Consider the following 57,100-nt stretch of genomic DNA (forward strand, 5'->3'; position numbering starts at 1 on the left):
CTGGTTGAACTCGAGGGCTTAACGCTCAGCTATTACCGAGGTTGGGACAAAGATCGCGAGCTGAGTGCTGTGCTCGCCGGGTCCCTTCAGCGGGATCAGCAAATGGGTCATACCCAGGCCGGACCACAACGCGCTGATTTGCGTCTTAGATTGGGCGCCCATAACGCCGCGGACATTTTGTCCCGGGGTCAGCAGAAGTTGGTGGTCTGTGCATTGCGGATTGCCCAGGGGCACTTGGTTAGCCAGGCCCGACGCGGCCAGTGTATTTATCTGGTGGATGACCTGCCGTCCGAATTGGACGAGCAACACCGCCGTGCGCTTTGCCGCTTGCTGGAAGACTTACGCTGCCAGGTGTTTATCACCTGTGTAGATCACGAATTATTGAGGGAAGGCTGGCAGACGGAAACGCCAGTCGCTCTGTTCCACGTGGAACAGGGCCGTATCACCCAGACCCACGACCATCGGGAGTGAAGGCATTGAGCGAAGAAAATACGAATACCTACGACTCAACGAGCATTAAAGTGCTGAAAGGCCTGGATGCCGTACGCAAACGTCCCGGTATGTACATTGGTGACACCGACGATGGTAGCGGTCTGCACCACATGGTCTTCGAGGTAGTCGACAACTCCATCGATGAAGCGCTCGCTGGCCACTGCGACGATATCAGCATCATCATCCACCCGGACGAATCCATCACCGTGCGCGACAACGGTCGTGGCATCCCGGTCGATGTGCATAAAGAAGAAGGCGTTTCCGCAGCCGAGGTCATCATGACCGTGCTGCACGCCGGCGGTAAGTTCGACGACAACTCCTACAAAGTATCCGGCGGCCTGCACGGTGTAGGTGTCTCGGTAGTGAACGCCCTGTCCGAAGAGCTGGTGCTGACTGTTCGCCGCAGCGGCAAAATCTGGGAACAGACTTACATCCACGGTGTTCCGAAAGAGCCGATGAAAATCGTCGGCGAGAGCGAAACCACCGGTACCCAGATTCACTTCAAACCGTCCGACCTGACTTTCAAGAATATCCACTTCAGCTGGGACATCCTGGCCAAGCGGATTCGTGAACTGTCCTTCCTCAACTCCGGTGTTGGTATCGTCCTCAAGGACGAGCGCAGCGGCAAGGAAGAGTTGTTCAAGTACGAAGGCGGCCTGCGTGCGTTCGTTGAATACCTGAACACCAACAAGACTCCGGTCAACCAGGTGTTCCACTTCAACATCCAGCGTGAAGACGGCATCGGCGTGGAAATCGCCCTGCAGTGGAACGACAGCTTCAACGAGAACCTGTTGTGCTTCACCAACAACATTCCACAGCGCGATGGCGGTACTCACCTGGTGGGTTTCCGTTCCGCACTGACGCGTAATCTGAACACCTACATCGAAGCGGAAGGCCTGGCGAAGAAGCACAAAGTCGCCACCACCGGTGACGATGCCCGTGAAGGCCTGACCGCGATCATTTCGGTTAAGGTTCCAGATCCGAAGTTCAGCTCCCAGACCAAAGACAAGCTGGTTTCTTCCGAAGTGAAGACCGCGGTCGAACAGGAAATGGGCAAGTACTTCTCGGACTTCCTGCTGGAAAACCCGAACGAAGCCAAACTGGTCGTCGGCAAGATGATCGACGCGGCTCGCGCTCGTGAAGCTGCGCGTAAAGCCCGTGAGATGACCCGTCGTAAAGGTGCGCTGGATATCGCCGGTCTGCCGGGCAAACTGGCTGACTGCCAGGAAAAAGACCCTGCCCTTTCCGAACTGTACCTCGTGGAAGGCGACTCTGCTGGCGGTTCCGCCAAGCAGGGTCGCAATCGTCGCACCCAGGCCATCCTGCCGTTGAAAGGCAAGATCCTGAACGTCGAGAAGGCGCGCTTCGACAAGATGATCTCTTCGCAAGAAGTGGGCACCTTGATCACCGCGCTGGGCTGCGGCATTGGCCGTGACGAGTACAACATCGCGAAGCTGCGTTACCACAACATCATCATCATGACCGATGCTGACGTCGACGGTTCTCACATCCGTACCCTGCTGCTGACCTTCTTCTTCCGTCAGTTGCCGGAGCTGATCGAGCGCGGTTACATCTACATCGCTCAGCCGCCGCTGTACAAGGTCAAGAAAGGCAAGCAAGAGCAATACATCAAAGACGACGACGCCATGGAAGAGTACATGACGCAGTCGGCCCTGGAAGACGCGAGCCTGCACCTGAATGAGGACGCTCCGGGTATTTCCGGACCGGCCCTTGAGCGCCTGGTGAATGACTTCCGTCTGGTAATGAAGACCCTAAAGCGCCTGTCGCGCCTGTATCCACAGGAACTGACCGAGCACTTCATCTACCTGCCTGCTGTCACCCTGGAACAACTGTCCGACCACGCAGCGATGCAGGACTGGATGGCCAAGTTCGAAGTCCGCCTGCGCACCGTCGAGAAGTCTGGCCTGGTGTACAAAGCCAGCCTGCGTGAAGACCGTGAACGTAACGTCTGGCTGCCAGAGGTCGAACTGATCTCCCACGGCCTGTCGAACTACATCACGTTCAACCGCGACTTCTTCGGCAGCAACGATTACAAAACCGTTGTTTCCCTGGGCGCTCAACTGAGCACCTTGCTGGACGACGGCGCGTATATCCAACGCGGCGAGCGCAAGAAGCCGGTCACCGAGTTCAAGGAAGCCCTTGAATGGCTGATGGCTGAAAGCACCAAGCGCCACACCATCCAGCGCTACAAAGGTCTGGGCGAGATGAACCCGGATCAGCTGTGGGAAACCACCATGGACCCAGCTCAGCGCCGGATGCTCAAAGTGACCATCGAAGACGCCATTGGCGCGGACCAGATCTTCAACACCCTGATGGGTGATGCGGTCGAGCCCCGTCGTGACTTCATCGAAAGCAATGCCCTGGCGGTTTCCAACCTGGATTTCTGATCCAACGGTAGCGCCAAACAAAAAGGCCAACGCACTCGCGTTGGCCTTTTTTATTACGTTCAAAAAATCAAAAGATCTTATCCGTCTACTGACCCCACACTCTCCAACCGATACCCATACCCATAAATCGTCAACAACTGCCAACCCCGATCCGCCGTCAGCCCCAGCTTATTGCGCAGTCGATAAATGTGAGTATCCAACGGACGCGAAGACACCATTTCTTCATGACTCCAAAACCGTCCATACAGATATTCCCGGGACAACGGCCGGCCGAGGTTGGTGAACAAGCAACGAGCCAGACGATATTCTCGTTCGGTCATGGCGATGGGGATGCCCGCGCGGGTGACGGTCTGCTCGGCGTCATCAAACACCAGATCGTTGAAATTCAGTACTTCAGCGGCCGAGGCGCGTTGCTGGCCATGCCTGCGCAATACTGCAGCAACCCGGGCCTTCAATTCGTTGGGACGGAATGGTTTGCTGACGTAGTCGTCGGCCCCGGCGTTCAGTGCCTGGACGATGTCACTCTCGGCATCGCGGCTGGTGAGCATGATCGCGGCGGGCGGTGCGTCCATGTGTTCGCGGGTCCAGCGCAGGAGGGAGAGGCCACTTAGGTCCGGCAGTTGCCAGTCGAGGATCAGCAGGTCGAAGGTTTCCCGGCGCAACTGGCGCAGCAAGTCTTCTGCGCGCTCGAAGCTGTGCAATAACCAGGGCTGTTCACCCGGTTCAGCCATTTGGCGCAGAGTCTGTTCCACCCGGCGCAATTCGGCGGGTTCATCGTCCAGTATCGCGACACGCATGTGCGGTAACTCCTTGATGGCTGGTGGGCGATAGACGATACCGGCTCGACTGAAGGAGTGAAAGTAAGCCGCCTCCCGTTGGTCGTCGTCCGCTATGATTCTTCGGGTTCAATCTTGCGATCAGACCAGTGACTCATGAACCTAATTCCTTCTCCCCTCCTCAATCAGACTTCCCCATGACGAATACGCGCCGCCGTGAGAGTCGTGAGCCAACCCAAGTCCAGCGTTTGTTCCGGCAATTGGTCAGGGAATGGTTGTGGATAAGTCTGATATTGCTCCCATTGACGGCCCTGCTTTCGTACAGCGCCCAGTCCAGTGAACTCGAAGGTTCGGGCGCCCTGGGTGCGTTGTTGTCGGCCAGCCTGGTCGCCTGCGTACTTGGTCTGCTGTTACTTCGCCCTCGCCTGGCACTGTGGCTGACGCTGGGTGGCATGAGCTGTGCGCTGCTGATCAGCGCCTGTCTCGCAGAACTGCGTTGGTGGTGGTCCCCGGCGGCGAGTTTGATGGGCATGCTGTTCGGTTACCTGATCTGGAATTGGCGGCGCCTGAGTGTGGTATTGAGCTATTTCGGCTGGGAACTGGCACGGTTGGACAATGAGCCGAAAGTCTTCCCGGAACGCCGTCGCGTGCAATTCCCCACCGGTGATCATTTGCAGGGACAAATCATGGCGCTGGAACAAGCCATGAGCCGCACCCGCGATACCCGGCGTTTCATTGCCGATGGGCTGGAGTATTTACCGGTCGCCACATTGATCAGCGATCCCCAAGGGCGGATTTTGCTTGGTAACCGAAACGCCCGAGACGTGTTCGGTGCGGATCTGGTGGGCGATGACGTGCTCGAGCAACTGGCACAGTTGGGGTATCCGGAACTGCTTGATGGCGCGCGCCCACCCTTATTGAACTTGCCGTTGCTTGAGTTCAGAGACATCAAGGGACGTAGCCTGCGTCTGGAGCGCGCGGCATTGTTGCCAGTGGACGGGGACACGCCGATTGGCTGGTTGCTGAGCCTGACCGACCTGAGTGTCGAACGCGATGCCGAGGAACAACGTGGCGTGCTGCTGCGCTTCTTGTCCCACGACCTGCGGGCGCCGCATTCGGCGATCCTTGCCCTGCTCGACGTGCATCGGCACCAGGCGGGCGGCGATGCGCAGTTGTTCGATCAGATTGAGCGTCAGGTGCGCAGGGCTTTGGACCTTACGGATGGCTTCGTCTTATTGGCCAGGGCTGAGTCTGAGGCGTACGAGTTCCAGCCAACCCTGTTCGCAATGCTGGTTCTAGACGTGTTCGACCAGGCCCTGAGCATTGCGCAATTGAAGCAGATCGAGTTGGTCCATGATCTTGAGGACGATGCCCAGGAAAGTTTGATTCTGGCCGATCAGGGCTTGCTGACCCGGGCGTTGTTCAATTTGCTGGAAAACGCCATCAAGTACAGCGACTCCGCTACACGTATCAGCCTGCAAGTCAGTTGCAGCGAGGGTTGGCTGATGTGCGAGTTGACCGATCAGGGCAAAGGCATCGCTGCCAATGAACTGCCTGAACTGTTCAGTCAGTATCGACGCTTTACCTCGGCTCAAGGTATCGATGGCGTGGGGTTGGGGTTATCGATGGTCAAAGCGGTGGTGGATCACCACGGTGGGCGTATCGAATGTCAGAGTGAGGTCGGCAAAGGTACCTGCTTCAGCCTTCATTTTCCCCTTTTGGAGGAGTGATCTGCGGGGCATAAAAAAACCGGCTATATCAGCCGGTTTTTTTACGTCCGAAAAAAACTTATGCACCTTTTTCGGAATTTTATGAGCTTAAGAAATATGTATATAAATCATAAACCTACAAACTAAATCCGACGCTTTTCAACAAAACGGTACACAGGTTATCCACAGAATCTCAGACAGCCACTTGATCCGTCTCGGCGGGTGCTTGAGGAGCGGGTGGCAACGAACCCATATCCCGCTGCATCTGTTCATTCCAGGCCTGAACCCGATCATTCAATGCGGCAACGGCCCGCGGCCCAGTGCCTTCGGCGTACATCGGTTCACCGATGATGACCGTGATGACCCCCTGCTTCTTCGCCCAACCGGTTTTCGGCCAAAACTTGCCGGCATTGTGTGCAATCGGCAGTACTGGAAGTTCGGCGTTGACCGCCAAAGCGCTACCACCGCGCGAGAACTTGCCGACGGTGCCGTAGGGAACGCGAGTGCCCTCAGGGAAGATCAGCACCCAGACGCCATCCTTCAGCAATTCATCGCCCTTCTTTGCCACATGCTTGAGCGCGGCTTTCGGGTTATCGCGATCGATAGCAATCGGTCGCAGCATGGCCATCGCCCAGCCGAAGAACGGTACAAACAATAGCGAGCGTTTGAGCACTTGGCTCAACGGCTCGAAGTAAGCCGAGAGAAAGAACGTCTCCCACGTGCTCTGGTGGTTCGACTGAATCACGCAGGGCCGTTCAGGTACGTTCTCGGCGCCTTTGATTTCGTAGGTGATGCCCAGAAATACTTTGCTCAGCCACAAGGCGCAGCGGCACCAGTACACATTGATAAAGCGATAGCGCGCCTTGAACGGCAGAAAAGGCGCGATAAAAAAGCTCAGGCTGCACCAAAGCAAAGAGCTGGTGCCCAGCAGCAGGTAAAAGAGAAAGGTTCTGATGGCCTGCAATATCGACATGGTGACGTTTACCGTGCGGGCTCTGCCCGTCTATATAAAGCGCAATCCCGATCAATCCTTGGTCAGGAATCTCGAAACGCTCTAATTGTGGATAAGTTCTGCGGCAATCGCCGCCAGATCGTCAAAAATCAAGGTGCCCGCCGGTAGGGTCTTGCCCAAAGTCTTTTCGCCTTTCCCGGTCTTTACTAAAACTGGCTGAGAATCGACGGCTTTTGCGGCTTCCAGGTCACCAAGGGTATCGCCGACAAACCATAGATTAGTCAGCGATACGTTGTAATGCGCGGCGATGGTTTTCAACATCCCGGGTTTTGGCTTGCGGCAATCGCAGCCTTCGTCCGGCCCGTGGGGGCAATAGACGATCAGCCCGATTTCACCGCCCTGCTCTGCCACCAACGAACGCAAGCGCTCGTGCATGGCTTCCAGGGTGGCGCTGTCGTAATAGCCGCGAGCGATGCCCGACTGGTTGGTAGCGACCGCCACCGTCCAGCCGGCCTTGCTCAACTGCGCGATGGCTTCGATCGAACCGGGGAGCGGAATCCACTCCTCCACCGACTTGATGTAAGCGTCGGAGTCATAGTTGATCACCCCGTCCCGATCGAGAATCAGCAGTTTCAAACCGTCTTACCCCAACAGCGAAATATCGGCGACGCCGAGGAACAGCCCACGCAGACGCGACAGCAGTGCATAACGGTTGGCGCGCACATTGGCGTCATCCGCATTGACCATCACTGCTTCGAAGAACGCATCCACCGGCTCGCGCAACGCCGCCAGACGCGCCAGCGATTCGCTGTACTGACGGGCAGCGGCCATTGGCTGGACAGCCTGGTCAGCCTGCTGGATCGCCGAGTACAGGGAGAACTCGTTGGCGTTGTCGAAGTACTTGGCTTCCACCACCGATGGAATCGAGCCTTCGGCCTTGCTCAGCAAGTTCGAAACACGCTTGTTCACCGCGGCCAGAGCCGCAGCTTCCGGCAATTTGCGGAAGGCCTGGACCGCTTGTACACGCTGATCGAAGTCCAGCGCCGAACCCGGCTTCAGGGCACGTACCGACAGGTACGTCGCGACGTCCACACCTTCGTCTTCGTAACGGGCACGCAGACGGTCGAAGATGAACTCCAGCACCGAATCGTTCAGGCCGGCAGACTTGATCTTGGTGCCGAACGCGGTCACGGCGAAAGCCACGGCGTCGTTCAGGTCGAGGTCGAGCTTCTTGTCGATCAGGATGCGCAACACGCCGAGTGCAGCACGGCGCAGGGCGTACGGGTCTTTGCTACCGGTTGGCAACATGCCGATACCGAAGATGCCCACCAGCGTGTCGAGTTTGTCGGCAATGGCCACGGCCGCACCGGTCAGGGTGGTCGGCAGTTCAGCACCGGCACCGCGCGGCATGTACTGCTCGTTCAGCGCCAGGGCGACTTCTTCCGGCTCGCCGTCGTTGAGGGCGTAGTAGTAACCGGCGACGCCTTGCATCTCCGGGAACTCACCGACCATCTCGGTCGACAGGTCGCACTTGGACAGCAGGCCGGCACGGGAAGCCCAGGCTGCGTTGCCGCCAATGCGTTGCGCGATGTACGCCGCGAGTTTGGAAACGCGCTCGGCCTTGTCGTAGACGCTGCCAAGTTTTTCCTGGAACACCACGTTTTGCAGGCGCAGGTTGAAGTCTTCGAGTTTCTGCTTCTTGTCTTGCTTGAAGAAGAACTCGGCGTCGGTCAGGCGTGGACGAACCACTTTCTCGTTACCGGCGATGATCTGCTGCGGGTCTTTGCTTTCGATGTTGGCCACAGTAATGAAACGTGGCAGCAACTTGCCGTCGGCATCCAGCAGGCAGAAGTACTTCTGGTTGTCCTGCATGGTGGTGATCAGGGCTTCTTGCGGCACATCGAGGAAACGTTCCTCGAACGAGCACACCAGCGGCACCGGCCATTCAACCAGCGCAGTCACTTCGTCGAGCAATGCCGGAGGAACGATGGCAGTACCTTCCTGCATCGTCGCCAGCTCTTCGGTGCGCTTGCTGATCAGTGCGCGACGCTCGTTGGCATCGGCCAGTACGTAAGCGCCACGCAGGTCGGCCAGGTAGTTGGCCGGCGCGGTGATGCGCACGCTTTGCGGGTGGTGGAAGCGGTGACCACGGGAGTCGCGGCCAGCCTTCTGGGCGAGGATCGTGCAGTCGATGACCTGGTCACCGAGCAACATCACCAGCCACTGGGTCGGACGAACGAATTCTTCCTTGCGCGCACCCCAACGCATGCGTTTCGGGATCGGCAGGTCGTTCAGGGAATCTTCAACGATGGTTGGCAGCAGGCTCGCGGTCGGTTTACCGGCGATGCTCTGGCTGTAACGCAGTTTTGGACCGCTCTGATCGATTTCGCTCAGGTCGACGCCGCACTTCTTGGCGAAGCCCAGGGCGGCTTGAGTCGGATTGCCGTCGGCATCGAATGCGGCCTGACGTGGCGGGCCGTCGAGGTTGATGCTGCGATCCGGTTGCTGGGTAGCCAGCGCAGTGATCAGCACAGCCAGACGACGAGGCGCGGCGTACACGGTTTTGGTTTCGTAGTTCAGGCCGGCAGCTTGCAGGCCCTTGTCGATACCGGCCAGGAACGCATCGGCCAGGGTGTTCAGGGCTTTGGGTGGCAGTTCTTCGGTGCCCAATTCAACCAGGAAATCCAGAGCACTCATTGTGCAGCCTCCAGCTTAGCCAACACTTCATCACGCAGGTCCGGGGTCGCCATCGGGAAGCCCAGCTTGGCGCGAGCCAGCAGGTAGGCTTGCGCAACGGAACGCGCCAGGGTGCGTACACGCAGAATGTATTGCTGACGCGCAGTCACCGAGATTGCCCGGCGCGCATCCAGCAGGTTGAAGGTATGGGACGCCTTCAACACCATTTCGTAGCTCGGCAATGGCAGCGGCTGGTCGAGTTCGATCAGGCGCTTGGCTTCGCTTTCGTAGAAATCGAACAGCTCGAACAGCTTCTCGACGTTGGCGTGTTCGAAGTTGTAGGTCGATTGCTCGACTTCGTTCTGGTGGAACACGTCGCCGTAGGTCACTTTGCCCATCGGGCCGTCAGCCCAGACCAGGTCGTAGACCGAGTCCACGCCTTGCAGGTACATGGCCAGACGCTCAAGACCGTAAGTGATCTCGCCGGTCACCGGGTAGCACTCGATGCCGCCCGCTTGCTGGAAGTAAGTGAACTGCGTCACTTCCATGCCGTTGAGCCAGACTTCCCAGCCCAGACCCCAGGCGCCCAGTGTTGGCGATTCCCAGTTGTCTTCGACGAAGCGGATGTCGTGGACCAACGGGTCCAGGCCAACGTGCTTGAGGGAGCCCAGGTACAGTTCCTGGAAGTTGTCCGGGTTCGGCTTCAGGACTACCTGGAACTGATAGTAGTGCTGCAGACGGTTCGGGTTTTCGCCGTAGCGGCCGTCAGTCGGGCGACGACTGGGCTGCACATAAGCGGCGTTCCAGGTTTCCGGGCCGATGGCGCGCAGAAACGTGGCTGTGTGGAAAGTGCCGGCGCCTACTTCCATATCGTAGGGCTGAAGTACCACGCAACCTTGCTCGGCCCAGTATTGCTGGAGCGCGAGGATCAAGTCTTGGAAGGTACGCACGGCTGGCGTAGGCTGGCTCACGAAATTCACCTGTTTCTTGGGCTGCGATTTAAAGAGCGGGAGTATACCCGATTCGTTGCTGCGCACGCCCCCTGGAGCCTTATGCCACGCTGCTTTTGGTGTTCCGAAGATCCGCTGTACATGGCTTATCACGATCAGGAGTGGGGCACGCCGCTACGCGATGCGCAGGGATTGTTCGAGTTGCTTTTGCTCGAAGGGTTCCAGGCCGGCCTCTCCTGGATCACCGTGCTGCGTAAACGTGAGCGATATCGTGAGGTGTTGTTCGGCTTCGACGTACAACGCGTGGCGCAGATGAGCGACGCCGAAATCGATGAATTGATGCTCGATCCCGGCATCATCCGCAATCGCCTCAAACTCAATGCCGCTCGACGCAATGCCCAGGCCTGGCTGGCGCTGGAGGACCCGGTGGCGTTTCTCTGGTCGTTTGTTGGCGATAAGCCGGTGATCAATCATTTCAAGGATCGCAGCCAGGTGCCGGCCGTGACACCGGTCGCCGTGGAGATGAGCAAAGGCCTGAAAAAGGCTGGTTTTACGTTCGTCGGCCCGACCATTTGTTATGCGCTGATGCAGGCCTCGGGCATGGTCATGGACCACACCCAGGATTGCGACCGCTACGCGACGCTGGCGAACGGCGGTTAGAATGGCCGCCTCGCACACAGCACAAGATCAGGAGTGACCTGTGGATAAGTTTAAAGGCGCCTTGCTGGTAGGCGCTCTGCGGCTGTTTGCCCTGCTTCCGTGGCGAGCAGTGCAAGCGGTGGGCTCGGCGATTGGCTGGGTCATGTGGAAAACCCCCAACCGTTCCCGCGACGTGGTGAGGATCAACCTGGCCAAGTGTTTCCCGGAGATGGATCCTGCCGAACGCGAGCGTCTGGTGGGCCAGAGCCTGAGAGACATCGGCAAGTCCCTGACCGAAAGTGCCTGCGCCTGGATCTGGCCGGCCCAGCGCTCCATCGACCTGGTGCGCGAAGTCGAAGGCCTCGACGTGTTGAAGGAGGCGTTGGCGTCCGGCAAAGGTGTGGTGGGCATCACCAGCCACCTCGGCAACTGGGAAGTGCTGAACCACTTCTATTGCAGCCAGTGCAAACCGATCATTTTCTATCGTCCGCCGAAATTGAAGGCGGTGGACGATTTGTTGCGCAAGCAACGGGTGCAATTAGGCAACCGCGTGGCCGCTTCTACCAAGGAAGGCATCCTCAGCGTGATCAAGGAAGTGCGCAAAGGTGGTGCAGTGGGCATCCCCGCTGACCCGGAACCGGCCGAATCCGCCGGGATCTTCGTGCCGTTCTTCGCCACCCAGGCGCTGACCAGTAAATTCGTACCGAACATGCTCGCCGGCGGCAAAGCGGTCGGCGTGTTCCTGCATGCCCTGCGCCTGCCGGACGGTTCAGGCTACAAAGTAATCCTCGAAGCCGCGCCAGAAGCGATGTACAGCACCGATACCGAGACTTCCTGCGCCGCCATGAGCAAAGTGGTTGAGCGCTACGTGGGGGCGTATCCGAGCCAATACATGTGGAGCATGAAGCGCTTCAAGAAGCGTCCACCGGGTGAAGAACGCTGGTATTGATGGAATTGGCACACTCTGTGGATAACATAAACCTGTAGGAGCAAGGCTTGCCCGCGATGGCGTTATTAAATTCAACATTGATGTTGAATGGTAAGGACCCATCGCGGGCAAGCCTTGCTCCTACAGGTCCGTGTTATCCACAAACTATGTTCATACAAGGGCGCGGAAGATGTCCGAACACCGCAAATCATTTCGCATCAAGATTAGCCACGAAAGCTTCGGCGAATGCCTTGGGCAGACTCGCAATCTTTCGACGACGGGCGTCTACGTCAAGCATCCAACCCTGTCGGCGTTGCCCAAGGGCGCGGTGGTCTATGGCCAGGTCCAGGACTTACCCACAGGCGCGCCGCGAGTACGCATGGAAGTGGTGCTGGTGGATGCCGAAGGGATTGGCCTGCGTTATCTCTGATCAGGCCTGGCGATCAAGCTTCTTCAGAAACACCGTCATTTCTTTTTCCGCCTGCTTGTCGCCATGGGCGCGGGCGGCTTCCAGGCCTTGTTCCCAGGCCTGACGTGCGGCCCCATGGTCGGCCAGCGCCAGATGTGCTTTGCCTAACAACTTCCACGCCGCTGAATACTTCGGATCGAACTCGACGCAACGCTGGAAGTGCTCCGCAGCCTTGGCGTTATCCCCAAGGTCCAGATAACCCTTGCCGAGGCCGAAGCGCAGCAAAGAGTTATCCACACCCTTGGCGAGCATTTTTTCCAGGGATTCGATCATTTGTTTACCTCTTTCGACAGCGATCGTTCCCACGCTCCGCGTGGGAATGCAGCCCGGGACGCTCCGCGTCCCATCCAAAGCCGAACGCGGAGCGTCCGTTGAGGCGTCCCCGCGCAGAGCGTGGGAACGATCAGTTAGAAGAAGCTCAACCCTACGTGAAACAGCTTCTCCACATCCCGAATGTGCTTCTTATCCACAAGGAACAGAATCACATGGTCGCCGGTTTTGATCACTGTATCGTCATGGGCAATGATCACTTCTTCATCACGAATGATCGCGCCAATCGTGGTGCCCGGCGGCAAACCAATATTCTCGATGGCTTTGCCAATCACCTTGCTCGACTTCGCATCCCCGTGGGCAATCGCCTCAATCGCTTCCGCCGCCCCGCGCCGCAGTGAATGCACACTGACAATATCGCCGCGGCGTACATGGGCGAGCAAAGTACCGATGGTCGCCAGTTGCGGGCTGATGGCGATGTCGATGTCGCCGCCCTGGATCAAATCAACGTAAGCCGGGTTGTTGATGATCGTCATCACCTTCTTCGCGCCCAGGCGCTTGGCCAGCAGCGACGACATGATGTTGGCTTCGTCATCGTTGGTCAGTGCCAGGAAGATATCGGCGTCGGCGATGTTCTCTTCCAGCAGCAAGTCGCGGTCCGAAGCGCTGCCCTGCAACACTACGGTGCTGTCGAGGGTGTCCGAGAGGTAGCGGCAGCGCGCCGGGTTCATCTCGATGATCTTCACCTGATAACGGCTTTCGATGGCTTCGGCCAGCCGTTCACCGATCTGCCCGCCACCGGCGATGACGATGCGTTTGTAGCTTTCATCGAGACGGCGCATTTCGCTCATCACTGCGCGAATATTCGCCTTGGCCGCGATGAAAAACACTTCGTCATCGGCCTCGATCACCGTATCGCCCTGGGGCAAGATCGGCCGGTCGCGCCGAAAAATCGCCGCGACACGGGTTTCGACATTCGGCATGTGTTCACGCAACTGCCGCAATTGCTGACCTACCAACGGCCCGCCGTAGTAAGCCTTCACCGCCACCAGTTGGGCTTTGCCTTCGGCGAAGTCGATCACCTGCAAGGCGCCCGGGTGTTCGATCAGGCGCTTGATGTAGTTGGTCACCACTTGTTCCGGGCTGATCAGCACGTCCACCGGGATCGCGTCGTTATTGAACAGCCCGCCGCGCGTCAGATACGCGGCTTCGCGAACCCGGGCGATTTTGGTCGGGGTGTGGAACAGGGTGTGGGCGACCTGGCAGGCGACCATGTTGGTTTCGTCGCTGTTGGTCACGGCGACCAGCATGTCCGCATCGTCGGCACCGGCCTGGCGCAGCACGGTCGGAAACGATGCGCGACCCTGCACGGTGCGGATGTCCAGCCGATCACCGAGGTCGCGCAGGCGTTCGCCATCGGTGTCGACCACGGTGATGTCGTTGGCTTCGCTGGCCAAGTGTTCCGCCAGCGAACCGCCGACCTGCCCTGCGCCGAGGATGATGATCTTCATCCAGTCACTCCCTTGAAATCCGGTTAACCGCGCGCGGCGGCAATCTTGATCAGCTTGGCGTAGTAGAACCCGTCGTGACCGCCCTGCTGGGCCAGCAATTGGCGACCATGGGGCTGTTTGATCCCTGCCGTGGTGGCGAGGTCCAGCTCACGGGCACCCGGCGTGCGGGCGAGGAAGGCTTCGATGACTTCGGTGTTCTCGGTCGGCAATGTGGAGCAGGTGGCATAAAGCAGAATCCCGCCAACCTCCAACGTTATCCACGTGGCGTCGAGCAGTTCGCCCTGAAGCACCGCGAGCGCGGCGATGTCGTCAGGTTGGCGGGTCAGCTTGATGTCCGGGTGACGACGGATTACGCCAGTGGCCGAGCACGGCGCGTCCAGCAGAATGCGCTGGAATGGTTTGCCGTCCCACCACGCGGCGGTGTCGCGACCGTCGGCGGCGATTAGTTCGGCGCTCAGGCCCAGGCGCGCGAGGTTTTCCCGCACCCGCACCAGACGCTTGGCTTCCAGGTCCACCGCCACCACGCCGGCCAGTGCCGGCTCGGCTTCAAGGATGTGACAGGTCTTGCCACCGGGGGCGCAGCAGGCGTCGAGCACTCGTTGGCCCGGCGCCAGGTCGAGCAAGTCGGCGGCCAATTGGGCGGCTTCGTCCTGCACGCTGATCCAGCCTTCGGCGAAGCCCGGCAGGCTGCGCACGTCGGCGGCAGCGTCGAGGATGATGCCGTCGCGGCTGTACACGCAGGGGTTGGCGGCGATGCCTGCTTCACTCAGCAAGCCGAGATAAGCATCACGCGTCTGATGACGACGGTTGACCCGCAAAATCATTGGCGGATGCGCGTTGTTCGCTTCGCAAATGGCTTCCCACTGCTCAGGCCAGAACGCTTTCAAGGATTTTTGCAGCCAACGTGGGTGAGCGGTTCGCACCACTGGGTCGTGTTCCAACTCCGCCAGCAGCGCTTCGCTTTCCCGTTGGGCGCGGCGCAGCACGGCGTTGAGCAAAGCTTTGGCCCAAGGCTTCTTGAGCTTGTCGGCACAACCGACGGTTTCGCCGATGGCGGCGTGGGCCGGGACGCGGGTGTAGAGCAACTGATAGAGGCCGACCAGCAACAATGCCTCGACATCGGCATCGGCGGCTTTGAACGGCTTCTGCAACAACTTGGCCGCCAGCGCCGACAAACGCGGCTGCCAGCGCGCGGTGCCGAATGCCAGGTCCTGGGTGAAACCGCGATCACGGTCTTCGACCTTGTCCATTTGCGTCGGCAGGGAACTGTTGAGTGAGGCTTTTCCGTTCAGAACAGCGGCAAGTGCCTTGGCGGCGGCCAGACGCGGGTTCATTGAGCGTCCGCCACGTAACCGAGCACGGTACCGACGGCGAATTTCTCACGGCGGCTGTTGAACAAGTCGCTGAAGTTCAGCGCTTTGCCACCGGGCAATTGCAGACGAGTCAGGCACAGGGCTTGCTCACCGCAAGCGACGATCAAACCGTCCTTGCTGGCGCTGAGGATTTCCCCTGGGTTGCCCTGCCCTTCGGCGAGGCTCGCGGCCAGCACTTTCAGCGCTTCGCCGCTCAAGGTGCTGTGGGTGATCGGCCATGGGTTGAAGGCGCGAACCAGGCGTTCCAGCTCGACCGCTGGGCGGCTCCAGTCGATGCGTGCTTCGTCTTTGTTCAATTTGTGCGCGTAGGTGGCGAGGCTGTCGTCCTGCACTTCGCCTTCCAGCGTTTCCGCCGCGAGACCGGCAATCGCTTGAACCACGGCAGGCGGGCCCATTTCCGCCAAACGGTCGTGGAGGCTGCCGCCGGTGTCTTCGCCGGTGATCGGTGTGGTGACTTTCAGCAGCATCGGCCCGGTGTCCAGGCCCAGTTCCATGCGCATCACGGTCACGCCGCTTTCGCTGTCGCCCGCTTCGACGGCACGCTGGATCGGCGCCGCACCACGCCAGCGTGGCAGCAAGGACGCGTGGCTGTTGATGCAACCCAGGCGTGGAATATCCAGCACCGCTTGCGGCAGGATCAGGCCATAGGCGACCACCACCAGCAAGTCCGGTTTGAGTGCGGCCAGTTCGGCCTGGGCGTCTTCATTGCGCAGGGTCGGTGGCTGTAGCACCCGGATGTTGTTTTCCAGAGCCAATTGCTTGACCGGGCTCGGCATCAGTTTTTGCCCGCGGCCCGCCGGACGGTCCGGTTGGGTGTAGACCGCGACGATCTCATAAGGGCTGTCGAGCAGGGCCTTGAGGTGTTCGGCGGCGAATTCCGGGGTGCCGGCAAAGACGATGCGCAGTGGCTCAGTCATGGAAACTCTCTATTACAAAGCAGTCGCAAAAGAAAAAGGCTTGCCGCAGCAAGCCTTTGAAAGGAGGGCATCAAGCGTTCTGGCGATGGAGCTTTTCCAGTTTCTTCTTGATTCGGTCGCGTTTGAGATTGGACAGGTAATCGACGAACAACTTGCCGTTGAGGTGGTCGCATTCATGCTGGATGCACACAGCGAGCAGGCCTTCGGCGATCAGTTCGTAAGGCTGGCCGTCGCGGTCCAGGGCCTTGATCTTGACCTTCTGCGGGCGATCGACGTTTTCGTAGAAGCCTGGCACCGAGAGGCAGCCTTCCTGGTATTGCTCCATCTCGTCAGTCAGGGTTTCGAACTCGGGGTTGATGAACACCCGGGGTTCGCTGCGGTCTTCGGAGAGGTCCATCACGACGATACGTTTGTGCACGTTGACCTGGGTCGCGGCGAGGCCGATGCCTGGCGCTTCATACATTGTTTCAAACATGTCATCGACCAACTGACGCACTTCGTCGTCCACTACGGCCACAGGTTTGGCGATAGTGCGCAGGCGCGAGTCGGGAAATTCGAGGATGTCTAAAATGGCCATAAGCTTAATTGCTGCACATGTGAGGTAAAGTCGGGTCGATGGCCTGGCGGGTCCGAAGATGCAGGCTACCGTTGTAAAACGTAGCTCCTTTCTTTGTGAAGAGCCAGGAGCGAGCCACGGGGGCTCTGGCGTTTTACGCGAACGCACATAATAAAGGGATTCACCGCATGAGGAAATCACTACTCGCCTTGCTCCTTCTGGCCTCGGCCGGTTTGGCGCACGGGCAAGTGCAACTCAAGGAAGGTTTTCCGCAGCAATACACGGTGGTAAGAGGCGACACACTTTGGGACATTTCCGGGAAATTCCTGCGTGAGCCGTGGAAATGGCCCGAGCTGTGGCAGGTCAACCCACAGATCCAGAACCCCAATCTCATCTATCCCGGCGACTCGCTGACGCTGACCTACGTCGATGGCCAGCCACGCCTGACGCTCAATCGCGGCGAATCCCGGGGCACCATCAAGCTCTCGCCACGGATTCGCAGCAGCCCGGTGGCCGATGCGATCCCGAGCATCCCGCTGCAATCGATCAACAGTTTTTTGCTGAGTAACCGCATCGTCGACAAGGTCGAGGACTTCGACAAGGCGCCCTACATCGTCGCCGGCGATGCCGAACGCGTGCTCAGCGGCACCGGTGACCGCATCTTCGCCCGCGGGCATTTCGATCCGAACCAGCCGGTGTACGGCATCTTCCGCCAGGGCAAGGTCTACACCGATCCGCAGAGCAAGGAGTTCCTGGGGATCAACGCCGACGACATCGGCGGCGGCGAGATTGTCGCGACTGAAGGCGATGTTGCGACCCTGGCGCTGCAACGCACCACTCAGGAAGTTCGCCTCGGCGATCGCTTGTTCAGCGGCGAAGAACGGGCGATCAATTCAACCTTCATGCCCAGCGCGCCGAAAACCGATATCAACGGTTTGATCATCGATGTGCCACGCGGGGTTACACAGATTGGCGCGATGGACGTGGTCACGCTGAACAAGGGGCAACGTGACGGGCTGGCCGAAGGTAACGTGCTAGTGGTGATGAAGACCGGCGAAACCGTGCGCGACCGGGTCACCGGCCAACCGCTGAAAATTCCTGATGAGCGCGCCGGTTTGCTGATGGTTTTCCGCACTTACGACAAACTTAGTTACGGGTTGGTCCTCAACGCATCGCGCTCACTGGCCGTCATGGACAAGGTGCGAAATCCTTAGCCTGCTCCACAAGTTACCAACAGACTTATCCACAGCTTATTCCCGTTTGAACGGGGCTCATAACGATCAAGGATGATCCATGTCGCTCTCTGCTTTTAACCCGGTTTCCCCTGCGGAACTGGAGGCTCGTTTACGTTTGCATCGCTTGCCCGAACTGGGACCGGCGCGATTTAAAAAACTGCTCGAAGCTTTCGGCTCGGCGTCAAAAGCCATCAGCGCGCCGGCCAGTGCCTGGCGTGCGCTGGGATTGCCGGCGGCCAGTGCCGAGGCGCGACGCTCAAGTGAGATTCGTGATGGCGCCAGCCACGCATTGGCCTGGCTAGAGCGCCCCGGCCAGCATTTGCTGATGTGGGACCAGCCCGAGTACCCGGCATTGCTGGCGGAAATCAGCGATGCACCACCCCTGTTATTTGTTGCTGGGGATCCGGGCATTCTGGAAAAACCGCAGTTGGCGATGGTCGGCAGTCGTCGAGCGTCGAGGCCTGGCATGGACACCGCTGCTGCGTTTTCCCGCAGCCTGGCCGGTGCCGGATTCGTCATAACCAGTGGCCTGGCGTTGGGCATTGATGCTGCCGCGCATCAAGCGGCTTTGGATGTGGGCGGGCGAACGGTCGGTGTACTTGGCACGGGACTTGAAAAGTTTTATCCACAGCGCAACCGAAGACTGGCGGACGCCATGATTGCCTCGGGCAGCACGGTGCTTTCGGAGTTCCCGCTGGACGCCGGCCCGACCGCCAGCAACTTCCCCCGGCGCAACCGGATCATCAGTGGTTTGTCCCTTGGGGTGCTGGTGGTTGAGGCCAGTGTCGCCAGCGGTTCGTTGATTACCGCCAGGCTTGCGGCGGAGCAAGGTCGCGAGGTTTACGCGATTCCAGGATCTATTCATCACCCCGGCGCCAAGGGCTGCCATCAATTGATCCGCGACGGTGCGATGTTGGTGGAAACCATCGAGCATATCCTCGAAGCCCTGCGTGGCTGGCAACAGTTGCCGTTATCCAGCGAAACACCGCAGGCGACTCATCCATTGTTGGTGCTGCTGCACGCGGCACCACACACCAGTGAAGCGTTGGCGCACAGCAGTGGCTGGGCCTTGCCCAAAGTGCTGGCGGCGTTGACCGAACTGGAAATGGACGGCCGGGCGGTGTGCGAAAGCGGACGCTGGTTTGCGCGGGTGAGCTAGGTTTTATAAGGAAGATCGGTAAACTGCGCAGAGCTTATTCCGGAGAGTTTTTTCATGGTCAACAGTTGGCGTGTGCAGCAGGCCGCGCAAGCAGTTCGCGCAGGGGCGGTGATTGCCTATCCAACCGAAGCCGTCTGGGGCCTGGGTTGTGACCCGTGGGACGAAGAGGCGGTGGTTCGTTTATTGATGATCAAGGGCCGGGCCGTGGATAAGGGCCTGATCCTGGTGGCCGATAACATTCGCCAGTTCGACTTTCTTTTCGAAGACTTCCCGGAGCTGTGGATGGACCGTATGGCCAGCACCTGGCCGGGGCCGAACACCTGGCTGGTGCCGCACCAGAATCTGTTGCCGCAATGGATTACCGGCGTGCATGAAACCGTGGCCCTGCGGGTCAGCGATCATCCGCTGGTGCGGGATTTGTGCGCGCTGGTCGGGCCGCTGGTATCCACCTCCGCCAACCCGCAGGGCCGGCCGGCGGCGCGGACGCGGATTCGCGTCGAGCAGTACTTCCGTGGGCAAATCGATGGCGTGCTGGGCGGCAATCTCGGTGGGCGCAAGAACCCGAGTGTGATTCGGGATCTGGCGACCGGGCATGTGGTGCGCCAGGGCTGACACCGCGGCGCGGCCATTCGCGAGCAGGCTCGCTCCCACATTGGAATACGTTCCCCTGTGGGAGCGAGCCTGCTCGCGAAGACGTCTGTCAGGGCAACAAAACAATCGAACCGGTAGTCCGCCGCGCCGACATCTCGGTCTGCGCCTTCGCCGCTTCAGCCAATGGAAACGTCTGGCTGATGTCCACCGTCAATTTGCCGCTGATGATCATCTCAAACAGCTCATCCGCCATGCGCTGCAGGTTCTCGGCGTTGTTGGCGTAGGTGCCCAGGGTCGGCCGGGTCACGTACAGCGAACCCTTCGCCGCCAGAATCCCGAGGTTGACCCCATCCACTGCGCCCGACGCATTGCCGAAGCTCACCACCAGGCCCCGAGTCGACACGCTGTCCAGCGACGTCAGCCAGGTGTCCTTGCCCACGCCGTCGTACACCACCGGGACTTTTTTCCCGTCAGTCAATTCCAGCACTCGTTGTGCGACGTTTTCGTAGCTGTAATCGATGGTCGCCCAAGCGCCGTTGGCCTTGGCCAGTGCGGCTTTCTCCGGTGAACTGACGGTGCCGATCAGCTTCACGCCCAACGCCTTGGCCCACTGGCAAGCCAGGGAGCCCACTCCGCCCGCCGCAGCGTGGAACAGGATGGTTTCGCCACCCTTGAGTTCATAAGTCTGACGCAACAGGTACTGCACGGTGAGGCCCTTGAGCATCACACCAGCAGCCTGTTCGAAGCTGATGGCGTCCGGCAGCAGCACCAGATTGGCTTCCGGCAAGACGTGAACCTGGCTGTAAGCGCCCAACGGACCGCTGCCGTAGGCCACGCGATCGCCGACCTTGAAGCGGGTGACGCCGCTGCCCACCGCGTCCACCACGCCCGCGCCTTCAGAGCCCAGGCCCGACGGCAGCGCCGGCGGCGGATAGAGGCCGCTGCGGAAATAGGTGTCGATGAAGTTCAGGCCGATGGCCTTGTTGGTGACGCGAACTTGCTGCGGGCCGGGTTCGGCGGGTTGGTAATCGACATACTCGAGTACTTCGGGGCCGCCATGGGCGCGGAACTCAATACGCTTTGCCATCTGCCTTCTCCTAATGTCGTTTTACGAAGCTCCCTATCGGACTCCTAAGCTTGATCTTCGTCAACTGCGGCGGCCGTGGTTGCGATGTTATGCTACGCGCCCATTTGCGCCGGCCCCCGCTCCGATGGAGCGCCGCGTAGTTTTGCCCGATTCAAGGTGATGACATGACGACCCGCACCGAGGCCGTAAAAGCCTACCTGCTCGACCTGCAAGACCGCATTTGCGCCGCCCTGGAAACCGAGGACGGCGGCACGCGCTTCGTCGAAGACGCCTGGACCCGCCCTGCCGGCGGTGGCGGTCGCACCCGGGTTATTGAAAACGGCACAGTGATCGAAAAGGGCGGCGTCAACTTTTCCCACGTGTTTGGCAGCGGTCTCCCACCGTCCGCCAGCGCTCATCGGCCGGAACTGGCCGGGCGCGGCTTCGAAGCGCTGGGTGTGTCGTTGGTGATTCACCCGCACAACCCTTATGTGCCAACTTCCCACGCCAACGTGCGCTTTTTCATCGCCGAAAAAGAAGGTGAAGAACCGGTCTGGTGGTTTGGCGGCGGCTTTGACCTGACGCCTTACTACGGCAATGAAGAAGATTGCGTGCACTGGCACCGCGTCGCCGAAAAAGCCTGCGCACCGTTCGGCCCGGACGTTTATCCGCGCTACAAGGCCTGGTGCGACACCTATTTCCACATCAAGCATCGCCACGAACCTCGGGGCATCGGCGGTCTGTTTTTCGATGACCTGAACGAATGGGACTTCGACACCAGTTTCGCCTTCATGCGCGCCATTGGCGACGCGTTCATCGAGGCCTACCTGCCGATCGTGCAGCGCCGCAAGAATGATGCGTTCACCGCCAAACAGCGGGAATTCCAGGAATTCCGCCGTGGCCGATACGTCGAGTTCAACCTGGTCTATGACCGTGGCACGTTGTTCGGGCTGCAATCGGGCGGTCGCACCGAGTCGATCCTGATGTCCCTGCCGCCGCAAGTCCGCTGGGGCTATGACTGGAAGGTTGAACCGGGCAGCGAAGAAGCGCGCCTGACCGAGTATTTCCTGCAAGATCGCGATTGGTTGGCCAAGGGCTGAGGGGAATCCTGATGGATCGTTACGTCGTATTCGGTAACCCGATTGGCCACAGCAAGTCGCCGCTGATTCATCGCCTGTTTGCCGAGCAGACCGGTGAGCAATTGGACTACAGCACCTCGCTGGCGCCCCTCGACGACTTTTCCGACTTTGCCCGGGCATTTTTCGTTGAGGGTCGTGGGGCGAATGTCACCGTGCCGTTCAAGGAAGACGCGTTTCGTCTGGCCGACAGCCTGACGGCGCGTGCGCAACGGGCCGGCGCGGTGAACACGTTGAGCAAGCAGGCTGACGGCACGTTGTTGGGCGACAACACCGACGGCGCCGGGCTGGTACGCGACCTGACGGTGAACGCCGGTTTCAGCCTCAAGGGCAAACGCATCCTGCTGCTGGGTGCCGGCGGCGCGGTGCGCGGCGCGTTGGAGCCGTTGCTGGCCGAGCAACCGGCGTCGCTGATCATCGCCAACCGCACCGTGGAAAAAGCCGAACGGCTGGCGCAATTATTCGCCGACCTGGGGCCGGTGTCCGCCAGTGGTTTCGACTGGCTGCAAGAGCCGGTGGACCTGATCATCAACGCGACGTCCGCCAGTCTGTCAGGCGATGTACCGCCGATTGCCGGAAGTTTGATCGAGCCGGGCAGGACGCTGTGCTACGACATGATGTACGGCAAGGAGCCGACTTCGTTTTGCCGCTGGGCCAGTGAGCACGGCGCGGCGGTGGTGATGGATGGGTTGGGGATGCTGGCCGAGCAGGCAGCGGAAGCCTTCTACCTGTGGCGCGGCGTGCGGCCGGACACGGCGCCGGTGTTGGCCGAACTTCGACGGCAATTGGCCGCATAACCCTGTACCGCATAAACCTGTAGGAGCGAGGCTTGCCCGCGAAGCTTTTGGCGTACCTGAGGACGCCTTCGCGGGCAAGCCTCGCTCCTACAGGGTTGCGGTGGTAGTTCAATCTTCGAATCGGATCGGGCACTTCTCGGCCCCTTCGAGCTTCCTCAACTCATCCACCACCGGCGGCCGTGCCCCGCGCAAGGTCAGGCTGCGGTCCTGTTTGAGCAACCGCCGCGCCTCCTGATGCAGCATTTCCACGCCCGAATAGTCGATGAAATTAATGTGCTGCGCCTCGATCACTACCCGCGCGCCTTGCATCCGTTGCAGGCGCACTTGCAGGTAATGGCTGGCGCCAAAGAAGATCGAGCCGCCGACCCGCAGGATGTCTTCATCGCCATCGCGCCAGTGCTGCACCCGCGGTTGCGAGGTGCGTTTGAGGTAGAAGAACAGCGACGCCAACACCCCGGCATAGATCGCCGTCTGCAATTCCAGCAGCAACGTGGCGACACAGGTCAGGGCCATGACCAGGAATTCGGCGCGGCTGACCCGCAGCAACGCACGAATGCCACGATGGTCCACCAACCCCCAGGCGATCAATAGAATGCTGCCGGCCATGGCTGGGATCGGAATGTGCGCGATCAACCCGGCGCCGAAGATCGCGAACAGCGCCACCCACAACGCCGAGAACACCCCGGCCAGCGGCGAACAGGCGCCCGCTTCGTAGCTCAGGCCCGAGCGAGTGAAGGAGCCGGCCGACAGCGACCCGGAAAAAAATGCCCCGACCATGTTCGATAAGCCTTGGGCGCGCACTTCCTGATTGGCGTCGAGCAACTGCTGCGAGCGGGCCGATAAGGAGCGGGCAATCGACAGACTCGTCACCAATCCGAGCATGCCGACCGCTACGGCACTCGGCAGCAGGCGCAGGATCAATTCCAGGTCCAGCGGCAACGCGCTGAAGGGCGGCAACCGTCCGAAAAACGCACTGACCAATTTCACATGGCCAAACATCGCGGGCCAAAACCACACCAGCAAACCGCTCAAAACCAAGGTGATCAACAGCGTCGGCCAGCGCGGCAGCAGCAGTTTCAGAACAATACCGACCACTACTGTGGCCAGGCCCAGCACCAGCGACGGTTTATCCACAGCCCCGAGGTGAGTGATCAAGGTCATCAGGCTGTTGAGTGCCGTGGCCTGGTTGGGCAGGTCCAGCCCCAGCAGGTTGGGCATCTGGCCGATGGCGATCACCACTGCCGCACCAAGGGTGAAACCCAGCACCACCGAGTGCGAAACGAAATTCACCAGCGCGCCGAAACGCAGCATCCCCAACAACCACTGGAAAATGCCGGCAAGGAGCGTAAGAAGCAGGATCAGCGTGATGTAGTCCTGAGTCGCCGGCACGGCCAGAGGACTGACGCTGGCGTACAAAACGATGGAAATGGCCGCCGTAGGACCGCAGATCAAATGCCAAGACGAACCCCACAGGCAGGCAATCAACACCGGGATGATGGCGGCGTACAGGCCGTATTCCGGTGGGAGACCGGCGATCAGCGCGTAGGCAATGGATTGCGGCAGCGCGAGAATCGCGCCACTGAGGCCGACGATCAAATCCCGGCCGACACTGGCGCGGGTCTGGCGCGGCAGCCAGGTCAGAAAAGGGAAGAGTGAATGGCGGCTGGGGAAGGCCATGGGTCCTCTCGGGTGGGAGTTTGCGCAAAGGGTAACAGGACGAGACTGATCGTTCCCACGCTCTGCGTGGGAATGCATCCCGTGACGCTCGGCGTCACCTCCCGAAGCGGACGCGGAGCGTCCATGGCGGCATTCCCACGCGGAGCGTGGGAACGATCAGCGTTGAGGGTTAAAGCTTGGCTTTCACCGCGCCCAACGCATCTTTACCATCCACGGTCTTCACGCCATCCAGCCATTTATCCAGCACCGCCGGATTGGCCTTGATCCACGCCTTCACCGCCTCGGCATTGCTGACCTTCTTGTTCACCACCTCGGCCATGATGCTGTTCTCCATTTCCTGGGTGAAACTCAGGTTGGTGAGCAACTTGCCGACGTTCGGACAGGCCTGTGCATAACCTTTGCGGGTCAGTGTATAAACCGCGCCAGTGTCGCCGAAATACTTCTCGCCGCCCTTCAGGTAATGCATTTTCAGCTGCACGTTCATCGGGTGCGGGGTCCAGCCGAGGAAGGTCACGAACTTCTGTTTCTTCACTGCGCGAGACACTTCGGCCAGCATCGCCTGCTCGCTGGACTCAATCAGCTTCCACTGGCCCAGCTCGAAGTCGTTTTTCTTGATGATGTCCTGCAGCGAGATGTTCGCCGGGGCGCCGGAGCCGATGCCGTAGATTTTCTTGTCGAACTTGTCGGCGTATTTGTTCAGGTCGGCAAAGTTATGCACACCCGCGTCCCACACATAATCCGGGACGGCCAAGGTGAATTCAGTGCCGTCGAGGTTCTTCGCCAGTTGGGTCACGTCCCCCGTGGCCACGAACTTGTCGTAGAAGCCCTGCTGCGCCGGCATCCAGTTACCCAGGAACACATCCACCTGACCATCCTTCAAACCGCCAAAGGTAATCGGCACCGCGAGGGTGTCGACCTTGGCCTTGTAGCCCATGCCGTCCAGCAGAAACCCGGTGATGGCGTTGGTCGCGGCGATGTCGCTCCAACCCGGATCGGCCATTTTCACCGTCTCGCATTGATCGGCGTAAACCGATGCACTGCTCAGGGCCAAGAGCCCGACCGTCAGTACTGTGGATAACCTTTGCATGGACTTCCCCTTCACATTATTGGTTTTGGCAGGGTTGTGGATAACGTGCTTTGCGCTCCAGATCATCAAGGTCGATGTGGTTGCGCATGTACTGCTGACTGGCGTCCACCAGCGGCTGGTGATCCCAGCTCTTCAGCTTGCCGATCGTCAGGGCGTCGGCAACAAAGCGCCGGCGCCGTTGGCTGTCGAGGACCTGTTGATGGATCACCGGAATATTCCATTTGGCCCGGGCTTCGGCGAGAAAATCGTCGAACAGCTGGCGATATTGAGGCGATTGGCTAAGTTCTTCCTGCTCGCGCGGGTCGTTGTGTACGTCGAAGAGTAGACAAGGGTCGTCTTCGCTGTAGATGAATTTGTAGGCGCCACGGCGGATCATCATCAATGGGCTTATGGTGCCTTCGGCCATGTATTCGCCGAACACTTCGTCGTGACCGCCCTGCCCTTGCAGGTGTGAAACCAGTGAACGGCCGTCCATCGGCAGATTGGCTTCCAGCGTTCCGCCCGCCAGTTCGACGAAGGTCGGCAACAGATCCGCCGTGGAAACCGCCGCACTCACCCGCCCCGCCCCGAATTGCCCCGGCGCACTTATCAACAGCGGGACCCGGGCAGCCATTTCGAACCAATGCATTTTGTACCAGAGGCCACGTTCGCCGAGCATGTCGCCATGGTCGCCGGAGAAGACAATGATGGTGTCATCGATCAGGCCTGTTTCTTCGAGGGTTTGCAGGAGTTTGCCGACGTTGCTGTCGATATAGCTGCACGCTCCGAAATACGCACGGCGCGCGTCGCGAATCTTATCCACAGGCAATGGTTTGTCCCACAGGTCATAAACCTTGAGCAAACGCTGGGAGTGCGGGTCGAGTTCAGTCTGGGCCGGCGTCGTAGGCAACGGGATGTCGGCGTCGTCGTACATATCCCAAAAAGGCTTGGGAATGGTGTACGGGTCGTGTGGGTGAGTCATCGAAACGGTCAGGCAGAACGGCTGATCGCCATCCTCGCGGATGTGATCGAACAGGTACTGCTGGGCCTTGAACACCACCTCTTCATCGAAATCCAGCTGATTGGTGCGCACGCACGGCCCGGCTTGCAGCACCGACGACATGTTGTGATACCAGGTCGGGCGCACGTCCGGTTCGTCCCAGTTCACTGACCAGCCGTAGTCGGCCGGGTAGATGTCACTGGTCAGGCGTTCTTCATAGCCGTGGAGCTGATCCGGGCCGCAAAAATGCATCTTGCCCGACAGCGCGGTGCGGTAACCGAGGCGACGCAGGTAGTGGGCATAAGTCGGTACGTCGGCGGGGAAATCGGCCGCGTTGTCGTAGGCGCCGATCTTGCTCGGCAACTGACCGCTGACCAGGGTAAACCGCGACGGCGCGCACAACGGGCTGTTGCAATACGCGGCGTCGAACACCACGCCTTCGGCGGCGAGGCGACTGAGATTCGGGAGTTTGATGGGCGAAGGGCCGTAGAACGGCAACATTGGCGCGGCCATCTGATCGGCCATGATGAAAAGAATATTCTTGCGCTTCATGTGATCGCGGCATTCCATAGTGAATATTTATGCGAGAGTGCTGCGACCGAGCATGTAGGCCATGCTCTTTGTGGTAAAGCCCATGCCAGGCAATGACTAGGATAAGCACAGCTTATGTATGACGCCCTCGGTGATTTGTCCCTCGATTTGCTGCGTGCCTTCGAATCGGCGGCGCGTCAGCACAGCTTTACTGCGGCTGCCGTGGAGCTGGGTACCACGCAGCCGGCCATCAGTCAGCAGATCAAACGATTGGAGGAACAACTGGGCACACGGTTGTTCGACCGCATCTATCGCGGTATCGAATTGACCGAGACCGGGATGATCCTTTTCGAGCAGGTTCAGCTCGGTTTGCAGAATATCGACGCCGGATTGAGCGCAATCAGCGCACAGCAGTCCCATGAGGTGCTGCAAGTCGCCACCGATTTCGCCTTCGCCGCCTATTGGTTGATGCCGCGCCTGCACCGCTTTCACGAAGCCAATCCTCAGGTCGATGTCAGCCTGGTCACCAGTGAGCGCAATCACAATATGCTGCGCACCGATATCGACGTGGCGGTGTTGTTCGGCGATGGACGTTTTAAACAGGGCGAAAGCCATTGGCTGTTCAGCGAAGAAGTGTTCCCGGTGTGCAGCCCGCTATTGTTGAAGGACCGCGCCCTGCCCCTACCAGTCCAGTCGTTGCTGGATTTGCCGCTGCTGCACCTGCGGGGTGAAAACAGCAGCAACTGGTTCGACTGGAGCGGCGTGTTCCGGGAATTGGGGATAACTTCGGCGCCGGCGCCGGGACAACTGCGTTTCGACAATTACACCTTGTTGATCCAGGCCGCGATTGGCGGCCAGGGCGTGGCCATCGGTTGGCGGCACCTTGTGGATAACTTGCTGGCTCAGGGTTTGTTATGCCGGCCGATTGCCGACACGGTGATTTCCCGGTTGGGTTATTACGTTGTGTTGCCTCAGCGCAAACGGCGTGGTGTGTTGATCAAACAATTTGTGGATTGGTTGATGGCTGAGCAGGCCAGCAGCGCGCAGTCGTTGACCGGTTTGCCGTTTCCGTCGATTGCGGTGTGAAAGGGCAAAAAATCGCACCTGTAGGTGCTGCCGAAGGCTGCGATCTTTAAGGTTCCGAAGCCGCCACAAAACTCACATGCTCCCCGAGATGCAGATTCAACCGCATCTCATCGGCAATACCCACGGCCACACGGTTCAACCGCTCAAGCGGCTCGGCCAGACCTGTCTCCAGGCTGCTGCTGACCTGGCTGAAATGCTCGATGGTCAACCCGGCGACCCCACGCGGGGCGTCCACCAACGTCCATTGCAGACCGCTGCTTTGCAGGGCGTCGAGGATTTCTTCGGCGGCATGGTGCTGAAGGTCGTCCTCCACTTCCGGCTCGTCTAATTCCTCGAAATGCCCCACCACAAACAACCGGTTTATACCGGCGGCTTGCATACCGTCGATCAACGCATCCACTGCCAGCACCTGCTCGACCGGGCCGGGTACGATGGTTTTTTCCACGTGTTCGCTGTTGATTGGCAGCCCTGGTGCGTCTAGTAAACAGATCACCGCCGAAGCGCCGGCCACGCTTTGCTTGACCCGTCCGGCGTCGAACAGATCGCCGTTCTTGGTGCGCAGGCCCGGTCGAGGCGCCAGTGCCGTCAGGTCATCGAGAATCGCGATCACTTCATGCTGGCGCCGCAGCATTTCAGCCATCAGCGCACTGCCCAGGCTACTCATGGCACCATAGAGCACCACTTTCACCACCGGGGTTTCGGCATTTTTCATGGCTGGGTTCCTTGTTTCCTACCTATATGGCGTGTGACCTGTAGGAAGCGGTGAGGGTTCGACCAGGATTTCGAGAGGTTCAAATGCAGCCAATCACGGGCTACCACGCCCACGTCTATTTCGACGCCAGCACCATCGACCAGGCCCGGGCCTTGTGCGAGCAGGCGGCGCAGCTGTTCCCGCTGAAAATGGGCCGCGTGCACGAACGCCCGGTCGGGCCGCACCCTGACTGGAGCTGCCAACTGGCGTTCGGGCCGGAACTCATCGGCGAGGTGCTGCCGTGGCTGGTGCTCAATCGCAACGGCTTGGTGGTGTTCTTGCACCCTGACACCGGCGATGACCTGCTCGACCACACCGAGCACGCGGTGTGGATGGGCGCGATCCGGCCGTTGAACCTGTCTATTTTCTGATCAGATTGTTTCCTCGGCTTCACTGGGCAGATGTTCGTCCAGATGCAGCCAGGGCAAGCGGCTGTCGGTCCAGATGTGCCGGTCGGCCGGGGCGTTTTCAGGATGATCGAGGGTGGCGATGGTCAGGTCGATGCTCTCGGGGCTGAGCTGCGTGATCAGGGCAACCTGCGCCCCGCAGGTCGGGCAGAAATATCGCGCGCAGTGTTCAGAAGAGTCGTACCGCGCGGGTGTCCCGCCCTTCCATTCAAACGTTGCGGCGGGCACGGTGATCCAGGTAGTCACGATTCCGCCACTGACTCGCCGGCAAATCGAGCAATGGCAGTGGGCGATGTCGTGCAGCGGCCCGCTGAATTGATAGCGCAGATGTCCGCAATGGCAGCCGCCGGTATGGATGTCGCCCATGGTGTTCACTCCTCATCATTGTTCACCGCTTCGCGAGCAGGCTCGCTCCCACATTGGAATGCGTACCCCTGTGGGAGCGAGCCTGCTCGCGAATGCTTCAACTCGCTTACCTTCCGTCCGACGACCGGTCGTACACCCGGTCAATGCTTTCACCAGCGAAAGCTTGATGAAAGCTTTCCCCATTAGGATCGCCCCACTACCGGCAACAGACCGGTTGGCCAATGCCTGTGTTTTATCGCTCGCACGGCCCAATTAACAACAACAATGGTGATTCTGATGTCCTCTGCTACCCGCCGCTTTGCTGCAACTCCGCCCGTACGCCTCGTGCTTCCCGTTCTGCGCTGACCCCACCCGGTTCGCCCATTCCCTAGCCGCGCTACGCCTGGAGTATTCCCATGCTGACTTTCCTTGGCTTTGCCATGGTCATCACGTTCATGTTCCTGATCATGACCAAGCGCCTGTCCGCGCTGATTGCCCTGATCATCATTCCAATCATCTTTGCCCTGTTCGGCGGTTTTGCGCCGAAGATCGGCCCGATGATGCTCGAAGGCATCACCAAGCTTGCGCCGACCGGCGTGATGCTGATGTTCGCCATTCTGTACTTCGCCCTGATGATCGACTCCGGCCTGTTTGACCCGGCCGTGCGCAAGATCCTTAAACTGGTCAAGGGCGACCCGTTGAAAGTTTCGGTCGGTACCGCCGTTCTGGCGCTCGTTGTTTCCCTCGATGGTGACGGCGCGACCACTTATATGATCTGCGTGGCCGCCATGCTGCCGCTCTACAGCCGCATCGGCATGAGCCCGCGAATCATGGCTGGCCTGATCATCCTCGCCGGTGGCGTGATGAACATGACACCGTGGGGCGGCCCGACCGCTCGTGCGGCGAGTGCGCTGCATGTGGACCCGTCCGACATCTTCGTACCGATGATCCCGGCGATGCTGGCCGGTGTGGTGGCGATCCTGGCGATTGCCTACTTCTACGGTAAACGCGAGCGTGCGCGTCTGGGTGAATTGCACCTGGCCGGCGACGAAGTGGACCACAGCGAAATCAGCGTTTCCCAGTTCCCGGATGCCCGTCGTCCGAAGCTGATCTGGTTCAACGGCGCGTTGACCATCGCCCTGATGTGCACCCTGATCGCCGGCCTGTTGCCGCTGCCGGTGCTGTTCATGGTGGCGTTCAGTATTGCGATGATCGTCAACTACCCGTGCCTGCAACAGCAGAAAGACCGCGTTGCTGCCCACGCCGGTAGCGTGCTGGCGGTGGTCGGTTTGATCTTCGCGGCCGGTATCTTCACCGGTATCCTGTCGGGCACCGGCATGGTCGATGCCATGTCGAAAAGCTTGCTGGCGGTGATTCCGGACTTCCTCGGCCCGTACCTGGCGGTGATCACGGCGCTGGTGAGCATGCCGTTCACCTTCTTCATGTCCAACGACGCATTTTATTACGGCGTGTTACCAGTACTTGCCGAAGCCGCCAGTCACTACGGTATAACCGCGGTAGAAATGGCGCGTGCCTCGATCGTCGGTCAGCCCGTCCACTTGCTGAGCCCGCTGGTTCCATCGACTTACCTGTTGGTGGCCCTGGCCGGTATCGAATTTGGTGATCACCAGCGCTTTACCCTCAAATGGGCAGTACTGGTGTGCATGTGCATACTGGTTGCAGCGTTGCTGATGGGGATCTTTCCGGTATTCAGCACTCTATAAGCCCAAGACTCACCATGACGGGTCCAGGCTTTGCGGTTTGAAGCCCGGGCCCTTCGTGGTTTAACACTCGCTCAAAGGAATACACATGGAATGGCTGACCAACCCTGAAATCTGGGTTGCCTTCTTCACCCTGACTGCCCTGGAGATCGTCCTGGGCATCGATAACATCATCATGATCTCGATCCTGGTCAGCCGCATGCCTAAGCACATGCAACAGCGGACCCGGATTTTCGGCCTGGCCCTGGCCATGGTCACGCGGATCCTGTTGCTGCTGTCGATCACCTGGGTCATGCGCCTCACTGCCGACCTGTTCGAAGTGTTCGGCCAGGGGATTTCCGGGCGTGACCTGATTTTGTTCTTCGGTGGTCTGTTCCTGCTGTGGAAGAGTTCGCAAGAGATGTACCACGCACTGGAAGGCGAAGACGAAACCAGCGAGGAGCCGGGCGGCAAGGGTGGCAACTTCCTCTACACGATCATTCAGATCGCGATCATCGACATCGTGTTCTCGCTGGACTCGGTGATCACCGCCGTCGGCATGGTCTCCCACGTACCGGTCATGGTCGCGGCGATTATCGTGGCCGTGCTGGTGATGATGTGGGCTTCGGGCACCATCAGCGAATTCATCGACAAGCACCCGTCGCTGAAAATGCTGGCGCTGTCGTTCCTGTTGATCGTCGGTACCGTGCTGATTGCCGAATCCTTCGACGTGCACGTGCCAAAAGGCTACGTCTACTTCGCCATGGCGTTCTCGCTGGCGGTGGAAGCGATCAACATCAAGATGCGCACCGCGATTGCGAAAAAGAAAAAACAGCAAGACCCGGTGAAACTGCGCAAGGACATTCCGGGTCAATAACCCGAATGCCGCAGCTCTGCTAACCCTGTGGGAGCGGGCTTGCTCGCGAAGGCGGTGTGTCAGTCGATTTCAATATCGGCTGACACACCGCCTTCGCGAGCAAGCTCGCTCCCACATTTTTTTGCACTATCCAAAACGCCAAACTCCCCCGATGCTCTGCAATAGCGTCCAAAGGTTGACCTGTCGGGCTTCGATGGTTAGCGTCTCCCTCGCACCAAACGACAACGCCAAGGAATGCACATGTCTGGAAAACCCGCCGCACGCGTCACGGACCCGACCACCTGCCCGCTTCCGGGACATGGCACCAACCCCATTGCCAGCGGTTCGCCCGACGTTTTCTTCAACAGTCTTGCAGCGGCTCGTGTCAGCGACAAATGCACGTGCGGCCAAGCCCTCAGTGGCGGTTTCTCTTCAACGGTGTTCATTAACGGCCTGAATGCCACCACCGTTAATAGCACCGCCAGTCATGGCGGCGTTGTGGTCGGTGGTTCCGGCAACGTCATCATCGGCGACAGTCACACCGCTGCGCCGTTTATCCCGCCCCTGCCGATCATTGGCCAGCCATTGGTGGAGTTCAAAGCCGTCAGCGCCGGCAACAGCGAACCCATTGCCGAGCAGGGCTATGAAATCGAAACCGCCGAAGGCCGCATCGTCAAAGGTCAGACCAACGCCCAGGGTATGACCCAAAGCGTCGCCACCCTGCAGCCCGACCTTGCCGTCGTCCGCTGGACTGTCTGAGCCTCAAGGAAGAAAGAAATGACCGGACAATGCATTGCCCCCGACGACCTGGACATGAAAAAACTCTGGGACAGCACCTGCGAATTGCCCACCTGCAAACGCGAAACCACCACCGGCGGCCCCAACCCGAAAACTCGCGTCGAAGTGCCGCTACTGACTTGTAACTGCCTGTGGCGCAGGTTCCAGAAAGAAGCCGAAGACTGGGTGGCGCCGGGCGGCGTACTGATCGCCGACCCACAGGCGCGCAATCGCAAGATCAACGCGGCGTATGCGCAATTGTGGCTGGCGGACAACCGGTTTCAGTGGGCGGGGTTGGCCGCGTTTGCATCGAAGCAAGTGGGGTGTGGGTTGATCCACGCCACCAAATTGCAAACGGCTGTTGCGGCGCAAAAGGCTGCGCAGGAGAAATTGCGAACTGCCAAATCGGAAACCCTTTTTGAAGGGTTTGGGTTCAAGTTCAGCAAGACTGACCCTGAAGTGGAAAAGGAATTGGAAAGAGCCCGAGCCGCCAATCCACTGCCCACCGAAGACATTACCTTGGGCGATAACCCTCGATCGGTAGTCCAACAACAACTGGATTATGTGTACGAAATGTTGGCATTGGGGAACACCTCGTTGTTCCTGGATGTTTATCCGCTGCACCGGTTTTTTATGGTGCGCGGTTACAAGGAAATGGAGATGTGCCTGAAAAGTCGACGAGGCATTGTGAAAGATGTGATGTGGCCGATTGCTGGGAAAGTGGAGTTTGGCGCAGATACCCCTGAGATCTATGCAACCTTCAAAGCCATTGACGACGGTGACATCAAGGGTAGCGTTGAGCGGATGGCGACACACGAGCAAGTCAATATTCTGCAACCTGCCATGTACGATGAAACCCATTTCGCTACGCTGATGCGGGGCACTCATGGGGGCGATGTCATCTCGGTAGTGACGGGTTTACTGCCAGGGGCGGCAGAAGAAATCCAGCTGACGCTCGCTAGCCAATGCAAAGCTCCAGACAATAGGAAAGTGGCTTTCGGTAGTAATCCGCTTGCCAACCTGGCCGACAAGAATCAGAGAATGGAGTTTGTCTTACGCGCCGCCACTCAATTTGACGCATTGCTCAAAGAACCGGCTTCCCGAGCAAAGTTGAAGCAATCCATTACCGACATTGCGAACGGCGGAGGCATCAACTGATGTTCAAGCGAAATAGCTATGGTGCTGTTGTCGTTTTGTTGGTTGCCGCCGCTTTGGCGTTTTATTTCGGTCGCGGCCCGGAACACATTGCTATCCACATCGGCAAGAGTTTCGACACGGTGGCGAGCGACTCGACCTTTCCAGTAAAGGACGAAACCGCCATTTATCCGAGTGATCCACCTCACCCAAGCTCCACCTGGATCAGCACGCCGGTCGTTATTACCTTTGATGACAAACAACATGGCTTCACCTTGCCAGCCACCCAGTTTGGCGCGATTGGATGGTCCGAATTCAAGGCGATCACGCTGACTACATCGCCAATGATGGAAACCGTGCCATTCGAACAAGCTGTAAAGCTCCTTGATGAGCTACAGCAGATGTTTAAAAAGGCCGGGTGGGCTCCAGAGTCTGTGCAAGGCAATGATTGGCTCAAGATAGAAACCGAAGAAGACAAAGTGCGGCTTCAGGCCAAGCTCTTCGAACAACTGGACGGAGTCATCCTCTTGATTCCGCACAAGTACAGCTTGATCCTGCACATCAAATGCTACGTCCGCTGCGATGAGCGAAATCCCGAGACAGCGAAATATCTGATCGACGTGGGGTTGGGCGAGGACCATTTCAGCGATTGAACTCTGGGTGGCTCAACATTGACATTGAATTTCGGGCCGCCTTCGCGAGCAGGCTCGCTTCCACAAGGTGTACGGTGAATTTCTGTCCTTGAACTCCTATTTCATATCTGCATCAAGCTGTTTTTATGACAGTTTTGTTTCAATCACTTCTTTAGCTATGCGATGCTGGCGCCCAGACCGTTAGCCAACTACAGCTTAAGTACAGAACGTAGAACGTCGCGCGGCACCGTCAACTTGTCCCTTTGGGACGCTACCACCACAGGGGGCCCAGCATGCTGACCCTGCTCAATTTGCTATCCGCCGTGACCTTGCTGATCTGGGGCACGCACATCGTCCGAACCGGCATCCTGCGGGTCTACGGTTCCAACCTGCGCCATGTGATTGGCCAGAACATGTCCAAGCGTGGGCTGGCATTTATCGCCGGCATTGTCGTGACCGCCATGGTCCAGAGCAGCAACGCCACCGCGATGCTCGTTACCTCGTTCGTCGGTCAGGGCCTGATGGCGCTGACCCCGGCCCTGGCCACCATGCTTGGGGCCGACGTCGGTACTGCGTTGATGGCGCGAGTGCTGACGTTCGACCTGTCGTGGCTGTCGCCGCTGCTGATTTTCCTCGGGGTGATTTTCTTCCTGTCGCGCAAACAGACCCGCGTCGGACAAATGGGCCGGGTCGCCATCGGCCTGGGGCTGATCATCCTCGCGCTGCAACTGATCGTCGAAGCCGCCGCCCCGATCACCCACGCCCAAGGGGTGAAGGTGATCTTCGCCTCCCTGACCGGCGACATCCTGCTCGATGCCCTGATTGGCGCGCTGTTCGCAATGATTTCCTACTCCAGCCTGGCCGCTGTCCTGCTGACCGCGACCCTGGCCGGCGCCGGCGTGATCAGTCTGCCAGTGGCCATCGGTCTGGTGATCGGCGCCAACATCGGCAGCGGTGTGCTCGCCTTCATGAGCACCAGCATGCAGAACGCCGCCGGCCGTCAGGTGGCGCTGGGCAGCCTGTTGTACAAACTGATTGGTCTGCTGCTGATCATCCCGGTGCTCGACCCGTTGGTGCACTGGATCGACAGCCTGGACTTCAGCTCGCAGGAAATGGTCATCGGCTTTCACCTGCTCTACAACACCGCACGCTGCCTGATCCTGTTGCCGAGCGTCGGGCCAATGGCGAAGCTTTGCGCCTGGCTGCTGCCAGAGCGCCCGGAACTCAATGGCATGGCCAAACCCCGGCACCTCGACGCCACCGCGCTGGTCACCCCGAGCCTGGCGCTGGCCAACGCCGCCCGGGAAACCCTGCGCATCGGCGACCTCATCGACAACATGCTCGAAGCCATGCTCGATGTGCTACACGGCAAACAAACTGCCGTGACCCAGGAAATGCGCCGCCACACCGATGACGTCGAGGCGCTCTACAGCGCCATCAAGCTCTATCTGGCGCAGATGCCCAGGGAAGACCTCAGCGATCAGGACAGTCGGCGCTGGGCGGAAATCATCGAACTGGCGATCAACCTCAAATTGGCCAGCGACCTGATCGAACGCATGCTGCGCAAGGTTCAGCAGCAGAAGACTTCACAGCGCCGGTCCTTTTCCGAGGTGGGCCTGGAAGAGTTGGCGGGGCTGCACAGTCAGTTGATCTCCAATTTGCGCCTGGGGTTGTCGGTGTTCCTCAGCAGCGATCCGGAAAGCGCGCGTCAGTTGCTACGCGAGAAACGTCGCTTTCGCGCACAGGAACGCCGCTTGGCCCATGCCCATGTCAGCCGATTGCAACGTAAGATCGTGCAAAGTATCGAAACCAGTTCGTTGCACCTTGAACTGATTGCCGACATGAAACGCTTGAATTCGCTGTTCTGTAGCAGCGCCTACGCGGTCTTGGAAACGGCCGACACCGGAGCGCTGGCGGCTGACGATTTGGCTGACATCACACATTCGCCTTGAACGTCTGGCGGTGTGGTCAGTCAGTTACAGTGGTTCAGCCATTCAGGCCATTCGCGAGCAGGCTCGCTCCCACAGGGGAATGTATTTCAATGTGGGAGCGAGCCTGCTTGCGAAGACGGCCTGACTGACGACACGGATCTCCAATCAGCCGTATGGAAGCTCGTTATGCGTTGCCTGTTGTTCGCCTGTCTGTTGCTCGGTTCATTCCCGTCGTTCGCCCTGGACCGTTTCCAGGTCGAAGGCTATGCCCTGCCCAACGGGCTGCAATTGCTGCTCAAGCCCGGCACCGATCGCGGGCATGTGGCGATTCGCCTGGTGGTTGGCGTCGGCATTGATGACTTCAAATGCGGCGACAAAGAGCTGCCACACCTGCTCGAACACTTGCTGTTCAGCGGCATCGACGCCAGCGGCGAAGGTGGTCTGGAGGAGCGCATGCAGGCGCTGGGCGGTGAATGGAACGCCTACACCAGCAACGCCGACACCACATTCGTCATCGAAGCCCCGGCGAAAAACCAGCGTAAGGTCCTCGACCTGCTGCTGGCATTGCTGACCCAGACCAAATTCGACGACAACGCGATCAACGCTGCCAAGCAAGTGGTCGAGCGCGAAGATGGCGGTCACTACTCACACTTGCAGCGCTGGATGGATCGTCAGGACCTTGGCCACACGGCCAGCAATCAGCTCGCCGTGGAACTGGGCCTTAAATGCCCTGAGCGTGCCGAGGTCGGTCACCTGACCCGCGAGCAACTGGAGACGGTGCGCAAGGCCTGGTACGCACCGAACAACATGACCCTGATCGTGGTCGGCGACCTCGACAAGTTGCTGCCGGCCTATCTGGAACGGGCTTATGGCGCGCTTGAAGCGGTCGATCCCACCGATCATCTGCCGCTGCCGGACATCAACGCCAGCGCCGCCCATGAGCGCAGCTTGATTCACGGGTTTGTCGGTGGCGGTGCGAAATTGCACTGGCTGGTCCCGGAACCGGTGCTGGAAGACATCCCCGATCAAACCTTCGACTTGCTCAAGGATTATCTGGACTGGGCGTTGTATCGGCAGATGCGTCTGGCCCATGGCTTGTCCTATGGCCCCTGGGCTGAGCGCGAGCTGTTCGGCAGTGTCGGTTTCATGAGCCTGAACGCCGACCTTGAGCGCGAAAACGTGGCCGAAGCCGAGCAAGTGCTGGAGGACATGAAGGCCGAGTTGCTCAAGAACGGCCTCGATACCGAGACCTTTGATCGCCTCAAACAAGCCGCCATCGCCCGCCAGTCCTGGGCCGTGCAAGGCAACAGCGCGCTGGCCGATTACTACTGGAGCGCGCTCGGCGACTACGAGGACGGCCGCTTCACCGACCCGGCCAAGGAACTGCAGGGCGTGACACTGGAAGAAGCGAACAAAGCGATGCGCGAGTTGCTGCTGCAGCCGGGGTATTTGCGGATTGAGAAGCCGTTGATCAGTGATGATCAGTTGTTGTGGGCGATTGCCGGGGTATTGGGTTTGGTGGTGTTGGGTTTGATGGCGTGGCGCTTCCATCGCAAACGTTAGAAACCCCCTCGCCACAGTTGTTCATCATCGCCTGTGGTTTTGTGTTCGACCAAAGTAACCGTCACCCTCGCCACACCGACGCCTCGGCGTTACCCTGTCGAGGATTTTTCCTATGACTAGTGTGAACCGCCGAATGCCTAACCTGCCCCTCATCATCCAGCGCATCCTCGAATTGATGAAGCGCTATCCTGGGGTCATTGCGCTTGGTGGTTTTATCTCTGGCGTGGGCAGCTTCATGCTGGTGGATCGCCAACAGGGCCTGGCGACCTGGATCACCACCATCATGCTGGTCAGTTGGGTCTGGCTGATGCTGGAAAACAGCCTCACGCAGCTGTTCACCCGCGTGTTCAAGCGGGAAATTCCCCAGCCGCTGCTGCGCTACGCGACGCAGATGATCCATCAGGAAAGCCTGTTTTTCGTCCTGCCGTTTTTCTTCATCACCACCACTTGGAACAGTGGCCAACTGTTCTTCACCGGGTTGCTGAGCATCGCGGCGCTGATCTCCATCACCGATCCGCTCTACTACAAATGGCTGGCGCCACGGCGCTGGGCGTTCCTGGCGTTGCACACCCTGACGCTGTTCGCCGCCCTGCTCACCGCCCTGCCCGTCATCCTGCACCTGACCACGTCCCAGAGTTTCAAACTGGCCCTGGGCATCGCCATGCTGTTGTCGTTTCCGAGCCTGGCGTCGATCTTCCCGATTCGCACCGTGCGCAACGCCCTGGCGATCCTGAGCATCACGCTCGGCATCGGCGCTCTTGGCTGGGTGCTGCGTTCGTGGGTGCCGCCGGCAACGTTGTGGATGACTGACGTCGCCATCAGTACCGAAATGCAGGATCGCACCCCCGGCGACAGCCTGGACGAAGTCAGCGCCGAGCAGATTCGTGGCGGCGGGCTCTACGCCTACACCGCGATCAACGCCCCGCGTGGTCTGGATGAGCGGATTTATCACGTGTGGCAGTTCAACGGTAACGAGGTCGACCGCATCCCGCTGGATATTCACGGCGGGCGCAAGGAAGGCTACCGGGCCTGGACCCACAAGCAGAACTTCCCGGGCAATCCGGCAGGCAAATGGCAGGTCCGCGTGTTGACCGAAGATGGCCAGGTGATCGGCGTGCTGCGCTTCGTGGTCAAGGACAGCACACCGACCAAAGAAAAGTAATGCGGTTCGTGCTATTACGTAGCTCTGCGTAACAACCGAACAAGCACGGAGCTTATGACCAGCAGCACAATGGCCGGCAATGCCCAGTTGGACACGTCGCACACCCCTGCTCAATTGCGGGTCACGGGTGACTGGACGCTTGCCCACTACGCTGACCTCAAGCGCCTGGGCGACAAGCTGCGCGGCCTGTACGACGACAGCACCCACATCGATCTCAACGGCCTCGGCGCCCTCGACACTGCCGGTGCATCGTTGCTGGTGGAGTTGCTGGGTTCAGAGCGCCTGGGCCGTTCGGCCGAACACCCCGAATGCACCCTCTCCAACGCCGATCGCGCGTTGCTGCAAACCGTCTACTGCTCGTTGGCTGATTTCTGTGTACCGCTCAAGGGGCCGGAAGTCGGCGTCGGCATTCAACTGTTGACCCGCATCGGTCGCGCCGTTGATGCAGTCTGGCAAGACACCCTGCAACTGCTGGGCTTTGTCGGGTTGATCCTCGAAACCATCGCCCGCAATTTGTTTCGTCCCAAGCGCTGGCGCATCACGCCGATGGTCGCGCACATCGAACAGACCGGCCTCGACGCCGCGCCCATCGTTGCCCTGCTGACCTTTCTCGTGGGTGCCGTGGTGGCGTTTCTCGGGGCGACCGTATTGGCCAGCTTCGGCGCGAGTATTTTCACCGTGGACCTGGTGGCGTTTTCGTTCCTGCGTGAGTTCGGCGTGTTGCTGACTGCGATCCTGATGGCCGGACGCACCGCCAGTGCATTCACTGCGCAGATCGGCTCGATGAAGGCCAACGAAGAAATTGACGCGATCCGCACCCTTGGCCTCGACCCGATGGAATTGCTGGTGGTCCCACGGGTGTTGGCGCTGTTGGTGGCGCTGCCGATGCTGACCTTTCTGGCGATGATTTCCGGGATTGTCGGTGGCGGTGTGGTTTGCGCAGTGTCGCTGGGCATTTCGCCGGCGATGTTCCTGTCGCTGCTGCAAACCGACATTGGCGTTCAGCATTTTCTGGTGGGGATCGTCAAAGCGCCGATCTTCGCGTTCCTGATTGCGGCCATCGGTTGCCTGGAAGGCTTCAAGGTCAGCGGCAGCGCCGAATCCGTCGGCGCCCACACCACGTCCAGCGTGGTCCAGTCGATTTTCGTGGTGATCGTGCTCGACGCCGTGGCCGCGTTGTTTTTCATGGAGATCGGCTGGTGAGTCGACAACCGCGAGCGCCTTCCGAGGCGGTGATCGAAGTCCGTGGGCTGTGCAATCGCTTTGGCAGCCAGAGCGTCCACGAAAACCTCGACCTGGATTTGTACAAGGGCGAAATCCTGGCGGTGGTCGGTGGCTCCGGCAGCGGCAAGTCGGTGTTGCTGCGCAGCATCGTCGGCTTGTGCCAACCCAGCGAAGGCGTGGTGAAAGTCTTCGGCAAGAACCTGCCGACGCTCTCCGAACACGAGCGTTCGATGGTCGAACGACGCTTCGGTGTGCTGTTCCAGAAAGGCGCGCTGTTCTCTTCGCTGACCGTGACCGAAAACGTCGCCCTGCCCCTGATCGAACACGCCGGCCTCAGCCGCGCCGACGCCGAGCACCTGGCGGCGGTGAAACTGGCATTGGCCGGGCTGCCGTTATCGGCGGCGGACAAATACCCCGCGTCCCTCTCCGGCGGCATGATCAAACGTGCCGCTCTGGCCCGGGCGTTGGCGCTGGACCCGGACATCCTGTTTCTCGACGAACCCACCGCCGGCCTCGACCCGATTGGCGCCGCGGCGTTCGATCAACTGATCCTGACCCTGCGCGATGCCTTGGGCCTGAGCGTTTTCCTGGTGACCCACGACCTCGACACGCTCTACACCATCACCGACCGGGTGGCGGTGTTGGCACAGAAGAAAGTGCTGGTGGCGGACGCCATCGACAAGGTGTCGGAAACCGACGATCCGTGGATTCACGAATACTTCCATGGCCCTCGCGGCCGCGCGGCGCTGACCGCCGCTCAACAGTTAAACGAGGTCTGACATGGAAACCCGAGCCCATCATGTACTGATCGGCCTGTTCACCGTGATTGTGGTGGCGGGCGCCCTGCTCTTCGGCTTGTGGCTGGCCAAGTCCAGCGTCGACACCGAGTTCAAGGACTACGAAATCGTCTTCAACGAGGCGGTCAGCGGTTTGTCCAAGGGCAGCGCCGTGCAGTACAGCGGGATCAAGGTCGGTGACGTGGTGTCCCTGCGCCTGGACCCGAAGGACCCGCGCCGGGTGCTGGCGCGGATTCGCCTCGGTGGCGAGACGCCGATCAAGGAAGACACCCAGGCCAAACTGGCGCTGACCGGGATCACTGGCACTTCGATCATCCAGCTCAGCGGCGGCACGCCGCAAAGTCCCAAGCTGCGCGGCAAGGACGGTGAGTTGCCGACGATCATCGCCGCGCCCTCGCCTATCGCCCGGCTGCTGAATGACAGCAACGACTTGATGGCTGGCGTGAGTACGCTGATGCACAACGCTAACCTGATGTTTTCGGCGGAAAACATCGAGCGCATCAGCAACACCCTCGAACACCTGGAGCAAACCACCGGCACCATCGCCGAACAACGGGGTGATATTCGCCAGGCCATGCAACAACTGGCGTCGATCGGCAAACAGGCCAGCGCCACCCTCGAGCAAACCACCGCGCTGATGCGCAACGCCAACGGCTTGCTCAACGATCAGGGCAAGCAGATGTTCGGCAGCGCCGGCCAAGCCATGAAGTCGCTGGAACAGACCACTGCGACCATCGACAAACTGCTGACCACCAACCAGGATTCCCTCAACAGTGGCATGCAGGGCCTCAATGGCCTGGCCCCGGCGGTGCGTGAACTGCGCGATACGCTGAGTTCGCTGCGGGCGATTTCCCAGCGACTGGAAGCCAACCCCAGCGGTTACCTGCTGGGCAGCGACAAGAACAAGGAATTCACGCCATGAAGCTGACTCACCTCGCCCTCCTCGCCGGTTTTGCCCTGGTCAGCGCGTGCTCGATCCTGCCCAAGGCCGAGCCGTCCGATGTTTATCGGTTACCCTCGACACAGAGTGCTTCTGCGGCCAGTCATGGCACGCCGCAACATTGGTCGCTGCGCCTGGCCAAACCCCAGGCCAGCGAGGCGTTGAACAGCCCGAAAATCGCGGTCATTCCTCAGGGTGACTTGATCAGCAGCTACAAGGCATCGCGCTGGAGCGATCCGGCGCCGGTGCTGCTGCGTAATCGATTGCTGGATGGGTTCCAGCGCGATGGGCGGGTGTCGTTGTTGAGCACCGATGACAGTAACTTCCAGGCGGATCTGGAACTGGGCGGCAACCTGCAAGCGTTCCAGACCGAGTACCAAGGCCCGAACGCCAGCGTGGTCGTGCGCCTGGATGCGTTGCTGGTGCGCGGTTATGACCAGCGAATCCTCGCCAGCCGCCGCTTTGAAGTACGCCAGCCGTTGAGCGATGTGAAGGTGCCGGCGGTGGTTGTCGGGTTTGGCCAGGCGAGCGATCAGTTGACGGCGCAGGTGGTGGCTTGGGCGGTGGAGCAAGGGCAGAAAGTCGCGCCGCCACTGCGACCTTAAAGCCAAATTTGGACCCGTGTGGGAGCGAGCCTGCTCGCGAATGCGGTGTATCAGTCCACATCAATGCTGAATGACACACCGCATTCGCGAGCAGGCTCGCTCCCACAGGGTTTTTACTTCACAGGAGGTTCTCTGGTTTAACCGAAGAACCAGTAGCAAACCCCAATCGCACCCAGCACCCCGGCCAGTTCCGCCAGCAACGCACATCCCACCGCATGCCGCGCGCGCTGAATCCCTACCGCACCGAAGTACACCGCCAGTACATAGAACGTGGTTTCAGTACTGCCCTGAATCGTCGCCGCCACCAGCGCCGGGAAGCTGTCGACCCCGGAGGTCTTCATGGTTTCGATCAGCATCGCCCGGGCGGCGCTGCCGGAGAACGGCTTGACCATTGCGGTCGGCAGCGCATCGACGAAGCGTGTGTCCCAACCGGCCCACTCCACCAGATGCCGAATTCCGTCCAGACCGAAGTCCAACGCCCCGGACGCCCGCAGTACGCCGACCGCACACAGCATCGCCACCAGGTACGGCAACAGATTCTTGGCGACATCGAAGCCTTCTTTGGCGCCTTCGACAAATGCTTCGTAGACCTTCACCTTACGCAACGCGCCAATGATCAGGAACAGCATGATCAGGCCGAACAGCGTCAGGTTGCCGAGGATCGAAGACAGGCCCGCCAGCGCGGTGGCTGAGAGCGTCGCCAGCAGCGCCATGAAGCCACCCAGTGCCAAGGCGCCGGGAATCAGATACGCAAGCACCACCGGGTCCCACAGGCGCAGGCGTTGCATGAATGCCACGGACAACAGGCCAACGATGGTCGAGCAACTGGTGGCGAGCAGGATCGGCAGGAACACCAGCGTCGGGTCGGGCGCGCCTTGCTGGGCGCGGTACATGAAGATCGTCACCGGCAGCAGGGTCAGGGACGAGGCGTTGAGCACCAGGAACAGGATCTGCGCGTTGCTGGCCACCGTGGCGCTGGGGTTGAGCTCTTGCAGCGCCTTCATGGCTTTAAGGCCGATGGGCGTGGCGGCGTTGTCGAGGCCCAGGCCGTTGGCCGCAAAGTTGAGGGTGATCAGGCCGATGGCCGGGTGACCGGGCGGCACTTCCGGCATCAGGCGCAGGAACAGCGGGCCCAGCGCCTTGGCCAGCCAATCGACGATCCCGGCCTTCTCGGCGATCCGCAGAAAGCCCAGCCACAGGGTCAGGGTGCCGAACAGCAGGACCATGACCTCCACCGACAACTTGGCCATGGCGAAGATACTTTCCACCATCGCCGCGAAGATCCCGGCGTTGCCGCCGATCAGCCACTGCGCCAGCGCCGACACGGCTGCCACGATGAAGAAGCCAAGCCACAGGCCATTGAGCATCAGTTAAATCCCCCGAAGAATGCGGCGAATGATAGCGGGGTCGCCAGAAACGACAAACCCCGGATTTCTCCGGGGTTTGGTTTGACGAGCACAGAGGGCACCTGCGCCCTGTAGGAGCGAGCGGTGCGACGATTCGACTTGCCCGCGAAGGCGGCGTGTCAGTCAACACAGATGTTGAATGTACCGGCCTCTTCGCGGGCAAGCCTCGCTCCTACAGACATCCAGGCGCCGCGGTCTATCAGGTAGACCGCGTCATCGTTGATCGCGGTGTAATCAGCTCTTGGAGATTTCACCCGCCGGCAATTTTTCCTTGCTGCGCCAGTGCGGCAGGGAGTTCCAGTAGCGCTCGCCCTTGGCGTCGTCGTACATGCCTTCCCAGCGGGAGATAACCAGCACGGCCAAGGCATTGCCGATCACGTTCAATGCGGTACGGGCCATGTCCATGATGCGGTCGACACCGGCAATGAACGCCAGGCCTTCCAGCGGAATCCCCACACTGCCCAGGGTGGCCAGCAGCACCACGAAGGACACACCCGGTACGCCGGCGATGCCTTTGGAGGTGACCATCAGCGTCAGCACCAGCAGCAATTGCTGGCTGATCGACAGGTCGATGCCGTAGAGCTGGGCGATGAAGATCGCCGCGATGCTCTGGTACAGGGTCGAACCGTCGAGGTTGAACGAGTAACCGGTCGGCACCACGAAGCTGCAAATGGCTTTCGGTGCGCCGTAGGCTTCCATTTTCTCGATCACGCGCGGCAGCACGGTTTCGGAACTGGCGGTGGAGTAAGCCAGCACCAGCTCATCCTTGAAGATGCGCATCAGCTTGATCACCGAGAAGCCGAACAGCTTGGCGATCAGGCCCAGCACCACGAAGGCGAAGAAGGCGATGGCGAAGTAAACCAGCACCACCAGTTTGGCCAGCGGCAGCAGCGAGGCGAAACCGAAGTTGGCCACCGTCACCGCGATCAGGGCGAACACGCCGATCGGGGCGTAGTTCATGATCATGTGGGTGACTTTGAACATGCTCTCGGACACGCCCTGGAACATCTTCACCAGCGGCTCGCGCAGGTCCGATTGCAGGCTCGACAGACCGAGACCGAACAACACGGAGAAGAAGATGATCGGCAGCATTTCGCCGCGAGCCATGGCCGCGAAGATGTTCGACGGGATCAGGTTGAGGATGGTTTCGATGAACGCGTGTTCATGCTGAACCTCGGCGGCCGTCGCCTGGTACTTGGAAATATCCACCGTACCCAGGGTGCTCATGTCGATGCCGGTGCCCGGATGGACCACGTTCGCCAGCACCAGACCGACCAGAATGGCGATGGTGGTCACGACTTCGAAGTAAAGGATGGTTTTGAGGCCGATGCGCCCGAGCTTCTTCGCGTCACCGACGCCAGCGATACCCACCACCAGCGAAGAGATCACGATCGGGATCACGATCATCTTGATCAGACGGATAAAGATATCGCCCGCAGGTTGCAGGACGTTGCTGATCCACCAGGCTTTTTCGGCACTGAAATGGTTGAGCAGCGCACCGATTGCAATCCCCAATACCAGACCGATGAGGATCTGCCAGGCGAGGCTAAGCTTTGCCTTCTTCATATCATTACCCTTACTTCAGTTTGACTCGGGCAGATGCGCGAACTGGAACGCTCAGTGGCGGAAAAGTTTGTGCATCTGCCCCCGTATAAGGTGCCCGCAAGCGCGTATTGACGGCTCTTCGGCAGGCGAAAAAAGGCGCAACTATTCCGATGCAAGGAAGCGACGTCTAATGCCGTAAACGCCTACCCTATGCCGAATCGGCATGAGCTTTTTCAAATGAAACTGGCGTCCCAACCGGTTCGAATACGACATTTCGGCAGGCATAAGTGCCGTGAACCGGCCATTTCAGAGCAGATTGGTTATTTTTTAAACAGTTGAATTCATAGCAAAACTTGGGAAAAAGCCTACGTTTGATGGCGAAAACTCTTACGTCGAAAGTCGGAGGTTTCTCGATATACGGTCGTGAAGAAACACCGCGAAACGGTTTTGCGGGAAATATGCAGCAGAAGGGAATGAGCGAAGTGCTCTAGATCAACGTTTTGCACGTTGAAGCTCTTCGCAAGTCCGTCGCGCCACTCGGGGCCGGCGAACTTGCGTCGCAGCTTTATACCTGACCCGGCCCTTGCGCAAGCACTCCATGTGCCCGTAGGTCACTCCGACCCTGAAACAGTCAGAACGTCCCGACCCCTTGGTCATGCGCCTGCCTTCCTCGGGTGGCGCAGTGGAGAGAAGCAAGGCTGCTCCTCTTTTGTTTCAAACTCAGTACCAGTTCGGATCTTTTTTCAGCGTTTCCTTTAACAGATTTTGCATGCCTTCATCAGGCTTCCCGAGGAAGCGGTAATCGGCATGGCGCGTCGGTGACTTGTCGGCGGGCAGACCCGCTGGCACTTGCACCCACATCGCATACGCATCTTTCTTGTCGAGACTGAATGCAACGATCAAGCGATTGCTCAGGCAGGTGTCCTGTTTTTCACACAACGGCCCGACCAGATATCCATCGCCATCTTCAGTAACGGCATTCATTTGGTCAGAGGTACCGGTCAGGTTCATCACCCATTCCGGCAGACGCTCTTCCTTCTTGACGACCTTTGTCCATGTTTCACGGTACTGCGGGTCAGAGCTCAGCAGCTCGTTGACCCGCGCCTGGCCGTCATTGGCCGCTATCGCCATGGCACTACCGCCCAGAAGCAGGGCGGCTGCCAGTGTCTTAAACAAAACGCTCATATTCAGCCTCGACCGCGACGGCCAAAGAAGAACGATGCAATGAACATCACCAGGAACACGACAAACAGAATCTTGGCGATACCCGTGGCGGTGCCCGCGATACCACCGAAGCCCAGTACGGCGGCGATGATGGCAATGATCAAGAATGTAATTGCCCAGCTCAACATGGTGATTCTCCTTACGCTTTTATTTAAAGGTATGTCTGGTGGTGCTTTTCCCGGCACATCGATCGCGCCAAGTTCGTTTCTTTAGAACACCCAACGTTCCTGACGGGGCATCTGATCCACAGGCTGGGCCTGGTCGACGTCCATCATTCGCATCGGTGCGCTGTCAGCCAGGTTGCTGCTGACGGCGCTGAAGTGAGTTTGGGTGGCATGTTGAATCGACAGGCGTGGCGCCTCTGGCTGCTGGCTCTGCTCCCAGCGGGCAAATTGCTGACCGCCGATCAACGTGATCGAAAGGGCGAGCATGGCGAACAAGCCCTGCTGGATATGCAGTGGCGAGATACGCAATTGGGCGGCACGTTGGCGATTCATCCTGAAGCTCCTCCACCTGGGTGGTTATCTGGTTGAGGGCGTTCATCCATAAATGCCCTTCGTTAACCAGATCATTGCAGTCCGCATGCCAGCTTTTGTATAGAAAAATATTCAATAAAATCAATTAGTTATGAATGTGATGAAAAGGGTTTCGCGCGCATCCTGCACGATGGGCCCCTGACAGTCGTGCGTAATGCACGAAAGATTCATCGGAACTTTCAAATTTTTTGAATTGCGAGGAGGGCGCGGATGTCAGACGTTCACGTAGGCAATCGCCGAAATGTTCGGATTTTTATAAAAAACCAACGAAATCAGCCAATTAACGAGAATGGCAGGAGATAACTACACTGCCGGGGCTGGAATGGATCAGAATCAACCATGCAACTTGCCCGATTTTCTCGGGACTAACCAAAATCATTCAGTAAGGAGCGTAGGAAAATGGAATCAGCCACTGAGCATCAAGGCCGCATTCTGCTGGTAGACGACGAGTCCGCCATCCTTCGTACCTTCCGTTATTGCCTCGAAGACGAAGGTTATACCGTCGCCACCGCCAACAGCGCCGCCCAGGCTGATGCGCTGTTGCAGCGTCAGGTTTTTGATCTGTGCTTCCTGGATTTGCGCCTGGGTGAGGACAATGGCCTCGATGTACTGGCGCAGATGCGCATTCAGGCGCCATGGATGCGCGTGGTCATTGTCACCGCGCATTCCGCCGTGGATACCGCCGTCGATGCGATTCAGGCCGGCGCCGCCGACTATCTGGTGAAACCCTGCAGCCCGGATCAATTGCGCCTGGCCACCGCCAAGCAACTGGAAGTGCGCCAACTCTCGGCGCGCCTGGAAGCCCTCGAAGGCGAAGTGCGCAAAACCAAGGATGGCCTGGACTCCCACAGCCCGGCGATGAAGGTGGTGCTCGAAACGGCCCGCCAGGTGGCCGGCACCGACGCCAATATCCTGATTCTCGGTGAGTCCGGGACTGGTAAAGGTGAGCTGGCCCGGGCCATTCACGGCTGGAGCAAGCGCGAGAAGAAATCCTGCGTCACCATCAACTGCCCATCCCTGACCGCCGAATTGATGGAAAGCGAACTGTTCGGCCACAGCCGCGGCGCGTTCACCGGTGCCAGTGAAAGCACCTTGGGTCGGGTCAATCAGGCTGATGGCGGGACACTGTTTCTCGACGAGATCGGCGACTTTCCACTGACGTTGCAACCCAAGTTGCTGCGTTTTATCCAGGACAAGGAATACGAGCGGGTCGGCGACCCGGTCACCCGTCGCGCCGATGTGCGTATTCTCGCGGCCACCAACCTCAATCTTGAAGACATGGTCCGTGACGGTCGTTTCCGGGAAGACCTGCTCTATCGCCTGAACGTCATCACCCTGCATTTGCCTCCATTGCGCGAACGCAGCGAAGACATCCTGACTTTGGCAGATCGCTTCCTGGCCCGTTTCGTCAAGGAATATGCGCGTCCGGCCCGTGGCTTCAGCGATGAGGCCCGGGAAGCGCTGCTCAGCTATCGATGGCCGGGCAACATTCGGGAGCTGCGTAACGTGGTGGAGCGGGCGAGCATTATTTGTCCGCAGGAGCGCGTCGAGATCAGTCACCTGGGCATGGCCGAACAACCGGCCAATAACTCGCCACGAGTGGGCGCCGCACTGAGTCTGGATGAGTTGGAAAAAGCCCACATCGGTGCGGTGCTGGCCACCGCCGGGACCCTGGATCAGGCGGCGAAAACCCTGGGCATCGATGCTTCGACCCTGTATCGCAAACGCAAGCAGTACAACCTGTGAGCGATATCCGATGAAACTGGCGATGAAGTTGCGGACCCGGCTGTTCCTGAGTATTTCCGCACTCATCACCGTCGCGCTGCTCGGGCTATTGCTGGGGCTGATCAGCGTGATGCAGATGGCCGGCAGTCAGGAAGCGCTGGTGCGCAACAATTTCGTCACCCTGGACCTGGGCCTGAAGCTGCGCCAGACGTTGGGTGATCAACTGATCATCATGCTCAGCGAGAAACCGGATCCCGCGGCATTCGAGGCCTCCAAGCAACATTACTTTCAGCTGCTCGACGAGGGCATCGCTCATGAACAATTGGGCGATGGTGCCCTCTACGGTTTCAATCAAGCGAAGACGGATTACCTGAGTTTTCTCCAGACTTACAGTGAGTCCCGCGACCCGACCCATGTGTTGAGTGGCAATGAAGCGCTCACGGAAAAATTCAATGTGCTGCGCAATGGTTTGATCGCTGAACACAAGCGCGCGCTGGACCACATCAACGATACCCAGCGCAGGGCCCGTGACCGGGCGCTGCTGATCGCCGGCCTGCTCGGGTTGGTGGGGCTGGCGGTCCTGATCATCGGCTTCATCACCGCCCATGCGATTGCCCGGCGTTTCGGCGCGCCGATCGAGGCGCTGGCCCAGGCGGCGGACAACATCGGCCAGGGCAATTTCGAAGTGACCCTGCCGATTTCCTCGGCCGAGGAAATGAACCAGCTGACCAAGCGCTTCGGGATCATGGCCGAGGCCCTGCGTGAGCACCAGGCGACCAATGTCGATGAGCTGTTGGCCGGGCAGCAACGCTTGCAGGCGGTGCTCGACAGCATCGATGACGGTTTGCTGATGATCGACCGCGAAGGCCATCTGGAACACCTCAACCCGGTCGCGCAGCGGCAATTGGGCTGGGACACCGACCGTCTCGGCCAGGGGTTGGGTTCGGCGCTCGAACGTCCCGAACTGGATGCACAACTGCAATTGGTCTTGCGTGGCGGCACCCTGGAGCGCGCGCCGGAAGACTTGGCCATCGAAGTCGATGGCGAATCGCGGTTGTTGACCTACAGCCTGACCCCGGTCAGCCATACCCAAGGGCATATCCTCGGTGCGGTGATGGTGTTGCATGACGTCACGGAGCAGCGGGCGTTCGAGCGGGTGCGCAGTGAGTTCGTCTTGCGTGCCTCGCATGAATTGCGTACGCCGGTCACCGGGATGCACATGGCGTTCGGCCTGTTTCGCGAGCGCGCGAAATTTCCCCAGGATTCCCGTGAAGCGGACTTGCTGGACACCGTGAACGAGGAAATGCAGCGCTTGATGCAACTGATCAACGACCTGCTGAACTTCTCCCGCTACCAGAACGGCTTGCAGAAACTGACGCTGGGGCCGTGCTCCATCGAAGACCTGCTGGAGCAGGCACAAGGTCGATTTGCGGGGGAGGCCGCGCAGAAAGGCATCGAGTTGCTGGTGGAAGTGCAAGGGCCACTGCCGCGATTGCAGGCGGACCAGGCGCAACTGGATCGAGTGCTCGACAACCTGATCGACAATGCCTTGCGTCATACCGCCGCGGACGGGCAGATCCGTTTACAGGCCCGGCGTCACGGCGAGCGCGTGATTATCAGCGTCGAGGACAACGGCGAAGGCATTGCCTATGGCCAGCAAGGGCGGATTTTCGAGCCGTTCGTGCAGGTGGGCCGCAAAAAGGGCGGCGCCGGACTTGGCTTGGCGTTATGCAAGGAAATCGTGCAGCTGCACGGCGGGCGGATGGGGGTTTATTCGCGGCCGGGGCAGGGCACTCAGTTCTATATGGCGCTGGCGGTATAAGGCGTTTTTACGCTTCGTCATCCATGCGCCGGCCGGCCAGTCGTCGGCCGCGGGTGATCAGTTCGATGAACTGTACCGCGCTCAGTGCGTGGGCGAATAACCAGCCCTGACCGAACTTCACGCCTTCGCTGCTCAGGAACGCCGCTTGCGCTTCATGTTCGATGCCTTCGGCGATCACCTTGAGCTGCAGAGCCTGGGCCATATGAATGATGTGCGGGGCCACGCCACTGCTGGCGGCGTCATGGCCCAGGGCATCGATAAAGGCCTTGTCGATTTTCAGGCAATCCACCGGCAGGGTTTGCAGGTAGGCCAGGCTGCAATAGCCGGTGCCGAAGTCGTCGATCAGCACCTGATGCCCGACATCGCGCAACGACTGCAGGTTTTCCCGGGCCACCACCACGTCGACCAATCCGCGTTCGGTCACCTCGAAGGCAATCTGTTTGGCCGCGACCCGGTGCAAGGTCAGCAGCCGCGCCATCACCTGGCCGATACGCGGCACCATCACATCGCAAGCCGCCAGATTGACCGAGATGTACAACTGCGGATTGGCCCGTAACAGTTGCCCCAACTGTTCAAGCAGGCGCTGCAAGACAAAGTCGGTCATCTGGCGAATCTGGCCGGTGTTCTCCGCCATCGGAATAAACAGATCGGGGCTGGTGAGCGTGCCGTCCGGTCTTCGCCAGCGCAGCAGGGCTTCCGCACCGACGCAGTTGCGACTGTCGAGGTCGAAGATCGGTTGATACAACACCTGCAACTCGCCGCGGCGTATCGCACCTTGCAGTTCGGCATCCAGCGATTGCCGCTGGCGCACCAGCAGGAACACCAGGATGCCTACGATAATGCCCAGCGCAATGCTCGCCGGCAGCAGCCACCACCAGACCGCCGGTACATGCATGGCGGTACGCGGGGTGATCAGCACCAACTGGTACTCCGGGTTGTTGGTGGGCATGCGGTAAATCAAACGACTTTGGGTTACCTGCAGCGAATCACTGCTGGTCGGTGACCAGGGTTCCGTGGGGGGCCAGGCCTGGTCGACACCCAATACCGGAATCGCCCGCTTGCCATGGTCGAGAACCACCAGCAGGCTGCTGCCCGGTGAGAGATCGACCATGTCAGTCAAATGCCCGCGAGAAGTGGCCACGCGGAAATTGCCCCGACTGAGCATCAGCGCGGCGCGGTTTTCATCGGGTTCGGTGGTGGTGTTCAGCCAGTAACTGTAGGTGGGGCCCCTGAGGTCCGCTGGTCGTATCATCGCCAACCCTTCCTGGCGAGGACGATTGGAGCAGATTCGGTTCCCATCCATAAAAGCGGCTTCGTAGACGAAGCGGTAGCTGAAACTGATCTGCTGCAAGGTGGCGATCATTTCGTCGTTGCAACTTCGCAGCGGTTGGGCCTCCAGGTCATCGAGGCTTTCGCGCAGTTGCCCGAACATTTGCTCAAGGCGGGCGAGGAAGCGTTCGCCTTGGGCGTTCATTTCCTGGCTTTCGTTTTGCTCGACCTGATGCATCGCCATAAACAGACTGCCGGCCATCAACAGGGTTGCGCTTAAGGCAGCAGCCAGCATCGCCAAAAACCAGGGGCGATAGAACCAACTACGCAACCTCTCTCGAGCAGCAGCCATATGGGAACATCCGAAGATTACCAATGAGTTATAGCTGCTGATTGAGAAAAAGCGCGGACCGTCGGGCGGGCGTCATTATTTTGTCTGATTGAGCACCAGGAGCATGGCTGCGGTTTGCGCATCCGGGGTGCCATCGAAACGGGAAGGGCGGTAATGCATCTGGAAGGCGGCCAGTACATGCCGCGTCGCCACATCCAATTCGCCGGTCTGCGGCGTCGCATAGCCCAGGCGCGCCAGTTCTTCCTGGAACCAGCCGATGCTCGGCAGTTCGGCCGCGAACTGCACCTGTCGGCTGGCGACGGCCTGTTCGTTTGGCCAGATGCCCAGGCCTTCGGCGGCCAGGCGTTTCCAGGGGAACAGCGGGCCAGGGTCAAGTTTGCGCAACGGGGCGATGTCGCTATGACCGATGATGTGCCGAGGGCTGATGCCATTGCGTTTGCTGATGTCCTTGAGCAGGACGATCAAGGATTGCACCTGAGCCTCGCTGTACGGGTACCAGAGGCGGCCGGTCGGGGTGTCGCGGAAACCCGGATTGACGATTTCGATGCCGATGGAGCTGGAGTTCAGCCATGTCCGGCTTTGCCACTCGCTTTCTCCCGCGTGCCAGGCGCGCTGGTTTTCATCCACCAGTTTGTAGATGGTCGCGCCCTTGTCATCACCGATCAGGTAATGGGCGCTGACCTCACCGTGGGTTAACAGCTGCAGCGAACGCTCCAGAGACGCGTTGGTGTAATGCACCACCACGAATTGCACGCGGCTGTCGAAGTTGGCGGAAGGGTGGCTGGTGTCGAAACGCGGACCGCTGGCACAACCGGCCAGCAGCAGAAGCGACACAACAAGAGTGAGAAATTTCATGGTAGAAGGCAGTACACGCAAGACAATAATGCAACAGTGTAACGTAATGCCTCGGGCGTTGATGGCAAAAGAGCCACTTTAAACAAAATGGAACAATTGCCCTTCAGCCCAATTCCACGCGGTTGCGTCCGGCGTTTTTGGCCCGGTACAGCGCCTGATCGGCTCTTTTAAGCACCATATCGCTGTGTTCTCCGGGTTTGAACGCGGCCAGCCCCATGGAAATCGTGATAGTTACCCGCTCACCTTTGAAGTGGAAAGGGCAGGCTTCGATTGATGCGCGGAGGGTTTCGAGCAATTTCGCACCGACTGCAGGTACCGTCGACGGCATTAACAGAACGAATTCTTCGCCGCCAAAGCGGGCAATGAAGTCCGATCCGCGCAGGCGTTTGCGCAACACACTGGCGATGATTTTCAGCACCTTGTCGCCCGCCAGGTGACCGTAGTTATCGTTGATGCGTTTGAAATGGTCGAGGTCGAGCATGGCCAGCATCAGTGTGTTGCCGTGCTGTTGCCACTGGCCGATTTCGTGCTCCAGGCGTTCGCTCCAGGCGGCGCGGTTGGGCAGGCCGGTCAGCGGGTCGATCAGGGCTTTTTGCCGCTGTTCTTCAAGGTGCTCGCGAAAGCCCAGGGCTTCTTGCTCCATGTGCGCAACCCGCTCCGCCAGACCTTGCAGACGGGCGGCGACTTCCTGCTCACGCTCATCCCGTTGCTTCTGATGCTGGTCCATGGTGCCCAGCAAACCTTCGAGATGATTCTCCAGAACGTGCTTGAGGTCTTCCAGATCAGCCGCGTCCTGCATGCTGGTTTGCAGGCCGTCGACCTGCTCGCGAATCTGCGTGTCCATCTCCCGCGCGGCAGAGCGATTATCGGCATGCCCGGCGCTGGCGGCTTGCAGGTTGCTCTGGAACGACTCGAGGCGTTCATTGAGTTGCTGCAAGTACGCTTCGAACTCGTGTTGGCCGCTGTCGGTAATGGCCAGCATCAAAGTGGCCAGATCGTCGAGGATCGGCAGCAATTCGTACCAGTTCAACCCATTTTTTAGACGTTCTCGCATGGCTTCAGCTTGCGGGCGATGGCGTTCAGGCAGCGTCAGGTCGTCGAGCAGCCCCAGCAGCGTCTGTTCAATGTGCGTCGCCACGGAGCTGTAGGACGGCTCCGGTGAATCAGGTAGCGCATAGAGGATGTCTTGCTCGGGGTGTTCCGGGTCGATGGCCGCCAGTGCCTGGGCCATGACGGGAGGCAAGGGCAGGCTGTCGAGGAATACCGGTGTTTCTGGAAGTGGTGCCGGGGTCAACTCATCCGGATTGATGGCGGGCTGATCGTGGGCGGCAGGCGCGACGATGGAGAGTGTCGGCGCTTGGGGTTGTTCAGGGGCTGGCTGTGGCGGTAACGCTTGGGGGCGAGCTTCCTGCGGCTCCAGAACCGGTGGAACAAACGCCACGATTTCCGGCGCGTGCGCTGCAGGCGGCGCTGATGGTTCTGGAATGGCGGCAGTCGATGCGATTTCGATCGTTGGCAACGGCGTTTGCGCCACGCTGGCGATGGTCGAGACTTCAGCCTTTGCCTGTGGCACCTCAATAACGGGCGCAGAAACCGCCTCGACCGGTGGGTGTATCGGCGCTTGAGCTGCGGGGGCAACGACCTGTGACGCTGACTCTTCCGCTTCCCGGCTACCGAACAACCGTTGCAACAAGCCTGGGCGACCAGGTTCGGCAGGATTTTCCAATTGGTTGAGGGCTTTGCCTTGCAAGCCGCTCAGTTCGCTGAGCAGCAATGGAATCTCGCGAGCGTGGCCGACGCGTCCGTCCAGTTGCTTGGCAAAGGCCTTGAGCGGCCGGCTGACTTCCCGAGGCAGTGGTAATGCCTGGAGCTGCGAGACCAGCGCATTGAGCGCCGCGCTGACCTGATCGACCCGGGTTTCGCGGCGCTGCTCGGAATCGAGTACGGCTTTTTCCAGTCGTGGCAGCAGTGCGGCGAGGCCGGCATCCATGTCATCGGTGCGCACGACTTCGCGCATTTCCTTCATGCATAGATCAACGGCGCGGTCGGTGCCCTCGGCCGCCAGGGTGCTGCGTACCAGGCCGCGACGCAGCAGATCGAGCCGGGCGTCCCAGCGACGCTCGAGTTTTTCCTGTTGTTCGATGCTTTTGAGGTACTTCTCTTTCCAGCGCTGTGCTTCGTCGCTCATTCATGGGATCCGAGAGGGGCAGGACTCAACGCGGGGAATGCATCGGCCGTGAGCGAACCCGGCAAACGAATCTCTACCGCGACCGGCAGGTGATCGGAAATCGGTTGTGCCAGCACTTCGACCTTTTCCAGGGTCAGGGTCGGGCTGAGCAGAATATGGTCCAGGCAGCGCTGGGGGCGCCAGCTGGGGAATGTCGCTTCCAGTTGCGGCGCCAGCAGGCCGAGGTCGCGCAACGGGGAGTTTTGCAGCAAGTCGCTGGCGTGGGTGTTCATGTCACCCATCAGCACCTGATGTTTGTAGCCACCGATCAATTCCCGGATGTAGGCCAGTTGCAGGCTGCGCACACGGGCGCCGAGGGCCAGGTGCATCATTACGACGATCAGCGCCTCCGGACCTTCGCCGAAACGCACCAGGATCGCGCCACGACCCTTTGGCCCAGGCAGCGGGTGATCTTCAATCGCCCACGGGCGCAGGCGGCTGAGCACGCCATTGCTGTGCTGGCCGAGGCGACCGAGATTGCGATTGAGTTGTTGATACCAGTAGGGGAAGGCGCCCAGTTGGGCCAGGTGTTCGACCTGATTGACGTAGCCCGATCGAAGGCTGCCGCCATCGGCTTCCTGCAAGGCGACCAGATCGAAGTCGCCCAGCAGATTGCCGATCTTTTGCAGGTTGTCGGCACGCCCGGTGTGGGGCAACAGGTGTTGCCAGCCACGGGTCAGGTAATGCCGATAGCGCTCGGTACTAATGCCGACCTGGATGTTGAAGCTGAGCAAACGCAGACGGCTATCTGCGGGCAGGCCCGTTGATTCCAGGTGATGCGTGTTGATCTGCGGTTCATGCAGGCCAACCACGCGTTCAGTACCCCAGCGGCGCATGGCAGGGGCCGCGCTTAGTTGGCGGCAGCCTTGTTAGCCGCTCGCTCTTTGTCGACCAGTTTGTCGGCCAGTTGCAGGGCTTGTTCGGCACCGCCGGCGGAACCCACGTCAAAGCGGTATTTGCCGTTGACGATCATGGTTGGAACGCCGGAGATCTCATACTTCTTCGCCAGCTCTTTGGCCTGGACGATCTTGCCCTTGATGGCGAAGGAGTCGAACGTGGCCAGGAACTTGTCCTTGTCTACGCCTTGGGTGGCCAGGAAGTCAGCCATGTCATTCTTGTCGATCAGTTTTTTGTGTTCTTTCTGGATGGCTTCAAACACAGCCTTGTGCACTTTGCTCTCGACGCCCATGGCTTCCAGAGTCAGGAACATTTGCCCGTGAGCGTCCCAAGGACCGCCGAACATGGCTGGAATACGCACGAAGTTGACGTCGGAAGGCAGTTTTTCAACCCATGGATTGATCACGGGCTCAAATGCGTAGCAGTGCGGGCAGCCGTACCAGAACAG

The 57,100-nt window shown here is 59.6% G+C and carries 53 protein-coding genes (2 of these 53 running past the window's edge); 27 read left to right on the forward strand and 26 right to left on the reverse strand.

All coding sequences use genetic code 11. The features are described 5' to 3' along the window. Nucleotides 1-471, forward strand: the 3' end of a protein-coding gene (recF, locus tag BK667_RS11230; protein ID WP_123515478.1) for a DNA replication/repair protein RecF. It extends 633 nt beyond the left edge of the window; 471 of the gene's 1,104 nt are visible here — the last part of the coding sequence; its start codon lies off the left edge, out of view; its stop codon occupies nt 469-471. Between the two features lie 5 nt (nt 472-476). Then, a complete protein-coding gene (gene gyrB, locus BK667_RS11235; protein ID WP_123515475.1) occupies nt 477-2,900 on the forward strand; it encodes a DNA topoisomerase (ATP-hydrolyzing) subunit B in 2,424 nt (807 codons plus the stop codon). A gap of 77 nt (nt 2,901-2,977) precedes the next feature. On the opposite strand, the gene BK667_RS11240 is transcribed toward gyrB, so the two are convergent. Next, entirely contained in the window at nt 2,978-3,697 is a 720-nt protein-coding gene (locus BK667_RS11240) for a response regulator transcription factor (RefSeq protein WP_123597621.1), read from the reverse strand. Between the two features lie 176 nt (nt 3,698-3,873). Here BK667_RS11240 and BK667_RS11245 point away from each other — a divergent pair, with 176 nt between their 5' ends. Continuing rightward, nucleotides 3,874-5,406 (forward strand): sensor histidine kinase, encoded by a 1,533-nt coding sequence (locus BK667_RS11245; RefSeq protein WP_123597622.1) that lies wholly within the window; start codon nt 3,874-3,876, stop codon nt 5,404-5,406. 172 nt (nt 5,407-5,578) lie between these two features. Here BK667_RS11245 and BK667_RS11250 read toward each other — a convergent pair whose 3' ends face one another. The 4 genes from BK667_RS11250 to glyQ form a co-directional block, all read right to left on the reverse strand. Then, on the reverse strand, nt 5,579-6,358 hold the full coding sequence (locus BK667_RS11250; RefSeq protein ID WP_123515469.1) for a lysophospholipid acyltransferase family protein: 780 nt from the start codon (nt 6,356-6,358) through the stop codon (nt 5,579-5,581). Between the two features lie 81 nt (nt 6,359-6,439). Beyond that, a complete protein-coding gene (gene gmhB, locus BK667_RS11255; RefSeq protein WP_123597623.1) occupies nt 6,440-6,973 on the reverse strand; it encodes a D-glycero-beta-D-manno-heptose 1,7-bisphosphate 7-phosphatase in 534 nt (177 codons plus the stop codon). A 6-nt stretch (nt 6,974-6,979) separates the two neighbouring features. Beyond that, on the reverse strand, nt 6,980-9,034 hold the full coding sequence (gene glyS / locus BK667_RS11260; RefSeq protein ID WP_123597624.1) for a glycine--tRNA ligase subunit beta: 2,055 nt from the start codon (nt 9,032-9,034) through the stop codon (nt 6,980-6,982). Further along, a complete protein-coding gene (glyQ, locus tag BK667_RS11265; protein ID WP_008155694.1) occupies nt 9,031-9,984 on the reverse strand; it encodes a glycine--tRNA ligase subunit alpha in 954 nt (317 codons plus the stop codon). The genes glyS and glyQ overlap by 4 nt, the downstream gene beginning before the upstream one ends. 81 nt (nt 9,985-10,065) lie before the next feature. Here glyQ and tag point away from each other — a divergent pair, with 81 nt between their 5' ends. The 3 genes from tag to BK667_RS11280 all read left to right on the forward strand — a co-directional run bounded on the left by tag (nt 10,066) and on the right by BK667_RS11280 (nt 11,960). After that, a complete protein-coding gene (gene tag / locus BK667_RS11270) occupies nt 10,066-10,623 on the forward strand; it encodes a DNA-3-methyladenine glycosylase I (protein WP_123408544.1) in 558 nt (185 codons plus the stop codon). A 40-nt stretch (nt 10,624-10,663) separates the two neighbouring features. Next, a complete protein-coding gene (locus tag BK667_RS11275) occupies nt 10,664-11,551 on the forward strand; it encodes a lysophospholipid acyltransferase (protein ID WP_123597625.1) in 888 nt (295 codons plus the stop codon). Between the two features lie 169 nt (nt 11,552-11,720). Then, nucleotides 11,721-11,960 carry a PilZ domain-containing protein gene (locus BK667_RS11280; protein ID WP_123515459.1) on the forward strand — a complete coding sequence of 80 codons (240 nt, stop codon included), beginning with the start codon at nt 11,721-11,723 and terminating at the stop codon, nt 11,958-11,960. Here the strand turns inward: BK667_RS11280 and BK667_RS11285 are convergent, their stop codons facing one another. The 5 genes from BK667_RS11285 to def form a co-directional block, all read right to left on the reverse strand. Beyond that, nucleotides 11,961-12,272, reverse strand: a complete 312-nt coding sequence (locus BK667_RS11285; RefSeq protein ID WP_123597626.1) for a tetratricopeptide repeat protein — start codon at nt 12,270-12,272, stop codon at nt 11,961-11,963. 134 nt (nt 12,273-12,406) lie between these two features. After that, the gene (gene trkA / locus BK667_RS11290; protein WP_123515455.1) at nt 12,407-13,780 is read right to left on the reverse strand and encodes a Trk system potassium transporter TrkA; all 1,374 of its coding nucleotides are present in this window, start codon (nt 13,778-13,780) and stop codon (nt 12,407-12,409) included. A gap of 23 nt (nt 13,781-13,803) precedes the next feature. Beyond that, a complete protein-coding gene (gene rsmB, locus BK667_RS11295; protein WP_123597627.1) occupies nt 13,804-15,114 on the reverse strand; it encodes a 16S rRNA (cytosine(967)-C(5))-methyltransferase RsmB in 1,311 nt (436 codons plus the stop codon). Further along, nucleotides 15,111-16,070, reverse strand: coding sequence for a methionyl-tRNA formyltransferase (gene fmt, locus BK667_RS11300; RefSeq protein ID WP_123597628.1), 960 nt, complete (start codon nt 16,068-16,070; stop codon nt 15,111-15,113). The genes rsmB and fmt overlap by 4 nt, the downstream gene beginning before the upstream one ends. Nucleotides 16,071-16,140: 70 nt before the next feature. Beyond that, complete coding sequence (gene def, locus BK667_RS11305) at nt 16,141-16,647, reverse strand: peptide deformylase (RefSeq protein ID WP_046056612.1); 507 nt, start codon at nt 16,645-16,647, stop codon at nt 16,141-16,143. 167 nt (nt 16,648-16,814) lie between these two features. Here def and BK667_RS11310 point away from each other — a divergent pair, with 167 nt between their 5' ends. The 3 genes from BK667_RS11310 (at nt 16,815) to tsaC (ending at nt 19,632) form a co-directional block, all read left to right on the forward strand. Next, nucleotides 16,815-17,840: a LysM peptidoglycan-binding domain-containing protein gene (locus BK667_RS11310; protein WP_123515449.1), complete on the forward strand. Its 1,026-nt coding sequence runs from the start codon at nt 16,815-16,817 to the stop codon at nt 17,838-17,840. A 79-nt stretch (nt 17,841-17,919) separates the two neighbouring features. After that, on the forward strand, nt 17,920-19,020 hold the full coding sequence (gene dprA / locus BK667_RS11315; RefSeq protein ID WP_123597629.1) for a DNA-processing protein DprA: 1,101 nt from the start codon (nt 17,920-17,922) through the stop codon (nt 19,018-19,020). A 54-nt stretch (nt 19,021-19,074) separates the two neighbouring features. Continuing rightward, nucleotides 19,075-19,632: an L-threonylcarbamoyladenylate synthase type 1 TsaC gene (gene tsaC, locus BK667_RS11320; protein ID WP_123515445.1), complete on the forward strand. Its 558-nt coding sequence runs from the start codon at nt 19,075-19,077 to the stop codon at nt 19,630-19,632. Nucleotides 19,633-19,720: 88 nt separating this feature from the next. Here tsaC and BK667_RS11325 read toward each other — a convergent pair whose 3' ends face one another. Continuing rightward, nucleotides 19,721-20,698 carry an NADPH:quinone reductase gene (locus BK667_RS11325; protein ID WP_123515441.1) on the reverse strand — a complete coding sequence of 326 codons (978 nt, stop codon included), beginning with the start codon at nt 20,696-20,698 and terminating at the stop codon, nt 19,721-19,723. 164 nt (nt 20,699-20,862) lie between these two features. On the opposite strand from BK667_RS11325, the gene hemF reads away from it, so the two are divergent. Next, nucleotides 20,863-21,777 carry an oxygen-dependent coproporphyrinogen oxidase gene (gene hemF / locus BK667_RS11330; RefSeq protein ID WP_123515439.1) on the forward strand — a complete coding sequence of 305 codons (915 nt, stop codon included), beginning with the start codon at nt 20,863-20,865 and terminating at the stop codon, nt 21,775-21,777. An 11-nt stretch (nt 21,778-21,788) separates the two neighbouring features. Further along, nucleotides 21,789-22,610 carry a shikimate dehydrogenase gene (gene aroE, locus BK667_RS11335; protein ID WP_123515437.1) on the forward strand — a complete coding sequence of 274 codons (822 nt, stop codon included), beginning with the start codon at nt 21,789-21,791 and terminating at the stop codon, nt 22,608-22,610. A gap of 108 nt (nt 22,611-22,718) precedes the next feature. Here the strand turns inward: aroE and BK667_RS11340 are convergent, their stop codons facing one another. The 3 genes from BK667_RS11340 to betC form a co-directional block, all read right to left on the reverse strand. Further along, nucleotides 22,719-24,287, reverse strand: a complete 1,569-nt coding sequence (locus tag BK667_RS11340; RefSeq protein ID WP_123597685.1) for a SulP family inorganic anion transporter — start codon at nt 24,285-24,287, stop codon at nt 22,719-22,721. A gap of 169 nt (nt 24,288-24,456) precedes the next feature. Next, nucleotides 24,457-25,374, reverse strand: coding sequence for a choline ABC transporter substrate-binding protein (choX, locus tag BK667_RS11345; RefSeq protein WP_123597630.1), 918 nt, complete (start codon nt 25,372-25,374; stop codon nt 24,457-24,459). 16 nt (nt 25,375-25,390) lie between these two features. Beyond that, nucleotides 25,391-26,905 (reverse strand): choline-sulfatase, encoded by a 1,515-nt coding sequence (gene betC, locus BK667_RS11350; protein ID WP_123597631.1) that lies wholly within the window; start codon nt 26,903-26,905, stop codon nt 25,391-25,393. A gap of 114 nt (nt 26,906-27,019) precedes the next feature. Here betC and BK667_RS11355 point away from each other — a divergent pair, with 114 nt between their 5' ends. After that, nucleotides 27,020-27,970: a choline sulfate utilization transcriptional regulator gene (locus BK667_RS11355; protein ID WP_123597632.1), complete on the forward strand. Its 951-nt coding sequence runs from the start codon at nt 27,020-27,022 to the stop codon at nt 27,968-27,970. 46 nt (nt 27,971-28,016) lie between these two features. Here the strand turns inward: BK667_RS11355 and BK667_RS11360 are convergent, their stop codons facing one another. Next, nucleotides 28,017-28,682 carry an NAD(P)-dependent oxidoreductase gene (locus BK667_RS11360; RefSeq protein WP_123597633.1) on the reverse strand — a complete coding sequence of 222 codons (666 nt, stop codon included), beginning with the start codon at nt 28,680-28,682 and terminating at the stop codon, nt 28,017-28,019. Nucleotides 28,683-28,765: 83 nt separating this feature from the next. Between BK667_RS11360 and BK667_RS11365 the strand changes: the two genes are divergently transcribed. Further along, nucleotides 28,766-29,092: a DOPA 4,5-dioxygenase family protein gene (locus BK667_RS11365; protein ID WP_123515427.1), complete on the forward strand. Its 327-nt coding sequence runs from the start codon at nt 28,766-28,768 to the stop codon at nt 29,090-29,092. Here BK667_RS11365 and BK667_RS11370 read toward each other — a convergent pair whose 3' ends face one another. Further along, nucleotides 29,093-29,494 carry a GFA family protein gene (locus BK667_RS11370; protein ID WP_123597634.1) on the reverse strand — a complete coding sequence of 134 codons (402 nt, stop codon included), beginning with the start codon at nt 29,492-29,494 and terminating at the stop codon, nt 29,093-29,095. A 395-nt stretch (nt 29,495-29,889) separates the two neighbouring features. On the opposite strand from BK667_RS11370, the gene BK667_RS11375 reads away from it, so the two are divergent. From BK667_RS11375 to BK667_RS11430, 12 genes are all read left to right on the forward strand, one after another. Beyond that, entirely contained in the window at nt 29,890-31,197 is a 1,308-nt protein-coding gene (locus BK667_RS11375; protein WP_054048056.1) for a CitMHS family transporter, read from the forward strand. A gap of 85 nt (nt 31,198-31,282) precedes the next feature. Beyond that, nucleotides 31,283-32,050 carry a TerC family protein gene (locus BK667_RS11380; protein ID WP_123408519.1) on the forward strand — a complete coding sequence of 256 codons (768 nt, stop codon included), beginning with the start codon at nt 31,283-31,285 and terminating at the stop codon, nt 32,048-32,050. Nucleotides 32,051-32,290: 240 nt separating this feature from the next. Further along, complete coding sequence (locus BK667_RS11385; RefSeq protein ID WP_123597635.1) at nt 32,291-32,788, forward strand: PAAR domain-containing protein; 498 nt, start codon at nt 32,291-32,293, stop codon at nt 32,786-32,788. An 18-nt stretch (nt 32,789-32,806) separates the two neighbouring features. Further along, entirely contained in the window at nt 32,807-33,964 is a 1,158-nt protein-coding gene (locus tag BK667_RS11390; RefSeq protein WP_123597636.1) for a DUF2515 family protein, read from the forward strand. After that, nucleotides 33,964-34,593: a hypothetical protein gene (locus tag BK667_RS11395; protein ID WP_123597637.1), complete on the forward strand. Its 630-nt coding sequence runs from the start codon at nt 33,964-33,966 to the stop codon at nt 34,591-34,593. The genes BK667_RS11390 and BK667_RS11395 overlap by 1 nt, the downstream gene beginning before the upstream one ends. A 272-nt stretch (nt 34,594-34,865) precedes the next feature. Next, nucleotides 34,866-36,524, forward strand: coding sequence for a Na/Pi cotransporter family protein (locus BK667_RS11400; RefSeq protein WP_123515416.1), 1,659 nt, complete (start codon nt 34,866-34,868; stop codon nt 36,522-36,524). Between the two features lie 165 nt (nt 36,525-36,689). Next, nucleotides 36,690-38,066 carry a M16 family metallopeptidase gene (locus tag BK667_RS11405; RefSeq protein ID WP_123597638.1) on the forward strand — a complete coding sequence of 459 codons (1,377 nt, stop codon included), beginning with the start codon at nt 36,690-36,692 and terminating at the stop codon, nt 38,064-38,066. 133 nt (nt 38,067-38,199) lie between these two features. Then, nucleotides 38,200-39,228, forward strand: coding sequence for a DUF5924 family protein (locus BK667_RS11410; protein WP_123515409.1), 1,029 nt, complete (start codon nt 38,200-38,202; stop codon nt 39,226-39,228). 54 nt (nt 39,229-39,282) lie between these two features. Then, nucleotides 39,283-40,431, forward strand: coding sequence for an ABC transporter permease (locus tag BK667_RS11415; RefSeq protein ID WP_123597639.1), 1,149 nt, complete (start codon nt 39,283-39,285; stop codon nt 40,429-40,431). After that, entirely contained in the window at nt 40,428-41,231 is an 804-nt protein-coding gene (locus BK667_RS11420) for an ABC transporter ATP-binding protein (protein ID WP_123597640.1), read from the forward strand. Before BK667_RS11415 ends, BK667_RS11420 begins: the two co-directional genes overlap by 4 nt. 1 nt (nt 41,232) lies before the next feature. Further along, nucleotides 41,233-42,171: an MlaD family protein gene (locus tag BK667_RS11425; protein WP_123515403.1), complete on the forward strand. Its 939-nt coding sequence runs from the start codon at nt 41,233-41,235 to the stop codon at nt 42,169-42,171. After that, nucleotides 42,168-42,794 (forward strand): ABC-type transport auxiliary lipoprotein family protein, encoded by a 627-nt coding sequence (locus tag BK667_RS11430; protein ID WP_123597641.1) that lies wholly within the window; start codon nt 42,168-42,170, stop codon nt 42,792-42,794. Before BK667_RS11425 ends, BK667_RS11430 begins: the two co-directional genes overlap by 4 nt. A gap of 137 nt (nt 42,795-42,931) precedes the next feature. Here the strand turns inward: BK667_RS11430 and BK667_RS11435 are convergent, their stop codons facing one another. From BK667_RS11435 to BK667_RS11460, 5 genes are all read right to left on the reverse strand, one after another. Beyond that, nucleotides 42,932-44,161: a spore maturation protein gene (locus tag BK667_RS11435; protein WP_123408510.1), complete on the reverse strand. Its 1,230-nt coding sequence runs from the start codon at nt 44,159-44,161 to the stop codon at nt 42,932-42,934. Nucleotides 44,162-44,434: 273 nt separating this feature from the next. After that, nucleotides 44,435-45,766: a glutamate/aspartate:proton symporter GltP gene (gene gltP, locus BK667_RS11440; RefSeq protein WP_123408509.1), complete on the reverse strand. Its 1,332-nt coding sequence runs from the start codon at nt 45,764-45,766 to the stop codon at nt 44,435-44,437. Between the two features lie 699 nt (nt 45,767-46,465). Continuing rightward, nucleotides 46,466-46,930: an inhibitor of vertebrate lysozyme family protein gene (locus BK667_RS11450; RefSeq protein WP_123513273.1), complete on the reverse strand. Its 465-nt coding sequence runs from the start codon at nt 46,928-46,930 to the stop codon at nt 46,466-46,468. A gap of 2 nt (nt 46,931-46,932) precedes the next feature. Further along, complete coding sequence (locus BK667_RS11455) at nt 46,933-47,097, reverse strand: DUF1328 domain-containing protein (protein ID WP_003177151.1); 165 nt, start codon at nt 47,095-47,097, stop codon at nt 46,933-46,935. A gap of 81 nt (nt 47,098-47,178) precedes the next feature. Next, nucleotides 47,179-47,466 (reverse strand): hypothetical protein, encoded by a 288-nt coding sequence (locus BK667_RS11460; RefSeq protein ID WP_123513275.1) that lies wholly within the window; start codon nt 47,464-47,466, stop codon nt 47,179-47,181. A gap of 438 nt (nt 47,467-47,904) precedes the next feature. Here BK667_RS11460 and algB point away from each other — a divergent pair, with 438 nt between their 5' ends. Further along, on the forward strand, nt 47,905-49,251 hold the full coding sequence (gene algB, locus BK667_RS11465; protein ID WP_123408506.1) for a sigma-54-dependent response regulator transcription factor AlgB: 1,347 nt from the start codon (nt 47,905-47,907) through the stop codon (nt 49,249-49,251). 10 nt (nt 49,252-49,261) lie between these two features. Further along, nucleotides 49,262-51,052: an ATP-binding protein gene (locus BK667_RS11470; RefSeq protein ID WP_123513279.1), complete on the forward strand. Its 1,791-nt coding sequence runs from the start codon at nt 49,262-49,264 to the stop codon at nt 51,050-51,052. 7 nt (nt 51,053-51,059) lie between these two features. Here BK667_RS11470 and BK667_RS11475 read toward each other — a convergent pair whose 3' ends face one another. The 5 genes from BK667_RS11475 to BK667_RS11495 all read right to left on the reverse strand — a co-directional run. Further along, the gene (locus BK667_RS11475; RefSeq protein WP_123597642.1) at nt 51,060-52,673 is read right to left on the reverse strand and encodes an EAL domain-containing protein; all 1,614 of its coding nucleotides are present in this window, start codon (nt 52,671-52,673) and stop codon (nt 51,060-51,062) included. A gap of 75 nt (nt 52,674-52,748) precedes the next feature. Continuing rightward, nucleotides 52,749-53,528: an N-acetylmuramoyl-L-alanine amidase gene (locus BK667_RS11480; protein ID WP_123513283.1), complete on the reverse strand. Its 780-nt coding sequence runs from the start codon at nt 53,526-53,528 to the stop codon at nt 52,749-52,751. A 103-nt stretch (nt 53,529-53,631) separates the two neighbouring features. Beyond that, the gene (locus BK667_RS11485) at nt 53,632-55,716 is read right to left on the reverse strand and encodes a GGDEF domain-containing protein (protein ID WP_123597643.1); all 2,085 of its coding nucleotides are present in this window, start codon (nt 55,714-55,716) and stop codon (nt 53,632-53,634) included. After that, the gene (locus BK667_RS11490) at nt 55,713-56,591 is read right to left on the reverse strand and encodes an endonuclease/exonuclease/phosphatase family protein (RefSeq protein ID WP_123513287.1); all 879 of its coding nucleotides are present in this window, start codon (nt 56,589-56,591) and stop codon (nt 55,713-55,715) included. The genes BK667_RS11485 and BK667_RS11490 overlap by 4 nt, the downstream gene beginning before the upstream one ends. A 14-nt stretch (nt 56,592-56,605) precedes the next feature. Further along, nucleotides 56,606-57,100, reverse strand: the 3' portion of a protein-coding gene (locus BK667_RS11495; RefSeq protein ID WP_123513289.1) for a thiol:disulfide interchange protein DsbA/DsbL. The gene runs 147 nt beyond the window's last position; only the last 495 of its 642 coding nucleotides appear in the window; the start codon falls outside the window, past its right edge; the stop codon is at nt 56,606-56,608.

The sequence above is a fragment of the Pseudomonas frederiksbergensis genome, from assembly GCF_003732705.1.
GTDB lineage: Bacteria > Pseudomonadota > Gammaproteobacteria > Pseudomonadales > Pseudomonadaceae > Aquipseudomonas > Aquipseudomonas frederiksbergensis_F.

Excerpts from the sequence above, each read along its gene's own strand:
- BK667_RS11240 (WP_123597621.1), bottom strand. The coding sequence starts at position 3,697 with ATGCGTGTCGCGATACTGGACGATGAACCCGCCGAATTGCGCCGGGTG.
- BK667_RS11245 (WP_123597622.1), top strand. The coding sequence starts at position 3,874 with ATGACGAATACGCGCCGCCGTGAGAGTCGTGAGCCAACCCAAGTCCAG.
- BK667_RS11250 (WP_123515469.1), bottom strand. The coding sequence starts at position 6,358 with ATGTCGATATTGCAGGCCATCAGAACCTTTCTCTTTTACCTGCTGCTG.
- glyS (WP_123597624.1), bottom strand. The coding sequence starts at position 9,034 with ATGAGTGCTCTGGATTTCCTGGTTGAATTGGGCACCGAAGAACTGCCA.
- tag (WP_123408544.1), top strand. The coding sequence starts at position 10,066 with ATGCCACGCTGCTTTTGGTGTTCCGAAGATCCGCTGTACATGGCTTAT.
- BK667_RS11280 (WP_123515459.1), top strand. The coding sequence starts at position 11,721 with ATGTCCGAACACCGCAAATCATTTCGCATCAAGATTAGCCACGAAAGC.
- BK667_RS11285 (WP_123597626.1), bottom strand. The coding sequence starts at position 12,272 with ATGATCGAATCCCTGGAAAAAATGCTCGCCAAGGGTGTGGATAACTCT.
- trkA (WP_123515455.1), bottom strand. The coding sequence starts at position 13,780 with ATGAAGATCATCATCCTCGGCGCAGGGCAGGTCGGCGGTTCGCTGGCG.
- rsmB (WP_123597627.1), bottom strand. The coding sequence starts at position 15,114 with ATGAACCCGCGTCTGGCCGCCGCCAAGGCACTTGCCGCTGTTCTGAAC.
- fmt (WP_123597628.1), bottom strand. The coding sequence starts at position 16,070 with ATGACTGAGCCACTGCGCATCGTCTTTGCCGGCACCCCGGAATTCGCC.
- def (WP_046056612.1), bottom strand. The coding sequence starts at position 16,647 with ATGGCCATTTTAGACATCCTCGAATTTCCCGACTCGCGCCTGCGCACT.
- BK667_RS11310 (WP_123515449.1), top strand. The coding sequence starts at position 16,815 with ATGAGGAAATCACTACTCGCCTTGCTCCTTCTGGCCTCGGCCGGTTTG.
- dprA (WP_123597629.1), top strand. The coding sequence starts at position 17,920 with ATGTCGCTCTCTGCTTTTAACCCGGTTTCCCCTGCGGAACTGGAGGCT.
- tsaC (WP_123515445.1), top strand. The coding sequence starts at position 19,075 with ATGGTCAACAGTTGGCGTGTGCAGCAGGCCGCGCAAGCAGTTCGCGCA.
- BK667_RS11325 (WP_123515441.1), bottom strand. The coding sequence starts at position 20,698 with ATGGCAAAGCGTATTGAGTTCCGCGCCCATGGCGGCCCCGAAGTACTC.
- hemF (WP_123515439.1), top strand. The coding sequence starts at position 20,863 with ATGACGACCCGCACCGAGGCCGTAAAAGCCTACCTGCTCGACCTGCAA.
- aroE (WP_123515437.1), top strand. The coding sequence starts at position 21,789 with ATGGATCGTTACGTCGTATTCGGTAACCCGATTGGCCACAGCAAGTCG.
- BK667_RS11340 (WP_123597685.1), bottom strand. The coding sequence starts at position 24,287 with ATGGCCTTCCCCAGCCGCCATTCACTCTTCCCTTTTCTGACCTGGCTG.
- choX (WP_123597630.1), bottom strand. The coding sequence starts at position 25,374 with ATGCAAAGGTTATCCACAGTACTGACGGTCGGGCTCTTGGCCCTGAGC.
- betC (WP_123597631.1), bottom strand. The coding sequence starts at position 26,905 with ATGAAGCGCAAGAATATTCTTTTCATCATGGCCGATCAGATGGCCGCG.
- BK667_RS11355 (WP_123597632.1), top strand. The coding sequence starts at position 27,020 with ATGTATGACGCCCTCGGTGATTTGTCCCTCGATTTGCTGCGTGCCTTC.
- BK667_RS11360 (WP_123597633.1), bottom strand. The coding sequence starts at position 28,682 with ATGAAAAATGCCGAAACCCCGGTGGTGAAAGTGGTGCTCTATGGTGCC.
- BK667_RS11365 (WP_123515427.1), top strand. The coding sequence starts at position 28,766 with ATGCAGCCAATCACGGGCTACCACGCCCACGTCTATTTCGACGCCAGC.
- BK667_RS11370 (WP_123597634.1), bottom strand. The coding sequence starts at position 29,494 with ATGGGCGACATCCATACCGGCGGCTGCCATTGCGGACATCTGCGCTAT.
- BK667_RS11375 (WP_054048056.1), top strand. The coding sequence starts at position 29,890 with ATGCTGACTTTCCTTGGCTTTGCCATGGTCATCACGTTCATGTTCCTG.
- BK667_RS11380 (WP_123408519.1), top strand. The coding sequence starts at position 31,283 with ATGGAATGGCTGACCAACCCTGAAATCTGGGTTGCCTTCTTCACCCTG.
- BK667_RS11385 (WP_123597635.1), top strand. The coding sequence starts at position 32,291 with ATGTCTGGAAAACCCGCCGCACGCGTCACGGACCCGACCACCTGCCCG.
- BK667_RS11390 (WP_123597636.1), top strand. The coding sequence starts at position 32,807 with ATGACCGGACAATGCATTGCCCCCGACGACCTGGACATGAAAAAACTC.
- BK667_RS11395 (WP_123597637.1), top strand. The coding sequence starts at position 33,964 with ATGTTCAAGCGAAATAGCTATGGTGCTGTTGTCGTTTTGTTGGTTGCC.
- BK667_RS11400 (WP_123515416.1), top strand. The coding sequence starts at position 34,866 with ATGCTGACCCTGCTCAATTTGCTATCCGCCGTGACCTTGCTGATCTGG.
- BK667_RS11405 (WP_123597638.1), top strand. The coding sequence starts at position 36,690 with ATGCGTTGCCTGTTGTTCGCCTGTCTGTTGCTCGGTTCATTCCCGTCG.
- BK667_RS11410 (WP_123515409.1), top strand. The coding sequence starts at position 38,200 with ATGCCTAACCTGCCCCTCATCATCCAGCGCATCCTCGAATTGATGAAG.
- BK667_RS11415 (WP_123597639.1), top strand. The coding sequence starts at position 39,283 with ATGACCAGCAGCACAATGGCCGGCAATGCCCAGTTGGACACGTCGCAC.
- BK667_RS11425 (WP_123515403.1), top strand. The coding sequence starts at position 41,233 with ATGGAAACCCGAGCCCATCATGTACTGATCGGCCTGTTCACCGTGATT.
- BK667_RS11430 (WP_123597641.1), top strand. The coding sequence starts at position 42,168 with ATGAAGCTGACTCACCTCGCCCTCCTCGCCGGTTTTGCCCTGGTCAGC.
- BK667_RS11435 (WP_123408510.1), bottom strand. The coding sequence starts at position 44,161 with ATGCTCAATGGCCTGTGGCTTGGCTTCTTCATCGTGGCAGCCGTGTCG.
- gltP (WP_123408509.1), bottom strand. The coding sequence starts at position 45,766 with ATGAAGAAGGCAAAGCTTAGCCTCGCCTGGCAGATCCTCATCGGTCTG.
- BK667_RS11450 (WP_123513273.1), bottom strand. The coding sequence starts at position 46,930 with ATGAGCGTTTTGTTTAAGACACTGGCAGCCGCCCTGCTTCTGGGCGGT.
- BK667_RS11455 (WP_003177151.1), bottom strand. The coding sequence starts at position 47,097 with ATGTTGAGCTGGGCAATTACATTCTTGATCATTGCCATCATCGCCGCC.
- BK667_RS11460 (WP_123513275.1), bottom strand. The coding sequence starts at position 47,466 with ATGAATCGCCAACGTGCCGCCCAATTGCGTATCTCGCCACTGCATATC.
- algB (WP_123408506.1), top strand. The coding sequence starts at position 47,905 with ATGGAATCAGCCACTGAGCATCAAGGCCGCATTCTGCTGGTAGACGAC.
- BK667_RS11470 (WP_123513279.1), top strand. The coding sequence starts at position 49,262 with ATGAAACTGGCGATGAAGTTGCGGACCCGGCTGTTCCTGAGTATTTCC.
- BK667_RS11475 (WP_123597642.1), bottom strand. The coding sequence starts at position 52,673 with ATGGCTGCTGCTCGAGAGAGGTTGCGTAGTTGGTTCTATCGCCCCTGG.
- BK667_RS11480 (WP_123513283.1), bottom strand. The coding sequence starts at position 53,528 with ATGAAATTTCTCACTCTTGTTGTGTCGCTTCTGCTGCTGGCCGGTTGT.
- BK667_RS11485 (WP_123597643.1), bottom strand. The coding sequence starts at position 55,716 with ATGAGCGACGAAGCACAGCGCTGGAAAGAGAAGTACCTCAAAAGCATC.
- BK667_RS11490 (WP_123513287.1), bottom strand. The coding sequence starts at position 56,591 with ATGCGCCGCTGGGGTACTGAACGCGTGGTTGGCCTGCATGAACCGCAG.